The sequence below is a fragment of the Mesorhizobium sp. C268A genome, assembly GCF_040324475.1.
GTDB lineage: Bacteria > Pseudomonadota > Alphaproteobacteria > Rhizobiales > Rhizobiaceae > Mesorhizobium.
In genome coordinates this window covers 3,513,218-3,570,888 of sequence record NZ_JAMYVX010000001.1, presented here as the reverse complement: position 1 = coordinate 3,570,888, position 57,671 = coordinate 3,513,218, and the positions used below count along the sequence as shown (strand labels likewise).

General features: G+C 63.1%; 47 protein-coding genes, 1 tRNA gene and 3 pseudogenes (2 of these 51 running past the window's edge). 16 read left to right on the top strand and 35 right to left on the bottom strand.

Annotation, left to right across the window (positions count from 1 at the left end):
* From NKL06_RS17330 to leuD, 3 genes are all read right to left on the bottom strand, one after another.
* Positions 1–332, bottom strand: the 5' portion of a protein-coding gene (locus NKL06_RS17330; protein ID WP_023683820.1) for a RidA family protein. It extends 52 nt beyond the left edge of the window; only the first 332 of its 384 coding nucleotides appear in the window; its start codon is at positions 330–332; its stop codon lies beyond the left edge, outside the window.
* 306 nt (positions 333–638) lie between these two features.
* Positions 639–1,562 carry an Ivy family c-type lysozyme inhibitor gene (locus NKL06_RS17325; RefSeq protein WP_023694555.1) on the bottom strand — a complete coding sequence of 308 codons (924 nt, stop codon included), beginning with the start codon at positions 1,560–1,562 and terminating at the stop codon, positions 639–641.
* A gap of 64 nt (positions 1,563–1,626) precedes the next feature.
* Entirely contained in the window at positions 1,627–2,232 is a 606-nt protein-coding gene (gene leuD, locus NKL06_RS17320) for a 3-isopropylmalate dehydratase small subunit (protein WP_023694556.1), read from the bottom strand.
* 162 nt (positions 2,233–2,394) lie between these two features.
* Between leuD and NKL06_RS17315 the strand changes: the two genes are divergently transcribed.
* Both NKL06_RS17315 and NKL06_RS17310 read left to right on the top strand, forming a co-directional pair.
* A complete protein-coding gene (locus tag NKL06_RS17315; RefSeq protein ID WP_023694557.1) occupies positions 2,395–2,820 on the top strand; it encodes a GNAT family N-acetyltransferase in 426 nt (141 codons plus the stop codon).
* Positions 2,821–2,965: 145 nt separating this feature from the next.
* Positions 2,966–3,697: a DUF72 domain-containing protein gene (locus NKL06_RS17310; RefSeq protein ID WP_023694558.1), complete on the top strand. Its 732-nt coding sequence runs from the start codon at positions 2,966–2,968 to the stop codon at positions 3,695–3,697.
* Between the two features lie 200 nt (positions 3,698–3,897).
* Here the strand turns inward: NKL06_RS17310 and NKL06_RS17305 are convergent, their stop codons facing one another.
* The 4 genes from NKL06_RS17305 to NKL06_RS17290 are packed head-to-tail and all read right to left on the bottom strand — an operon-like array spanning position 3,898 to position 8,915.
* Entirely contained in the window at positions 3,898–5,064 is a 1,167-nt protein-coding gene (locus tag NKL06_RS17305; protein WP_023736743.1) for an NAD(P)/FAD-dependent oxidoreductase, read from the bottom strand.
* Positions 5,065–5,093: 29 nt separating this feature from the next.
* Complete coding sequence (locus NKL06_RS17300) at positions 5,094–6,689, bottom strand: sensor histidine kinase (protein ID WP_023694560.1); 1,596 nt, start codon at positions 6,687–6,689, stop codon at positions 5,094–5,096.
* Positions 6,677–7,372 (bottom strand): response regulator transcription factor, encoded by a 696-nt coding sequence (locus NKL06_RS17295; protein ID WP_023694561.1) that lies wholly within the window; start codon positions 7,370–7,372, stop codon positions 6,677–6,679. Before NKL06_RS17295 ends, NKL06_RS17300 begins: the two co-directional genes overlap by 13 nt.
* A 4-nt stretch (positions 7,373–7,376) precedes the next feature.
* The gene (locus NKL06_RS17290) at positions 7,377–8,915 is read right to left on the bottom strand and encodes a DUF4153 domain-containing protein (protein WP_023694562.1); all 1,539 of its coding nucleotides are present in this window, start codon (positions 8,913–8,915) and stop codon (positions 7,377–7,379) included.
* A 651-nt stretch (positions 8,916–9,566) separates the two neighbouring features.
* Here NKL06_RS17290 and NKL06_RS17285 point away from each other — a divergent pair.
* Both NKL06_RS17285 and NKL06_RS17280 read left to right on the top strand, forming a co-directional pair.
* Positions 9,567–10,448: an HpcH/HpaI aldolase/citrate lyase family protein gene (locus NKL06_RS17285; protein WP_023694563.1), complete on the top strand. Its 882-nt coding sequence runs from the start codon at positions 9,567–9,569 to the stop codon at positions 10,446–10,448.
* 39 nt (positions 10,449–10,487) lie between these two features.
* Entirely contained in the window at positions 10,488–10,694 is a 207-nt protein-coding gene (locus tag NKL06_RS17280) for a DUF1737 domain-containing protein (RefSeq protein ID WP_023673921.1), read from the top strand.
* A 33-nt stretch (positions 10,695–10,727) separates the two neighbouring features.
* Here the strand turns inward: NKL06_RS17280 and NKL06_RS17275 are convergent, their stop codons facing one another.
* The 3 genes from NKL06_RS17275 to NKL06_RS17265 all read right to left on the bottom strand — a co-directional run bounded on the left by NKL06_RS17275 (position 10,728) and on the right by NKL06_RS17265 (position 11,827).
* Positions 10,728–11,009 carry a helix-turn-helix domain-containing protein gene (locus tag NKL06_RS17275; RefSeq protein ID WP_023673920.1) on the bottom strand — a complete coding sequence of 94 codons (282 nt, stop codon included), beginning with the start codon at positions 11,007–11,009 and terminating at the stop codon, positions 10,728–10,730.
* A 9-nt stretch (positions 11,010–11,018) separates the two neighbouring features.
* Positions 11,019–11,339, bottom strand: coding sequence for a type II toxin-antitoxin system RelE/ParE family toxin (locus NKL06_RS17270; RefSeq protein ID WP_023673919.1), 321 nt, complete (start codon positions 11,337–11,339; stop codon positions 11,019–11,021).
* A 65-nt stretch (positions 11,340–11,404) separates the two neighbouring features.
* Positions 11,405–11,827, bottom strand: coding sequence for a metallopeptidase family protein (locus NKL06_RS17265; RefSeq protein WP_023673918.1), 423 nt, complete (start codon positions 11,825–11,827; stop codon positions 11,405–11,407).
* Between the two features lie 221 nt (positions 11,828–12,048).
* Here NKL06_RS17265 and NKL06_RS17260 point away from each other — a divergent pair, with 221 nt between their 5' ends.
* From NKL06_RS17260 to NKL06_RS17250, 3 genes and pseudogenes are all read left to right on the top strand, one after another.
* Complete coding sequence (locus NKL06_RS17260; protein WP_023694564.1) at positions 12,049–13,101, top strand: ImuA family protein; 1,053 nt, start codon at positions 12,049–12,051, stop codon at positions 13,099–13,101.
* A pseudogene (locus NKL06_RS17255) lies at positions 13,043–14,520 on the top strand (DUF6504 family protein). Before NKL06_RS17260 ends, NKL06_RS17255 begins: the two are co-directional and overlap by 59 nt.
* Positions 14,517–17,789, top strand: a complete 3,273-nt coding sequence (locus NKL06_RS17250) for an error-prone DNA polymerase (RefSeq protein ID WP_023692886.1) — start codon at positions 14,517–14,519, stop codon at positions 17,787–17,789. The pseudogene NKL06_RS17255 and the gene NKL06_RS17250 overlap by 4 nt, the downstream one beginning before the upstream one ends.
* Positions 17,790–17,909: 120 nt before the next feature.
* Here the strand turns inward: NKL06_RS17250 and NKL06_RS17245 are convergent, their stop codons facing one another.
* The 4 genes from NKL06_RS17245 to NKL06_RS17230 form a co-directional block, all read right to left on the bottom strand.
* Positions 17,910–18,152, bottom strand: a complete 243-nt coding sequence (locus tag NKL06_RS17245) for a Trm112 family protein (RefSeq protein ID WP_023672122.1) — start codon at positions 18,150–18,152, stop codon at positions 17,910–17,912.
* A gap of 30 nt (positions 18,153–18,182) precedes the next feature.
* Positions 18,183–18,854, bottom strand: a complete 672-nt coding sequence (locus tag NKL06_RS17240; RefSeq protein ID WP_023672123.1) for an LON peptidase substrate-binding domain-containing protein — start codon at positions 18,852–18,854, stop codon at positions 18,183–18,185.
* Between the two features lie 111 nt (positions 18,855–18,965).
* The gene (gene trxA, locus NKL06_RS17235) at positions 18,966–19,973 is read right to left on the bottom strand and encodes a thioredoxin (RefSeq protein WP_023672124.1); all 1,008 of its coding nucleotides are present in this window, start codon (positions 19,971–19,973) and stop codon (positions 18,966–18,968) included.
* 80 nt (positions 19,974–20,053) lie between these two features.
* The gene (locus NKL06_RS17230) at positions 20,054–20,551 is read right to left on the bottom strand and encodes a prolyl-tRNA synthetase associated domain-containing protein (protein WP_023672125.1); all 498 of its coding nucleotides are present in this window, start codon (positions 20,549–20,551) and stop codon (positions 20,054–20,056) included.
* A gap of 216 nt (positions 20,552–20,767) precedes the next feature.
* Between NKL06_RS17230 and NKL06_RS17225 the strand changes: the two genes are divergently transcribed.
* A tRNA-Gly gene (locus NKL06_RS17225) sits at positions 20,768–20,842 on the top strand.
* 322 nt (positions 20,843–21,164) lie between these two features.
* On the top strand, positions 21,165–23,192 hold the full coding sequence (locus NKL06_RS17220) for an SAM-dependent methyltransferase (protein WP_352580645.1): 2,028 nt from the start codon (positions 21,165–21,167) through the stop codon (positions 23,190–23,192).
* Positions 23,193–23,212: 20 nt separating this feature from the next.
* Here the strand turns inward: NKL06_RS17220 and NKL06_RS17215 are convergent, their stop codons facing one another.
* Entirely contained in the window at positions 23,213–23,893 is a 681-nt protein-coding gene (locus NKL06_RS17215) for a redoxin domain-containing protein (RefSeq protein ID WP_023672127.1), read from the bottom strand.
* Positions 23,894–23,912: 19 nt separating this feature from the next.
* Entirely contained in the window at positions 23,913–27,197 is a 3,285-nt protein-coding gene (locus NKL06_RS17210) for an adenylate/guanylate cyclase domain-containing protein (RefSeq protein ID WP_023672128.1), read from the bottom strand.
* A gap of 290 nt (positions 27,198–27,487) precedes the next feature.
* On the opposite strand from NKL06_RS17210, the gene NKL06_RS17205 reads away from it, so the two are divergent.
* Complete coding sequence (locus NKL06_RS17205; RefSeq protein ID WP_023692887.1) at positions 27,488–29,251, top strand: adenylate/guanylate cyclase domain-containing protein; 1,764 nt, start codon at positions 27,488–27,490, stop codon at positions 29,249–29,251.
* 20 nt (positions 29,252–29,271) lie between these two features.
* Here NKL06_RS17205 and NKL06_RS17200 read toward each other — a convergent pair whose 3' ends face one another.
* Genes NKL06_RS17200 through NKL06_RS17185 form a run of 4 tightly spaced genes read right to left on the bottom strand, consistent with a single transcriptional unit; the run spans position 29,272 to position 32,198 of the window.
* Entirely contained in the window at positions 29,272–30,645 is a 1,374-nt protein-coding gene (locus NKL06_RS17200) for a hypothetical protein (protein ID WP_031198638.1), read from the bottom strand.
* The gene (locus NKL06_RS17195; RefSeq protein WP_023685080.1) at positions 30,645–31,166 is read right to left on the bottom strand and encodes a GNAT family N-acetyltransferase; all 522 of its coding nucleotides are present in this window, start codon (positions 31,164–31,166) and stop codon (positions 30,645–30,647) included. Before NKL06_RS17195 ends, NKL06_RS17200 begins: the two co-directional genes overlap by 1 nt.
* Positions 31,167–31,188: 22 nt before the next feature.
* A complete protein-coding gene (locus NKL06_RS17190; protein WP_352580643.1) occupies positions 31,189–31,707 on the bottom strand; it encodes a hypothetical protein in 519 nt (172 codons plus the stop codon).
* Between the two features lie 2 nt (positions 31,708–31,709).
* On the bottom strand, positions 31,710–32,198 hold the full coding sequence (locus NKL06_RS17185; RefSeq protein WP_352580642.1) for a hypothetical protein: 489 nt from the start codon (positions 32,196–32,198) through the stop codon (positions 31,710–31,712).
* A 226-nt stretch (positions 32,199–32,424) separates the two neighbouring features.
* On the opposite strand from NKL06_RS17185, the pseudogene NKL06_RS17180 reads away from it, so the two are divergent.
* Positions 32,425–33,839, top strand: a pseudogene (locus NKL06_RS17180) (adenylate/guanylate cyclase domain-containing protein).
* A gap of 15 nt (positions 33,840–33,854) precedes the next feature.
* Here the strand turns inward: NKL06_RS17180 and NKL06_RS17175 are convergent.
* The 7 genes and pseudogenes from NKL06_RS17175 to NKL06_RS17145 all read right to left on the bottom strand — a co-directional run bounded on the left by NKL06_RS17175 (position 33,855) and on the right by NKL06_RS17145 (position 43,425).
* Positions 33,855–34,334, bottom strand: a complete 480-nt coding sequence (locus NKL06_RS17175) for a class I SAM-dependent methyltransferase (RefSeq protein WP_023672134.1) — start codon at positions 34,332–34,334, stop codon at positions 33,855–33,857.
* Between the two features lie 147 nt (positions 34,335–34,481).
* Positions 34,482–35,662: pseudogene (locus NKL06_RS17170) on the bottom strand (ABC transporter permease).
* A complete protein-coding gene (locus tag NKL06_RS17165) occupies positions 35,659–36,657 on the bottom strand; it encodes an ABC transporter permease (protein WP_023672136.1) in 999 nt (332 codons plus the stop codon). Before NKL06_RS17165 ends, NKL06_RS17170 begins: the two are co-directional and overlap by 4 nt.
* A gap of 2 nt (positions 36,658–36,659) precedes the next feature.
* Positions 36,660–38,558, bottom strand: coding sequence for an ABC transporter substrate-binding protein (locus NKL06_RS17160; RefSeq protein WP_023692891.1), 1,899 nt, complete (start codon positions 38,556–38,558; stop codon positions 36,660–36,662).
* Entirely contained in the window at positions 38,555–40,450 is a 1,896-nt protein-coding gene (locus NKL06_RS17155) for an ABC transporter ATP-binding protein (RefSeq protein WP_023672138.1), read from the bottom strand. Before NKL06_RS17155 ends, NKL06_RS17160 begins: the two co-directional genes overlap by 4 nt.
* A 152-nt stretch (positions 40,451–40,602) precedes the next feature.
* Complete coding sequence (locus NKL06_RS17150) at positions 40,603–41,943, bottom strand: adenylate/guanylate cyclase domain-containing protein (protein WP_023672139.1); 1,341 nt, start codon at positions 41,941–41,943, stop codon at positions 40,603–40,605.
* A 303-nt stretch (positions 41,944–42,246) separates the two neighbouring features.
* The gene (locus tag NKL06_RS17145) at positions 42,247–43,425 is read right to left on the bottom strand and encodes a DUF3095 domain-containing protein (RefSeq protein ID WP_031208485.1); all 1,179 of its coding nucleotides are present in this window, start codon (positions 43,423–43,425) and stop codon (positions 42,247–42,249) included.
* 74 nt (positions 43,426–43,499) lie between these two features.
* Here NKL06_RS17145 and NKL06_RS17140 point away from each other — a divergent pair, with 74 nt between their 5' ends.
* Both NKL06_RS17140 and NKL06_RS17135 read left to right on the top strand, forming a co-directional pair.
* On the top strand, positions 43,500–44,588 hold the full coding sequence (locus NKL06_RS17140; RefSeq protein ID WP_023692893.1) for a glycosyltransferase family 4 protein: 1,089 nt from the start codon (positions 43,500–43,502) through the stop codon (positions 44,586–44,588).
* Complete coding sequence (locus tag NKL06_RS17135; protein WP_023692894.1) at positions 44,585–45,343, top strand: polysaccharide deacetylase family protein; 759 nt, start codon at positions 44,585–44,587, stop codon at positions 45,341–45,343. Before NKL06_RS17140 ends, NKL06_RS17135 begins: the two co-directional genes overlap by 4 nt.
* Position 45,344: 1 nt before the next feature.
* On the opposite strand, the gene NKL06_RS17130 is transcribed toward NKL06_RS17135, so the two are convergent.
* The 3 genes from NKL06_RS17130 to NKL06_RS17120 form a co-directional block, all read right to left on the bottom strand.
* Positions 45,345–46,199 carry an MBL fold metallo-hydrolase gene (locus NKL06_RS17130; RefSeq protein WP_023692895.1) on the bottom strand — a complete coding sequence of 285 codons (855 nt, stop codon included), beginning with the start codon at positions 46,197–46,199 and terminating at the stop codon, positions 45,345–45,347.
* Positions 46,200–46,310: 111 nt separating this feature from the next.
* A complete protein-coding gene (locus NKL06_RS17125; protein WP_023672144.1) occupies positions 46,311–46,778 on the bottom strand; it encodes a cyclic nucleotide-binding domain-containing protein in 468 nt (155 codons plus the stop codon).
* Positions 46,779–46,812: 34 nt separating this feature from the next.
* Complete coding sequence (locus NKL06_RS17120; RefSeq protein ID WP_023692896.1) at positions 46,813–49,527, bottom strand: ABC transporter transmembrane domain-containing protein; 2,715 nt, start codon at positions 49,525–49,527, stop codon at positions 46,813–46,815.
* Positions 49,528–49,789: 262 nt separating this feature from the next.
* On the opposite strand from NKL06_RS17120, the gene NKL06_RS17115 reads away from it, so the two are divergent.
* Positions 49,790–50,461, top strand: a complete 672-nt coding sequence (locus tag NKL06_RS17115) for a class I SAM-dependent methyltransferase (protein WP_081725482.1) — start codon at positions 49,790–49,792, stop codon at positions 50,459–50,461.
* Here the strand turns inward: NKL06_RS17115 and NKL06_RS17110 are convergent.
* From NKL06_RS17110 to NKL06_RS17095, 4 genes are all read right to left on the bottom strand, one after another.
* Positions 50,439–51,587, bottom strand: coding sequence for a glycosyltransferase family protein (locus tag NKL06_RS17110; RefSeq protein ID WP_023692898.1), 1,149 nt, complete (start codon positions 51,585–51,587; stop codon positions 50,439–50,441). The genes NKL06_RS17115 and NKL06_RS17110 overlap by 23 nt on opposite strands.
* Positions 51,584–52,828, bottom strand: a complete 1,245-nt coding sequence (locus tag NKL06_RS17105) for a glycosyltransferase (RefSeq protein WP_023692899.1) — start codon at positions 52,826–52,828, stop codon at positions 51,584–51,586. The genes NKL06_RS17110 and NKL06_RS17105 overlap by 4 nt, the downstream gene beginning before the upstream one ends.
* Before the next feature lies 1 nt (position 52,829).
* Complete coding sequence (locus NKL06_RS17100; RefSeq protein WP_023672150.1) at positions 52,830–54,044, bottom strand: glycosyltransferase family protein; 1,215 nt, start codon at positions 54,042–54,044, stop codon at positions 52,830–52,832.
* A 590-nt stretch (positions 54,045–54,634) separates the two neighbouring features.
* Positions 54,635–55,075: an Lrp/AsnC family transcriptional regulator gene (locus NKL06_RS17095; RefSeq protein WP_023685065.1), complete on the bottom strand. Its 441-nt coding sequence runs from the start codon at positions 55,073–55,075 to the stop codon at positions 54,635–54,637.
* Positions 55,076–55,221: 146 nt separating this feature from the next.
* Here NKL06_RS17095 and rocF point away from each other — a divergent pair, with 146 nt between their 5' ends.
* Positions 55,222–56,157 carry an arginase gene (gene rocF, locus NKL06_RS17090; RefSeq protein WP_023692900.1) on the top strand — a complete coding sequence of 312 codons (936 nt, stop codon included), beginning with the start codon at positions 55,222–55,224 and terminating at the stop codon, positions 56,155–56,157.
* Positions 56,154–57,215 carry an ornithine cyclodeaminase gene (gene ocd, locus NKL06_RS17085; RefSeq protein ID WP_023692901.1) on the top strand — a complete coding sequence of 354 codons (1,062 nt, stop codon included), beginning with the start codon at positions 56,154–56,156 and terminating at the stop codon, positions 57,213–57,215. The genes rocF and ocd overlap by 4 nt, the downstream gene beginning before the upstream one ends.
* 6 nt (positions 57,216–57,221) lie before the next feature.
* Here ocd and NKL06_RS17080 read toward each other — a convergent pair whose 3' ends face one another.
* Positions 57,222–57,671 carry the 3' end of a LacI family DNA-binding transcriptional regulator gene (locus tag NKL06_RS17080; protein ID WP_023692902.1) on the bottom strand. Its footprint extends 552 nt past the window's final position, so only the last 450 of its 1,002 coding nucleotides appear in the window; its start codon lies beyond the right edge, outside the window; the stop codon is at positions 57,222–57,224.

Sequence of the window (57,671 nt, the reverse complement as noted above, 5' to 3'; positions counted from 1 at the left end):
TTGTTGAGCTGGCACACGATCATCGTCGCCGCCGGCCTGATCTCGCCGAAAGCCTCGCCGAGGATGGGGAAGACGACGTCCACGATGGCCCGGTCTGTGATGTAGTAATGCGCCCGCACCACATCGGCCATGTCGAAGCCGCCATCCCTCAGCGCCTCCGCGATGGTCGCCAGGCAATTGCGCGTCTGCGCCTCCACCGTTTCCGGCATGGTCATCGTCGCATAGTCGTAGCCGGTCGTTCCCGACACGAAGCACCAGTCGCCCTGCACCACCGCGCGCGAATAGCCGGCGGTTTTTTCGAAGGGCGAACCGGTGGAGATGAGTGTGCGCATGGAGCCTCGCTGTGGTTTCGGACACTTTGCAGGAAAGGACCGGCCAGGCCATGGGCCAAGTCAGGTGCAAATCTTGGTCGTCGGCGGGACAGCACCCCCCTCTGGCCTGCCGGCCATCTCCCCCTCAAGGGGGGAGATTAGCAGTTCGGACGCCTTTCTCGCTTTCCACATTTGCGATTGGCGAAAGCCAGAGTGACGTCTGATCTCCCCCCTTGAGCGGGAGATGCCCGGCAGGGCAGAGGGGGGTGTGACGGATCGCGACGGAACAAGCATGAACACCGATTGTTCGCCGCGCTGCCGCGAACTCTAGTTCCCCGACTCCTGCGCCTTGTCCATTGCTTCCTTCACATCCGCAGGCCAGGTCTTCACGTCAGGCCACGCCTGCGGCTCGCCATTGTCGCCGCGCCGGGCGAAGTAGAGCGTGTGCTTGGCCGGGTCGACCGCCATGAAACCGTCATTGCTGCCGCATGCGTGCGGCACGCAGCCGGTGGCGTAGAAGGCGCCCGACGCCGTCTTTTCGGTGCCGCCGCCGACCAGCAGGCTGGTCGCCATGTCGGGCATGGTGTCGCCGAGTAGCGTCTGCGCCGCCTTGTAGACGGCCTCATTGTGGAAGGCGTCGATGATGTTCTGGTATTTGGCCGGATCGACGTCCTTCCAGTCCGTACCCGGCTCCGGCGCGTAGGTCAGGTCGCCCGAGATCGTCAGCCCGTCGCTGGGCGACCATTGCAGCGCTTGCTTCGTATCGCCCGGCAACAGATACGGCACGAAAAAGATGGCGTTGTCGGCCACCGCCGCCGGCGGCGCGCCGCATTCGTCCTGTTCGACCTTGAGGCTTTGTATCTCGCCGCCTTCCGGCTTCCAGACGATGACCTTGGCCGGGCCGCACTGGTTGCCGCCGTCGCCGACATCGACCAGCGCCACGTCGACGCCGCCGACCTTGACTGTTCTGTCGAAGAACACGTCGTAATTGCTGGCCAGCTGCTTGCCGTCATAGGCCAGCACCTTTTCGCCATCCTGCTCCGGCTGGGTGATGGTCAGCTGCCCGCCCTCGAACGGGACCGGCCCCTGGCTGTCATCGTCCGCCAGGGCCGCATTGCTCGACGCGCCCGGATCGGCGGCGGACGGATCTTCTGCCGGCACGAGGACCGTGTCGGTCTGTGCTTGCGCGCCGGCCACCGGCATCAGCATCCACGCCAGCGCGCAGGCGCCGGCAAGAAGAAAACGTGTCATGACTGTCCCCTCCGTTCAGCCGCCACGAACCCGGCTTTGTGGCGGCCGGGCCATCTCGTACCACTCAGGCCCAAGGACGCTCGGCAGCGTTCTTCTTCTCGAACGAGGCGATGGCGCCGGCCTTCTCCATGGTCAGGCCGATATCGTCGAGACCGTTCAGCAGGCAGTGGCGCTTGAAGTCGTCGAGGTCGAAGGTGACCACGCCGCCGTCGGGGCCGCGGATTTCCTTGGCCTCGAGGTCGACCGACACCGTCGCATTGGAGCCGCGCGAGGCGTCGTCCATCAGCTTCTCCAGGTCTTCGGGGCTGACGGTGATCGGCAGGATTCCGTTCTTGAAGCAGTTGTTGTAGAAAATGTCGGCGAACGACGTCGAGATGACGCAGCGAATGCCGAAATCGAGCAGCGCCCACGGCGCGTGTTCGCGGCTCGAACCGCAGCCGAAATTGTCGCCGGCGACCAGGATCTGCGCCTTGCGGTAGGCTGGCTTGTTGAGCACGAAGTCGGGGTTTTCCGAGCCATCGTCCTTGTAGCGCATTTCGGCGAACAGGCCGCTGCCGAGCCCGGTGCGCTTGATCGTCTTGAGATAATCCTTGGGGATGATCATGTCGGTGTCGACATTGACGATCGGCATCGGTGCGGCGACGCCGGTGAGCTTGGTGAATTTTTCCATGGCTTTTGCCCGTTCTTGATCGAATTCGTTGCGTCAGGGTTTGCTGCGCCCGGTTTACACAAAGCCGCCGGCAAATAAAAGGCAACTGTTGGTGCGCGGCCCGATCGAAAGATCGGCGGCAAACGTCTTTAAAACCGGCCGCCGCTGGTGCACCTTGCGCCCATGACCACACAATCGAATATTATCTATGCCAGTGAGCCTGAGCTCGACGTCGCTGAATTCCGCCGCGTGCTGGTCGAATCCACGCTCGGCGAAACACGCCCCGTCGATGACGACGCCCGGCTGCAAGCGATGCTTTCAGGCGCGAACCTGGTGCTCACGGCGCGGCTCGACATCGAAGGCAGGCCGCTGATCGGCGTTATCAGGGCCATCACCGATTTTTCCTGGGTGTGCTACGTCTCAGAGCTCGCCGTGTCGCAATCGGCGCAAGGCGTCGGCATCGGCAAGGGCCTGATGGACGAGGCCCGCCGGCAGCTTGGGCCTTCGGTCGCCATCAGCCTGATCTCGATGCCCGACGCCGTCGGCTTCTACGAGCGTATCGGCATGAAGCGCATGGCCGACGCGTTCTGGTTCTCCCGCGAGGGCTGACGCCGCATCGGGCGCAATTGCCGACCGGGTTGGGCAGTCAAGGCGGGCAAGGTTATCGGGCAATGCGGAACGGTGTTCAGGACCCTGCTGAGCAACGCCTCCTTGCCGCCCTTGACCCGCGCTTCATCCGGTCCACATCCCCAGCATGGGAAATCGCCGATCTCTCATAGGCACCGCCGGCTGGGGAATTCCGTCTCGATACAAGGCTGAGTTTCCGCAGTCCGGTTCGCATCTCGAACGTTACGGAAAACGCTTTCCGGTCGTCGAGATCGACACCTCGTTCTACAAGCCGCACCGCCGCGAGACCTATGAGCGCTGGGCTCACGCCGTGCCGGAGCACTTCCGCTTCGCGGTCAAGGCACCGAAGAGCATGACCCATGAGCATCGCCTCGCTGATTGCGAGGGGCTGACGGAGGACTTTCTCGGGCAGGTCGAAGGTCTCGGCGAAAAGCTGAGCGTGCTTCTGGTGCAGCTGCCGCCGAGCTTGCCCTTCGAGCCGGAGGTCGCCGGCGGTTTCTTCGACATGTTGGGCAAGCGTATCCGGGCAAGGCTGGCATGCGAGCCGCGCCATCCCACCTGGTTCAGTGCCGAGACGGACGCACTGCTGGCCGGTCACCAGGTCGCCCGGGTCGCCGCCGACCCGGCTTCGGTTCCGGAGGCAGCAGGGCCGGGTGGCTGGCCCGGCCTTGCCTATTTCCGCTGGCACGGCGCGCCGCGCATCTACTATTCGGGTTACGATACCGAAACGCTCGACCGGTTTGCGCGGCAAGTGGAAGCAACGGCCGCTTCCGGTGCCGAGGTCTGGGGGATTTTCGACAACACGGCCGCCGGGCATGCACTGGGGAACGCGATGGCTGTCAGTGCGATGGTTGCTTAGACGCTCGCGGGACAGCACCCCCTCTGGCCTGCCGGCCATCTCCCCCGCAAGGGGGGAGATCAGATGCCGCGACCGCTTCGCCAATCGCCGACGTTGCAAGAATGGCGCCTTCGCCGAAGCTGCCAATCTCCCCCCTTGCGGGGGAGATGCCCGGCAGGGCAGAGGGGTGGGCGGGAACTCGACAGTGAGCTTTTGCCGCCTCAAATCACATTCAATTCCCGGAACGCCCTTCCTTCGGCCACTCTGGCGTACCCAAACGCCGAGCAATCCACCGTCCGATACCCGCCATGCACCAACAACTCCGCCAGCGCCTTGCCGACCGCCGGCGCCTGCTGCAGGCCGTGGCCGGAAAATCCGTTGGCAAAGATGAAATTGCCGACCTCGGGATGCGGCCCGATCACCGCGTTCTGGTCGAGCGTGTTGTAGTCGTAGTGGCCGGCCCAGGCGCGTGTCGGCTTGATCGCCTCGAAGGCGGGGATGCGGGTGGCCAGCACCGGCCAGATCACCTCTTCGAACAGCGGCCAGTCGACCTCGAAATCGGCTGGATCGGCGGGACCGTCGCCCTCTTCCGGCTCGGCGCCGCCGGTGAGATAGACCGAGCCTTCCGGCCTGACATAGATGCCGGAGGGATCGACCAGCAGCGGCATGTCGGCGTATTTTTCCCGCGCCTCGAAGACGAAAACGTTGCGCTTGCGCGGCTCGACGGGCAGCACGAGTCCCGCCATGCCGGCCACCTTGCCGGCATTCGGCCCGGCGGCATTGACGACGATGCCGGCTTGCAGTCTTTCGCCATTGTCGAGGTCCATGCCGGTGACGCGGTTGCCCTGCCTTTCGATGCCGGTGACGTCGGCGGCGATGAAATCGATTTGTCTGTCGCGCAGCGCCTTGCGGAACAGCGTCAGCATCGCATGAGCGTCGAACCAGCCCTCGCCGCTGCGGCCGAAGGCGCCGGCGCTGATGCCTTCCGTCGACAGCCACGAAAAGCGCTTTGCCAGCTGGTCGGCATCCTCGAGCAGAATGTCGGCGCCCTCGGCGACCTGCGCCTCGTGGTTGGCTTTCAGGATCGGCAACCCGGCCTCGCCGGCCAGGATGAGATAGCCGCCCTCGCGAAAGCCGATATCGGCATCGGCGCCGAAGGTCTCCTTCAGCCGCCGGAACAGGTTTAGCGTGAACTGCGACAGCCGGATGTTTTCCGGGATCGAGAATTGCTGACGGATCGAGGCCATGGACAGCGTCGTTGCCGCATGGGCGAATTGCGGATCGCGTTCGATCAGCGCAATCGAGCCGGTAAAGCCTTCCTCGCGCAGATAATAGGCGACAGAGGAGCCGACGATGGCCCCGCCGATGATGACAATGTCGTAGCGCACGTTTTCTCCGATCCGGCCGCCGGTATGCTTCACGCCGCCGGCACAATGATCTCGAAGCGCGTGCCGCGTCCGGAGTCAACCAGCGCGATCGTGCCATCATGCGCTTTCAGGAGGGCCAGCACGATGCCGAGGCCCATGCCGGTGCCGCCGGACTCACGGCGCGTGGTGAAGAACGGCTCGAAAATGCGGGCCCTGTTGCTCGGCGAAATACCGGCGCCGTCATCGCTGACCGCAACGGTCGCCTTGCCGTCGGCGGTGGCCGCAGAGAGAAGAACCTGGGTGGCTCCGTGCCTGGCCGAATTGTCGATCAGATTGGCAAGCACGATCGCCGCATTCTCGGCTGATATCCGCAGGCCGATTTCGCCACCCGCCTCAATGTTGACCGCCAGCCGGCCATCGACCGGAAGCAGCGCCAGCGCTGCATCGAGCGATGTGCTTTCGCCGCTCGGCGCCAGATTTTCGGCGCGCGCCAGGTCGAGCAGGCGACGCACCAGCAGATTGAGCCGGCCGGCGTCATTGACGATGTTGCCGGAGAACCGCTTGCGCTCGGCGGCATCCATCGCCTCGCCGGAATCGCGCAGCAGCTCGGCCGCGCCCTGGATCGCCGTCAGCGGCGATTTGAGCTCGTGCGAGACATGGGTGGCAAAAGTCTGGATGCTGTCGGAGCGCGCTTGCAGCTTTTCGGCCATGTCGAGAAAGGCGGCGGACAGCTCCGCCATTTCGCGCGTGCCGTGATGGTCGAGCGGCCGGATCGCGTCGCGGTCGCCGGCGGCGATGCGCCTGGTGCGCTCCATCAGCGCGTAGATCGGCCGGCTGACGGTGCGCAGGAAGACCAGCGCGATCAGCAGCGTGCCGAACAGCATGGCAATGGCCGCCAGCGTCACCTTGCCGCGTTCGCCATAGAGATGTTTGACGATGTTGTTCGGCGTCCGGGAGAGATAGATCACGCCGGCGACGTGGCCAGCGACCGCAATCGGCATGGCGACGAAGACACGAACTTTCGTGCCGCGGCTGACCGAATAGAGCGGCGGCGGCGGCTGATCGGGGATTCGTTGCCTCAATGCGCTGGCATAGCGGCCGGCAAGGGCCTCGCGCACCTCCTCGACATTGGCCAGGGATAGTCCGACCTCGTCGCGCCCGGCAATGACGACGCCCTTGGGATCGAGCAGCCGGAAGCCGGCCAGCGTGGTTTTTTGCGTCGTGTCGAGAATGCCGGACAGTCGCGCGCCGATGGCCGTGAAGGCTGGATCGGTGGCGGCGGCAATGCCGGCGGGCCGGGTCGGCAGCAGATAGTCGGAAGCGAGATCGAGGCTCGGCTCGATCGGCTGGTAAGGCGAGTCGTCGCCGCGGCTGGCATCGCCGCTGTCAGCCTGCATCGGCACCCCTAGCTTCTCCGGGGCAATGGCGGCGTCACTGATATTCTGTGCATAGATGGCGGCGATGACGGCGCCTTGCGCGATCAACTCGCCCTCGGTCTGGCGGATCAGCTGGTTTTCATAAAGCCGGAAGAAGAACAGGCCGACCAGCGGCAGCGCCAGCACCATGATGAGGATGGCGAGAACCACCGTGGCCAGCCTTGGCCGCCATTTGGTGCCGATCCATTTGGCGTCGCTCAGGCGCCGCATCGGCCGAGCCGGAAACCAACGCCATGCACGGTTTCGATGGCGTCGAGACAGCCCGCCGCCGCCAGCTTGGCGCGGATGTTGCGGATGTGGCTATCGACGGTACGGTCGGCGACATGGATGTTGGCGGCATAGGCGCTGGCGACCACCAGGTCGCGGCCCAGCACATGCGCCGGCCGCGCCAGAAATCCTTTCAGGATCGAGAATTCGATCGCCGTCAGCGCCAGCGCCTTGCCGTCGAAACTGGCGCCGTGGCTGGCCGGCACCAGGCTGAGCTTGCCATGCGCAAAGTTCTTGTCGTCGGCGGGGTCCGGCGCCACCGGGCGGGCGCGGCGCAGGATGACGTTGACGCGCGCCACCAGCTCGCGCGGGCTGAACGGTTTCGTCACATAGTCGTCGCCGCCCATTTCGAGCCCGAGGATGCGATCGATCTCCTCGTCTCGCGCCGACAGGAACAGTATCGGCACATCGGAGCGCTGCCTCAGCCGCCGGCAGACTTCCAGCCCGTCCATCTCCGGCATGCCGATATCGAGCACGACGAGGTCGGGCTCGCGGCCTTCGATCGCCTGCAGGGCGGCTGCGCCGTCAGCGACGGCCTGCGTCTTCATCCCGGCCCTCTCCAGCGCAAAGCAGATGATCTCGCGAATGTGCGGATCGTCGTCGGCGACCAGGATCTGATGCGGCATGGATCTAACGGTCCGGCACTGAAGGTTGCGAGGGCTGGGTAGGTGGAGGAAGCACGAGCGGACCTCTCTTGTCGAGAACCTGCAGGAGCCTCCAGCCGCGAAAGCTCCAGGCGCGCCACTGCTTCTGCTCGGCGATAGTGTCGTCGATCATCATTTGGTCGGCCAGACAGGTGGTTTGGTTTCCGAATTGGTGCATGTAGAGGCGGTCCAGCGCCGGCATGGCGGCAGCGCCAAGCGAGCGCAGATATTCGGTATCGATAGGCGTGCCGTCGCCGGTCATTTCAAGGGAATGGTCGACATTGAAGTTGGCGATCGCTGCGGCGAAGTTGATGAAGCAGCAGGCATAAAGCGTCGCAGATAACGTCGCAAGATTGGCGGAGAGCAGCCATTCGTTGGATTTTCCAAGCGCGATGCGGGCAATGATCAGTACAAGCCCTGACGCCACCAACCCCATCCAGACGAAGGCGGCGATGCGCCAGTAGGTCAGTGCATAGACGCCGATATAGAGATCGAGCCTGAGAATCGACGAGATGACCAGCACGATGTTCTGTGCCACCCAGGCATAGACCAGCCGGCGGATCAGCGGATCGCCTGAGGTTTCGCTGCCCGGCCGCAGCGCCGCCAGCACGAAGCCGGCGGCCAGCAGCGCGGTGGCGATCAGCGGATACGCGCCGCGATGGGCATAGGCGGCATAGCTCAACCCGTCGGGAAGGGCGACCCCGCCCCAGAGATAGGCGGCGTCGAGCCCGGTCTGCAGCGCAAACAGGGCATTGAAGACGATCAGCGCGCGCAAGATCGCGGCCTTGCCGAAGACGACGGCCTCGATCGTTGTCGCTGGTTTAGTCGCGGCCGGTGCGGCCACAGCTGCAGGCGGCGTCAAAGGTGGAAGGCGGCGTGGAAGGCGGCGCGGGAAACGCGGCAGGCGAGGCCGCAGGAAAGCCCAGACGCCGGCGAGCACGAACAGCCAGAAGACGATCCGCGCCAGTTGGATGAGATCGAGCAGCTTCATCAGGTCGATCAGCGACAGCCAGTATTCGATGACCGGATTGGCGGCGCCGAACAAGAACAGGAACACCGCGCCCAGCGTCACCGGCATGACCCAGACGATGATGGACGCCAGGCGGATGCGGCGGCCGCCAAGCCGGCGCACCGTGCGGCGCCATTGGAAAAAGTCACGGATAAGGCGCAGCGGCGCCGCCAGCAGGAACAGCGCGACCTGGCCGGCAATGCGGGCGATGCCGTGCCGCAGCCGCCCGGACAGGGACAGCGCAAACACCACCAGCGACACGACAGCTATCGCCACCGACAGCGGGCTGACGTTCTCGGCCAGCGGCAGCAGCGCGACGAACAAAGCGGCCGGCTTGAGCCAGGGTCGGGTGGAATTCAGCGCGGCAGGATGCACAGCGACCACCGCGCCGGCGATCAGGATGGCAAACAGCAGGACAGTGATCCCGGCGGGCTGGCCATAGAAGAAAAAATCCGCCAGGGCGACGAGCAGGACGGCGATGCCGAAGCGGCTGGAAAAGCTTGCAAACGATGTCATGCGCGGATTTTCCTGATGGGCTGGGTCCGCTCGGCCGGTGGGCGGATAAAAGGGAGCAGGCTCGCTTCCAGGTAAGGGCGGGCCTCCGCCCGGGGCGGATCGACCAACCACCAGCTTTCGCTGCGCAGGCGATAGGGCAGGGACCAACGGTGAGCGTTTCGCTGTTGCATGCCGCTGTTGTCGCGGGCTCGCATGGAAACGGCGGGGCGGAGCGGAGGAGGTTTTCCGCAGGGATGTGCAGTTTTCGTGCAGGACCTGCGCTTACGGCCGGGGCGCTGCCCGCCATCTTTCCGGACGTTGGCGCTGTCCCAGCCAGGCTCCTTTCCTCTCCCTCCGGAGGGGGAGAGGTGGCTCGGCGAAGCCGAGACGGAGTGGGGGAACCACCTGGCAATCGCCGCGAACGGACACAGGAAGGGCATTCGGTGCAAACATCGCCTCGCCTTGCGCCCCAAGGGTCGACATCCACTCCGTCGATCCCCGCTCCGTCGAGCTTCGCTCGACACCTCTCCCCCGATCGACGGGGGAGAGGAAAGGCCCCCCTTCCGCAACTGCTGCGGGACGGGCGGGGCAGTGCACGCTTTCGCGGTTGGCTCGTCATCAGGTACCGGTCGGACGCTTGCCTCACCCGCCCCCACGCGGCATAGATCGGCCATGACAAGCGAACCTTACCGCCCGCGCCGCTCGGTGCTTTACGTCCCCGCCTCCAACGACAAGGCGCTGGCCAAGATCGCGACGCTGGCCTGCGATGCCGTGATCATCGACCTCGAAGACGCCGTCGCGCCCTCAGACAAGATCGCCGCGCGGGACAAACTGGCCGGCATTTTCGCCAGCCGACCGAAACGCCGCTGCGAGATGATCGTGCGCGTCAACGCGCTGTCCAGCGAATGGGGCACTGAAGACCTGCTCGCCGCGGCAAAATTCGAGCCCGACGGCATCCTGTTGTCCAAGGTCGCCACGCCGCGCGATATCCTCGAAGTCGGCGACGTGCTCGACGACAATTTTGCCCCCGACAGCGTCAAGCTCTGGGCGATGATCGAGACGCCCAAGGCCATGCTCAACATCGGCGCCATTGCCGAACTCGGCCGCGACCCGGCCTCGCGCCTAGCTTGTTTCGTTGCCGGAACGAACGATCTGGTCAAGGAAACCGGCATTCTGGCGACGCCTGATCGGCGCTACCTCGTGCCTTGGCTGATGCAGATGGTGCTGGCGGCGCGGGCCGGCGGCATCGACATGCTCGACGGCGTCTCCAACGATTTTCGCGACCTCGACGCGTTTGCGCGCGAATGCACGGAAGACGCTGCCATGGGGTTCGATGGCAAGACGCTGATCCACCCCGCCCAGATCGAAACCGCCAACCGAGCCTTTGCGCCCGCGCCCGAAGCTCTGGCCGAGGCGCGCGCGGTGAAGGATGCCTTCGCCTTGCCAGAAAATGCCGGCAAGGGCGTGATTGCTTTGAACGGCAGGATGGTCGAGCGGCTGCACTTGGCGCAGGCCGAGAAATTGCTGGCGAAGGCCGCCGCCATCGGCGCATGATCCGCCCCGAAAAGACGAACTCACGACAGGATCTGACCCATGAGACTTTACCGCTTTTTGTCCGCCCCCGACGATTCAACCTTCTGCCACAAGGTGACCGCGGCGCTGAACAAGGGCTGGCACCTGTACGGCTCGCCGACCTACGCCTACGACAAGAAGACCAAATCGATGCGCTGCGGCCAGGCGGTGGTGAAGGATATCGACGGCCAGGAATACGGGCCGGATACGAAGCTGAGTGATTGGTAGCCGAGCTTTGCCAGCCTGTTGTCTAAGACAGCGCTAGGCTGCCTCGGCAATATCAAGACGCACTGTAAGTCCGGCCTGTGTGGCCAGATTGATCAAGGTGTCCAGACTAAAATTCGCGATCCTGCCCCGCAGAAGATCGCTAAGGCGTGGCTGGGTAATCCCGAGTCGGTTGGCTGCTTCGGCTTGGGTAACGTCCCAACTCCGCACCCGCTGTTCGATCGCGATCAGCAAATTGGAGCGCATAGTCATGTTGGCGGACTGAGCCGGGGTGTCTTCCAGCGCATCCCAGACATTTTCAAAGCTTTGACGTTCCATGAGCATGTCTCACTGAATTTGCCTGAACCGCGATGCGGCAAGAGCCAGGTCTCGTTTCGCCGTCTGTTGCGTCTTCTTCTGGAAGGCGTGCAAGACAAAGACGGCGTCACCTATGCTGGCGACGTAAAGCACCCGGAACGCGCCAGCATCGTCTCGGACACGGATTTCCCGTACGCCTAGGCCTATCGTCGTCATCGGCTTCCAATCGCTTGGCTCAAATCCGAGTTGAACCTTGTGCAGTTGAACGCCCGTTTCCTTGCGCACCGCCTCTGGAAAAGCCCGGAGCTTGGCAAGAGAATCTCCAAGAAACTCCAGTCGCTTGGTGGGCATACAGGCTTTATATCAAAACTTGTATAATTTCACAAGCAGGCTCGCCACCTGAATATCGCACAGCCTTACTCCGCCGCCTCTTCAAGCTTTTCCATATCGTCGTCCGACAGGCCGAAATGGTGACCGATCTCGTGGATCAGCACATGGGTGACGATGTCGCCCAGCGTCTCTTCGTTCTCGGCCCAGTAGTCGAGGATGGCGCGGCGGTAGAGGGTGATGCGGTTCGGGCCTTCGCCGGTCTGCGGGTTCCAGCGCTCGGCGATGCCGCGGCCCTCGAACAGGCCGAGCAGGTCGAACGGCGTCTCCAGCGACAGATCGTCCATGATCTCGTCGGTCGGGAATTCGGCGATCATGATGACGATCTCGCCGGTCAGCTTGCGAAAATCGTCGGGCAGATGTGCGTACGCCTCCAGCGCCAGAAACTCGATCTCCTCGATCGAAGGCGAGAGTTCATCGTGCCAGGTGCGGGTCTTGTAGATGCGGGCCATGCTTTGTCCTTTGATCCGGCATATAGGCTTTCCCTCCGGACTCGGCAAATGGACGGGTACCTGGCCAATTCTTTGCGCCGAATGGCTGCGACCAAAGTCCAAGGTTGGCCTCGCCACCTTTGATCAAGGAATAAATTCCTTCTGACTCCGCTTGACTCTTTCGGCACCCTCTGGAATCTATAAGAACATAACAGGAACAATTATGAGAGAAATTGACCGTCATGGCGACATCAGCCGTGGCGCGGGAGACTGTTTTTGCCCTGCGCCGCCAGATCGCGAAGATCGAGGGAACGCTGCCCGAGCGCCTGGCCGCGCCGGCCGGCGAGCGACCTCGTGCGCGCGCTGACAGCGCTATCGGCGGTGCGCCCGAACCTAATGCCGATGTCACCATCATCCGGCGCGGGCTTGCCGTGGCTTCGCCGAATGCTTTCCTGGCGACCGGCGTCGAGCACCTCGATGCGGCGCTGAGCGGCGGCCTGCCGAAAGCCGCCTTGAGCGAAATCCATGGCCTTGAGACCCGCAATGCCGGGGCCGTCGCCGGCTTTGTACTGTCGCTGGTCAGCCTGATCCTCAAGGGCCAGCCCTTGCCCGTGCTGTGGATCGGCACATCGGAGATTTTTCGCGAGGCCGGCTTTCCCTATGCCAGGGGATTGCAGGGCATGTTCGGTATCGCACCGGAGCAGTTGCTGTTTTCCGAGGCGCCGAAACTCACCGATGCGCTGTGGGTAGCCGAGGAGGCCGCCAAGATGACGGCGCTCGCCGCAATCATTCTCGAGATCCGTGGCAGCCCGCAGCGGCTCGACCTCACCGCGACGCGCCGGCTGCACGCGCGCGCCCAAAACGCCGGCCGGCCGGTGTTCCTGCTGCGCCAGGCCGGCGAAGCCGAGCCGACCGCCGCCCCGGTGCGCCTCATCGTGTCGGCTGCACCAGCGAAATCGCGCCGGACGATCGCCGGGCCGCTTGCCGGCTCGATCGGCCACCCTGCCTTCACCGTCAGCATCGGCAAGAGCCGCACCGCTCTGCCTGGACAATTCACACTGGAGTGGAACCCCGATGAACACGCATTCGAAGAAAGAAAGCCCCGCGAAAAACGGGCAGAGAATTCTGTCGCTGTGGTTCCCGCATCTGGCGGCAGAACGGATCCTGCGCCAGCGCCTGGGACGGTCGTGGCGTTCCCGGCCTTCGGATCATCTGCCGCCATCTCACCCACCGCTCGTGATCAGCCATCGCGACCGCAACGCCCAGCGCATATCGGCCCTCGACGAGCGGGCTGAGGCGCTGCATCTGAAGCCTGGCATGGGCATTGCCGATGCGCGCGCCATGCATCCCTCGATCGACATCGTCGAGGCCGATCCGGACGCCGATCGCCGGCTGCTCGAAGGCCTCGCCGACTGGTGCGATCGCTATACGCCGCTGGTGGCGCTCGACGGTACTGATGGCCTTTATCTCGACGTCACCGGCTGCACGCATCTGTTCGGCGGCGAGCGCGCCATGCTGGACGACATCCTTGCGCGGTTTTTCCAGCAGGGTTTCGATGTCCGCGCCGGGTTGGCCGCGACGCCGGGTGCAGCCTGGGCGGCGGCGCGCTTCTGCGGCAACCGCATCGTTGTCTCCGGCGAGGAGGAAGCGCTGCTCGCCCCCTTGCCGCTGGCGGCACTGCGCATCGAGGCCGATATCCGCGCCAGCTTGGAAAGCGTCGGCCTGCGGACCGCCGGCGCGGTCATGGCAGCGCCGCGCGCGCCGCTCGCCCGTCGCTTCGGCGCGACCTTGCCGTTGCGGCTCGACCAGGCGCTCGGCCGCCTCGACGAGGCGGTATCGCCGCGCCTGCCCGTGGCCCCGCTTTCGGTCGAACGCCACCTGGCCGAGCCGGTCGTGCTGACCGCCGAGATCGAACGGCTGGTGCTCTTGCTGGCGGTGACGCTGAAGGCCGATCTCGAACGCCGCGGCGAAGGCGCAAGGATGCTGGCGCTGCTTTGTTTCGCGTCGACGGCGCCGTCAGCCGCATCGCTGTCGGTACCTCGCGACCGTTGCGCGAACCCAAGCTTATCCAGCGCCTGTTCCATGAGCGGCTGGCCGCGCTCGAACAGGACATCGATGCCGGCTACGGCTTCGACCTGGTGCGGCTTTCGGTGCTGGCGGCCGCCGGCTTCGACATGCAGCAGGCCGATTTGACCGGCGAGACCGAGGATTACGGCGCCGACATGGCACTCTTTGCCGACCGCATCCGCGCCAGGCTCGGCGACAGTGCGGTGCTGAAACCGGTCGCCCTCGAGAGCCATCTGCCGGAGCGCGCCATTGCCACCATCCCGTTCTCGGAAGCGCCACAACGCAAAACACCGCTCAGGAAGCCGGGCTCGAAAGACGCGCCGCGCGCAACCATCTTCCCGCCGGAACGGCCGATCCGGCTGTTCCGTTCGCCCGAGCCGATCGAGGTGCCGGCCACCGAAATGCCTGAGGGTCCGCCGATGAATTTCCGCTGGCGCCGCGCGCTCTACCGGGTCGCGCGCGCCGAGGGGCCGGAACGCATCGCGCCGGAATGGTGGCGTGAAACGTCAAGCGATCCGCTCACATCGACGCGTGACTATTTCCGGATCGAGGATGCCGACGGCCGCCGCTACTGGCTCTACCGGCAAGGCCTCTATGGCAACCCGCAGGTGCCGCCGCGCTGGTTCATGCATGGGGTCTTCGCATGAACGCGCTGACCGTCATCCCCTATGCGGAATTCGGCATCCAGTCGAACTTCTCCTTCCTGCGCGGCGCCTCCAAGCCGGAGGAGCTGGTGGTGGCGGCCAAATTCCTCGGCTTTTCCTCGATCGGACTGGCAGACCGCAACACGGTGGCCGGCGTCGTGCGCGCCTGGCAGCAGGCCAAGGTCGAGAAGCTCGCCTATCACCCCGGTTGCCGCCTGGTGTTCGGCGACGGCACGCCGGACATTCTCGCCTATCCGCAGAACCGCAAGGGCTGGGGCCATCTCTGCCGCATGCTGACGCAAGCCAATTTGCGCGATGAAAACGAGAAGGGCGCGACCCTTCTCCAGCGCAGCGACCTGCTCGAATGGGGCGACCTGCTGTCGCTGGCGGTGCTGCCGGATCTCTCGGCGAATGCCGACGATCCCCTGGCATTGGTCCGTCAACTGAAAGACCGTTTCGGCGCTAATTTGCGGCTAGGCATGGCGCCGGATTATCGCGGCAATGACCGTTTCCGCATCGAGCAGGCGGCGGGCATGGCGGACATCGCCGGCGTGCCGCTGATGGCGACCAACGACGTGCTTTATCACAGCGCCGAGCGCCGCTCGCTGCAAGATGTGCTCACCGCCATCCGCCTCAATTTGCCGGTCGCCGAGGTCGGGCTGGAGCTGACGGCCAACGCCGAGCGCCATCTGAAGCCGCCGCTGGAAATGGCCCGTCTCTTCCGCCGCCATCCACCGGCGCTGGCCGAGACGCTGCGCTTTGCCGGCGAACTGACCTTCTCGCTCAGCGACCTCCAGTACAATTATCCCGACGAGCCGACGCAATCAGGGCTTGGGCCGCAGGCCGAGCTAGAGCGTCTGGCCAGGGAGGGGGCCGCCACGCGCTATCCGGCGGGCGTCCCCGCTTCCGTCTTGCAGCGCATCAGTGAGGAGCTCGCTCTGATCGAGCGTCTGAATTATGCGCGCTATTTCCTGACCGTTTACGACATCGTCCAGTTCGCCCGCAATGAGGGCATTCTGTGCCAGGGCAGAGGCTCGGCCGCCAACTCGATCGTCTGCTACTGCATCGGCATCACCGAGGTCGGCCCCGAGCGCATCGACACGTTGTTCGAGCGCTTCATTTCCGAGGAGCGCAACGAGCCGCCCGACATCGACGTCGATTTCGAGCATGAGCGGCGTGAGGAGGTGATCCAGTACATCTACTCCAAATACAGCGCCAAGCGCACCGCGCTGGCTGCCGCCGTCATCAGCTATCGCGGCCGCTCGGCGCTGCGCGAGGTGGCCAAGGCCATGGGCCTGTCGGACGATGTCCGCATTGCGCTCTCCAGTTCGATCTGGGGCTGGTCGACCTCGGAGCTCGGCGAGAAGGAGGCGCATGCCGGCGGCCTCGACCGCAACGAGACCTCGACCCGTCACGTGATCGCCCACGCCAACGAGATCATGGGCTTTCCCCGGCATCTGTCGCAGCATGTCGGCGGCTTCGTCATTACCCGCGACCGGCTCGACGAGATCGTCCCCATCGTCAAGACGGCGATGGAGGCGCGCAAGATGGTCGAGTGGGATAAGGACGATCTCGACGCGGTGAAGATCCTGAAGGTGGATATTCTGGCGCTTGGCATGCTGACCTGCCTGAAGCGCGCCTTCACCTTGCTCACCGACCATTATCCGAAGGCCCGGGATGATTACGGCCGACCCTATGTGCTGGCCACCCTGCCGCCGGAAGAGAACGACGTGTACGACATGATCTGCCGCGCCGACACGCTCGGCGTCTTCCAGATCGAATCGCGCGCGCAGATGTCGATGCTGCCGCGTCTACGCCCGCGCGAATTCTACGACCTGGTCATCGAGGTGGCGATCGTGCGGCCCGGCCCGATCCAGGGCGACATGGTGCACCCCTATCTGCGCCGTCGGCAGGGCAAGGAAGCGGCTGAATATCAAAAGCCAGAGCTGGAGGCTATTCTCAAGAAGACACTCGGCGTGCCGCTGTTTCAGGAACAGGCGATGAATATTGCAATCGTCGCCGGTGGTTTCAAACCCGGCGAAGCCGACGAACTACGCCGCGCCATGGCCACCTTCAAGCGCACCGGCACCATCGGCAATTACCGCCAGCGCATGATCGACGGCATGGTCGGCAAGGGATACACCAAAGACTTCGCCGAGCGCTGCTTCAAGCAGATCGAAGGCTTCGGCGAATACGGCTTTCCCGAAAGCCACGCCGCCTCCTTCGCTTTGCTCGTCTATGCCTCCTGCTGGTTCAAGACCTTTTATCCCGACGTGTTCTGCGCCGCGATCCTGAATTCGCAGCCGATGGGGTTTTACCAGCCGGCCCAGCTGGTGCGCGACGCGCGCGACCATGGCGTCGATATCCGCGACGTCGACGTCAATTTTTCCGACTGGGACTGCACCCTGGAGAAAGCCCAATTCGATCCGGGCCGCATCCTGGGGCGCCATGCCGAAATGCGCGGTGTCATCAAGACCCGGTACGCCGTCCGGCTTGGCTTCCGTCAGATCAAGGGCTTGGCCGAGAAGCGTATGGAAGCTTTCACCGCGCGGCGCGGCGCCGGCTATACAAGCGTCAGGGATGTGTGGCTGCGCTCGGGCCTCGATGTCGGCGAAATCGAAAGACTGGCGCAGGCTGACGCCTTCCGCTCGCTCGGCCTCGACCGTCGTGAAGCCTTGTGGGCGGTGCGCGCGCTGGATGGCAAGAGCGCCGCCGAACGGCTGCCGCTGTTCGACCAGCCGGCGATCCGGCTGCGCGAACTCGAGCCCGAGACAAAACTGCCGACAATGCCGCTCGGCGAGCACGTCATCCACGACTACCGCGCGCTCGGCCTGTCGCTGAAGGCGCATCCGGTCGCCTTCCTGCGCGAGCGGCTCGACCGCGCCGGCGTCATTCCCAATGCCAATCTCGGCTCGGTGCGCGACGGCAGGCGGGTCTCGGTCGCCGGCCTGGTGCTGGTGCGGCAGCGGCCCGGCAAGGGCAATGCGATCTTCCTGACGCTGGAAGACGACAAGGCCGTCGCCAACGTCATTTTCTGGGAGCGGACCTTTACCCGTTTCCGGCCCATCGTCATGGGCGCGCGCTTCGTCAAGGTCACCGGCAAGATGCAGTCGGAATCCGACGTCATCCACATCGTCGCCGAGAAGATCGAGGATTTGACGCCGTGGCTGACGGTGCTGCTGGAAGAGATGACGCCGGCTGCCCGGCCCGACATTGCCACCCTCTCGGACAAAGCTGAAAGGGTCATGCCCAAGGGGCGGAATTTTCAGTAGGCAAGTGCAGGGCGGTCGGGAGCCCATGACATTAATGCCGGCAAGGGCAGAGGGGGGCGCGAAGGATCGCCAACAGAATGGCTTCTTAGGCTGAGGTCCGTTTGAACCACCCCTGGCCCTTCAGCCCGGCCCACCCAATCGCGGCGGCGACAGCACGTCTTCCGCCGAAATAGTCCGCGCCTCCGAGGGCAGCATGATCGGGATGCCGTCGCGCACGGGATAAGCGAGCTTGGCAAGCCGCGAGATCAACTCGCCGCGCACCGGGTCCCAGGCCAGCGGCCCCTTGGTCAGCGGGCAGGCCAGCAGCTCCAGCAATTTTGGATCGACATTGACCGACTTGCCGTCACGCCCATCCGCAGCCATTGGATCCCCCTTCAGCCATCGGCTCAGCCCTTATTGCAGGCTGGAGCCAAAGTCCTCATTCTCGCGCGCCAGCGCCATTTCGGTGATCGCGATCAGCGTCTCCGCGCGGGCTTTCAGGTCGGGCGCCTCCAGCAGCGCCTGTTTCTCGGCCGGTCCGTAGGGCGCCATCATCGACAGCGCATTGACCAGCATGGTGTTCTCGGCGCGGCTGACGCTTTCCCAATCGGCTTCGAGATCGTTGGCCTGCAGATAAGCGCGAAACGCTTTCAACAGCGCCGGCCGGTCGACCTCGCTTGCCGCCTGGTCTTCGGCAAGATCGGTGAGGAACGGCGCCAGCTTGCATTTCCGGAAAGGCGTCTTCACCGGCAATTCGCTGGTGATGCGGAAACGGCAGACGCCCTGCAGCGAAACCAGATAGCGGCCGTCGCCGCTCTCGGCCATCGAGATGATGCGCCCGGCGCAGCCGACATTGCACAGTTCCGGCTCCCCGTCGGCGCGCAACGCGCCATTGAGGCTGGGCTGGACGATGCCGATCAGCCGCGCGCCGGCGATCGCCTCATCCACCATCTGCAGGTAGCGCGGCTCGAAGATGTTGAGCGGCATGCGCCCGCCCGGCAGCAGCAGCGCGCCGGCAAGCGGAAACACCGGAATGGTTGCCGGCAGATCCTTGCCGACCCGGTAAAATGCGTTTCCGACCTGCACCTTCACTCCTCCGACCCGCTTCGGGCGCGATGTTATCGGCCTAATCTGGCGCGGCGGCCGCCGACCGCAAGGCCCGACAGCCACGCCCCGGCAATTTGGCCGGCAAACGGCTCAGGAAAACAGCAGCGACGACAATTTGCGCCGTGCCGCCAGCGTCGCCTCGTCGGTCATGCCCCAGGCCTCGAACAGTTTCAGCAGCTGCGCCCTGGCGCCGTCCTCGTTCCACGTCCGGTCGGCTTTTATAATCGCCAGAAGATTGTCGGCCGCCGCATGGCGCTCGCCCTTGGCGTTCTGGATCATGGCGAGGTCGAAACGCGCCTGGTGGTCGCCGGGATTGGCGGCCAGTCGCTGCTCGAATTCAGCTGGATTGCCAAGTGCTGCCGCTTCCGCAGCCAGCGTCATCTTGGCACGCAGCGCGGCAAGTGCCGGCGCATTTTTCTTGGCCTCCGGCGCCGTTGCCAGCAGCGCCTCGGCGCCGTCGCTGTCGCCGGCCTCGAACAGAAGCTCGCCCAGCCCGGCAATCGCCTCGATCGTCTCCGGCGCTTGCGCCAGGATGGCGTCGTAAATGTCGGCTGCGGTCTGCGCATCGCCCGCCGCATGCGCTTCCGCCGCCGCGGCCAGTGCTTCGGCCACCGGCGGCGCACCATTGCCCTTGCCGCCGACCTTGGTGATGAACTCGGCGATCTGGCTCTCGGGGATGGCGCCCATGAAGCCGTCGACAGGCTGGCCGTCCTTGAAGGCGATGACCGCCGGGATCGATTGGATGCCGAGCTGGCCGGCGATCGAGGGATGATCGTCAATGTTCATTTTGACCAGCTTGACCTTGCCGCCGGCGGCCTTGACCGCCTTTTCCAGAAGCGGCGTGAGCTGCTTGCAGGGCCCGCACCACGGCGCCCAGAAATCGACCAGTACCGGCTGTTTGCGCGATTCCTGGATGACGTCGGCGGCGAAAGTGGCGGTCGTGGTGTCCTTGATCAGCTCGCCAGCGGCAGGTGCTGCGCCGGGTGTCGGGCCAAGTGCCGACTTGGCCGGCTCGGCGCCGCCATATTGCACGGACGTGGTGTACTGGCCAGAATTGCCGCCGAATTGGCCGCCAAACGGATTGTTGTTGTCGCTCATGTCGTCGCCCTTCCGATCGCGCCCAGCGGAGCAGCGCGACGTCCTTAACTAGAGGTCAGTTTTCGCCATCCATGTGGCGATCAAGCCGAGACTTTCAAGATAGCAGCATCATGTCCGGTTGCCTCGACGAATCTGATGAGGTCGGCGGACGCGATCGACGTCGTCGCCTCATTGGTCAGCGGATGCGCGTTGACTGTCGCATGTGCTATCAAATCCTGGTCGAGCACCACTTTGACCCGTCTTTCGGTGTCGTTGATCAGCCCGAACACGGTGACCGCGCCCGGAATGACACCGAGCAGCTCCATCAGCATCTCCGGCTTGCCGAACGACACCCGGCCGGCGGCGCCGATCATCGTGTGGATCTGCTTCAGGTCGACGACCGCCTCCTCGCCGACGCTGACCAGGAAGAAATTGTCCTTCTTGTCCTTGAGAAACAGATTTTTCGTGTGCCCGCCCGGTATCTCGCCGCGCAGCGACTGCGAATCGGCCACCGTATAGAGCGGCGGATGGCGCACGGTCGACACTGATATGCCGAGATCGGCAAGAAAGGCGAAAAGCTCGGCTTCGGTCTTCGGCATTGGTGGTCTTCCCCTGTATCGGCGCGCGGCAAAGCCGTTTACGGCCAATGATGCCGCCGAGACAAGACCGTCATGCGGGAAGTCGATGAACCACCCGCGTGGCCGACAAGGTTCCGCCAAGCGATTTGGCGCGACCAAAAAGCCCGTCATTTCCCTGTTGCAATCGCCGCGCTCTTCAGCCATATAGGCCCGGCTTGCGGCCAAAGGGCCGTGTGAGCGGGTGTAGCTCAGGGGTAGAGCACAACCTTGCCAAGGTTGGGGTCGAGCGTTCGAATCGCTTCACCCGCTCCAGTTTCCTCTAGGGGAATCACGCGATGAAGAGGCGCCTTTCGGGGCGCCTTTTGCTTTTTCCAGACCGGCGATGTAAGCGCGTTGCGGGACACTTGTTCTCCCTCAGAACCAGGCGCGGTAGTACGGCGTGGCGCATAATCCCTTGGTTTCCAGTTCGGCGAACGGCGGCAGCGCATCCGAAGCGCTTGCTTGGCTGGCGTTGCGGAACGCCGCGTCCGAATGCGGCTCAGGCTCGCGCTTGGTCGACCCGCAGCCCCTGCGCGCACTCCCGGCGGGACGCAAGTGGGCGCATGAGATTGCCAAGGTAATCTTCGATGGCCTCATGGCAGGAAGCCTGTCGGTGCCGGCACAATTGGCTGCCGGATGGGCGAGGTTCGGCAGCGCAACCACCGCGTTGATCATCGAACTCGGCAAGATCTGGGACAATCCCGCAGCAGCTCGCCGCGTCCAGTACCAGCTTGAGCAAATGCTTCTCGAAGCCGACGATCTTGCCGCGCCGCGCAGGCTGGCGCGAACGCTCGGAGTTCGCGTCGACGCTCGCAATCCGACCGCGACCGAACTGCCGGAAGGCATCGATCAGATCTATGCCCATCTGATGCTGGATGGCCGGATCGAGGCTGTCGTGCAGTTCGGTGCACTCGGGACGGTGACGAGCGATCATTGGATTGAATTGATCCTGGATGTAGTGCCTGCTGAGCGGCTTGCGGGAGGATCGCCTGCACCGCAAAAGGGCGCCGGCGCGACCACGTCAAACACGCCTGCAGCCGAGGTATCGTTTGCCATGGCGGGAAGCGAGCCCGATCAGGACAGCCACTTCGGCAAACTCGCGCAATTGGCCGCACAGGCGCATGACCTGGTTCGGTCGAGCGCTGAACCGTCAGAGCCTGTTACGCCGCGCCGCGCACGGGTCGCGGACAAGCACGACAAGGATCGCACGGCGTTCTGGAACAGCTATTTCGCGACCGAGGATCCCTGGAACTACAGCTCGCTCTATGAGCAGGAAAAATATGAGCGGCAGATCGAGATCCTGCCTGCCGGTCCCATCGGGCGGGCGCTTGAGCTGGCCTGTGCGGAGGGCCATTTCACGCGGCAGCTGGCGCCGCGCGTGGGCCATCTGACCGCAACCGACATCTCCGCCATAGCCATCGAGCGAGCCCGCGCCCGATGCAACAATCAGGCGAATGTCGAGTTCGGCGTACTCGATTTCGCTGCCGACACGCTGCCGGGTGAGATGGATCTGATCTTCTGTTCGGAGGTGCTCTACTATCTGGACGATCTCGCCGAGTTGCGGCGCATCGCCAAGAAATTTGCCGAGGCGTTGGCGCCTGGCGGTAGTTTCATCAGCGCACACGCATTCGTGCTGCGTGACAATGTCGAAAAGACGGGCTTCGACTGGAACACATTCGGTGCCCAGGCGATCTCCGAGACGCTGGCAGCGACCGAAGGCCTGGTGCTCGAGCAATCGATCCAGACCGAGCTCTACCGCATAGACCGCTTCCGCCGCCTATCGCCGGGCGATGTGGCGACGGACCCGGTGATCGATCATGTGCCGATCCGCGCGCCCATCGAAATCGGCGTCGCGCGAAATATCGTCTGGGGTGGGGCGCGAGCCTTGCGCCGCGACGTCGCACGTAACGAGCAGCGCCGGCATATCCCTGTCCTCATGTATCACGGCGTTGCCGATGAAGGTCCGGCCGCGCTCGCTCGCTTTCGGCTCACGCCCGCCGCATTCGCCAGCCAGATGGGATGGCTGCGCGCCAATGGCTTTCACGCCATTGGCTCCGAGCAGCTGGAAGCATCCATCGCCAACCGTCAGCCTTTCGTCGGCCGCCCGGTGCTCATCACTTTCGATGACGGCTTCCACAACTTCGCCGACCATGCCTGGCCGATCTTGCGCGCCAACGACCTGAACGCGGAAGTGTTCCTGGTGACGGACCTGGTGGGCGAAAGTGCAAAGTGGGACACCGACATCGGTCCGCCGACGCCGCTTATGGGCGCCGGGACGGTGCGACGCCTCGCTGCCGAAGGCGCCTTCTTCGGCAGCCACATGGCGACGCATCGCGCCATAGATGGTCTGTCGAGCGCTGACCTGGCCGCCGAGCTCCTGCGCTCTCGTCTGTTCATCGAACGCTGGACCGGCCGGCCAACCAGGGCGTTCGCGGCCCCCTTCTCCGTCACCGACCGACGGCTTGGCCGGCTGGCTAGGGAGTGCGGCTATCGAGTAGGCTTCGGCCGCAGGCACGGGCCGGCGGACCTCCATAGCGATCTCATCGACCTTCCGCGCATCGAGATTCGCGGCGACCGCTCGCTCGATGACTTTGTCGCCACTGTCGAGGCCGTGCTCGGATAAACGGTGAACTTGTCAGTTCATTATTGGGCGACTTGCGACACGGCTGACATCAGCTCCTTCGGGTTTGGGGCGCCAAACATGTATCGCCCACCCTCCGGGACCTCCGTGAAGCTCCAGCGGACGATCCCCTGCCGGTCCAGCAGGAACTGACCAACCAGTTGTCCGTGTCCCGTGGCCATCATCTGCTCGTCGGCTTCGGTCAGTTCGTAGTGGTCCTTCTTGTCGAGGATTGCGGCGGCTGTCATCGGATCCATGGGACCGGGCAATTCGCCAGGTATGTCGACCCGCATGTCCTGTGCCGCTGCCATCGCGACCTTGTACGGCCAGTTCGTCTCGTTCTCGGTGAATTCGAGATTGGGCAGTCCAAAAGCACGATGTGAAGCGCGTTCCGGGTCCGACGCCGCAAGCAGGTTCGGCATTGGATGGTAGCGGAAATAGAGCCGCGCCCGTTCGATCGGCGTGTTGACCACCGTCAGGCTCTCCACGCCCTTTTCGCGCAGCTCCGGATCGAGACGCGCCTGAGCGGCGATGTGGCGCCGGCAAAACGCACAATGCAGACCTCGAAACAGGCCGACCAGCACCGGTTTTTGCCCGCGAAAGTCGTCAAGCGCAATCTTGCCTTCCTGGGTAATGGCGTCGAGTATCAGGTTCGGCGCCCGGTCGCCCGGTTGAAGCGGTATCAATCCACTAGGCGCGGACATGTCCAACCCCCTATCCCGGCTAGTCGAGAAAAGGCAGCACCACAAGCGCTTCCGGGTCGAGCCCGTGCTGGGCGCATATACCCTGCGCCAGGGAAAAGTAGCGTTCGGCCTCGGCCAGATTGTCGAGGTCGAGATTAAGCGTTGCGAGTCCATCATAGCACGGAAACAGCAGTTGGGGCTCGCCCGTTTCGCGGGCTACCTCCAGTGCTTCGTGGAACAAGCCGATCGCCAGTTCCGGATGGCCGTTGCACTGGTGGATCTGCCCAAGCACGATCAACGGCACTGGCAGGTGCTCGCGCTGGTCGAGCGCCCGGTCAATCTCGATGGCCTTCTCGGCAGCAGGCACGCCCTCCGTTGGACAGCGATCCGTGAAAGTACAACAAGCTACCGCCAGATTGGCGAGGAGGCGCGCCTGGAAACCCAAATCGCCAATACGGCGCGCCACTTCAAGACCGCGCCGACAGACCTCCATCGCCTTCGCCGGATCGATGGTCGTGTAGAGCACCCCGAGATTGGTGTAGCCGCGGCAGGCCGCGCCCAGCAGACCGGCGGCTTCGGCCAATTCAATGCTGCGCTCAACCTCACGCACGGCTTCATGGTTTCGCCCAAGGCGAGCCAGCGCAACAGCCTTGGTATTAAGTGCCTCGGCGGTCACGAGGGTGGCATCATCGGAGACATGTTCCGTTGTCAGAGAGCGTACGCAATCCAGCGCCGCGTCTGCCCATTTTGCCGCGAGAGTGTGATCTCCGCTGCGGAACGCCTGTCGGCCACGTTCTTGCCAGAGATGCGCCTGCTCGATCGGGGCATCCGCTCCATCGAGGAGCGCTGCCGCTTCAGCGTAGCGCGATTCCGCGTCGTCCCGCTTGCCCACGTCCCAAAACAGCCGACCGATCTTGCGCAAAACGCGCGCCGCCGCGACACGATCGGCTGACTCGCGATAGGCCTGCAGCACCGCCTCGTAGTGGCGGTGTGCAATCTCGCGGCGGCCTGCCGGGCCGCTCAAATCGGCAATGCGCTCTGCAATTGCCAGTTTGAGCGGTGTTTGCCCGATCGCGCCCAACGCAGTCAGTGCTCGCTCGTAGAAACGAAGGGCGTCGTCATTGGCGTATATCATGCGAGCGCGATCTCCCGCCGCCTGCAGGTAATGCGCGCCCCTCTCCCGCTCGGCGCTCTGAGCGAAATGATGACCGAGCACGGCCAGATCCTCGAACCGTTCCGGCTTGTCGCCGCACAGTTGCTCCAGGGCGGCACCTACCCGGCGGTGGATGTCGGTCCGGCGTTGCAGGAGCAGATTCTGGTAGATCACGTCCTGCAGCAATGTTTGCGTAAAGCGGTAGCTTTGCGACGAGACCGAGCCTGATCCGGCAACTTCCTCGATGATTTCCGCATCGCAAAGCAGTTCGCAGCCCGCTTCCAGTCGGCCGGGGTCGGCTGCCACGGCTTTCAGAAGCGTGGCATCGAAGCGCGGGCCGATTACCGCGGCTTCCTGGGCCAACCGGCGCACCTCTTGCGGCAGCCGGTCGACGCGAGCAAGCAACATTGCCTGGATCGTGGCGGGGATGCCGGTTGCGACTTCGCCTGCCACGGTCCGCCATTGCTGGCCCTCGCGCACCAATACACCGCGATCGATAAGGCCGCGAACGATCTCCTCCAAGAAAAGCGGGTTGCCGCCCGCGCGCTCGAGGATCTGGTCGAGAAGCCCTCCTGCGGCGTTTACCCAGCTCTCGCCGAAAAGCGCCGCCACCAGGCGGCGTCCGTCATCGCTGTCGAGCGGCGAAAGCCTGAGCGCTGTGTGGCTGACCCGACTTGAGTCGAGTTGGTCGTTGTCCGACGCCGGACGATGCGTGACCAGCAACATCAGCCGCGTGCGTTCCAGTCTGTCCATCACGAAACGCAGTGCCTCGAGCGAGACGGAGTCGGCCCAGTGCAGGTCTTCGACGACAATCAACAGCGGCGACAACGCAAGCCGCCGTTCCATGATTGTGCGGACCGCGTAGAGAATTTGCCGCCGCAGCTGCTCGGGCTCGACATGCTGCAAGGTGGCATCGGGGTCGCCGAGGCCAAGCACATGGTAGAGCAAAGGCATCAGCCGCTTCGCCTCCTCGCCCTGCAGGCCGAGATCGGCAAGCAAGGCTGCGAGCTTGCCCCGCATTTCGTCCCCATTGTCGTTTTGCATCATCCCGGCAGCGCTGCGCACCACTGCACCCAGGGCGCCAAATGATTGTTCACCCAGCGGTGAGCACGTGGCCTGCCGCACGGCGACGTTGCGAAAACGATCCTCGTCGCCGACGCGGGCGACGAACTCCTTCACCAACCGCGACTTCCCGATACCGGCTTCGCCGACGAGGCGGACAAGCTGGGCCGAGCCGCCGCACGCCAAGTCAAGGCTCGCCAGCATTCTGTTGAGCTCCGCATCACGACCTATTATGGGCGCACTGAGGCCGAGCGCCTCGAGCCCGCGCGCTGCACGCGGCGCCGCAAGCGGTGCATCCAGTCGGTGGACGAGCACACTGCCAGCCTTGCCGCGAAAGACGACATCGCCCAGCGACTCGTACGAGAAGGCATGCCGGGTCAGCCTGTGCGTGAGTTCGCCCACCAGCACCTCACCCGGTGCAGCCAGCGATTGCAGGCGTTGCGCCGTATTCACCGTGTCGCCGGTCACCGAATAGGATTTGGCGGTGCCGATGCCCAATCCGCCAGTAACGACCGGACCCGTGTTTATGCCTATGTGGAGCAGCAGCGGCGAGCCGGAGTGGCGGGTGCTTTCACCGAGCCGCGCCGTCCGGGCGATCATGTCGAGAGCGGCTCGAAGCGCACGTTCCGGATCGTCCTCATGCGCGACCGGCGCACCGAATAAGGCGAGCAGAGCGTCGCCGATGAATTTGTCGACGAAACCACCAAAGCCTTGCACGGCCGCCGTCAATTCCTTGAACAGTTCGTTCTGCAGCGCCTGCATGACCTCGGGGTCGAGCTGCTCGCTGAGTGTCGTGAAGCCGCAGAGATCGGCGAACAGCACCGTTACCGTTCGTCGATCGGCGTCGGAGACGGAATGCGGCCCCTCTTCGCTTTCGATGTTCGGCGATGGAGCTCGAGAGGGCTGCGCAATGGTGCGGCTTGGTGTCGGAGCAGGCCGTTCGGCAGCTTTTGCGGACGCACCGACGCTTGCCCCACATTTAGGACAGAACTCGAAATCAGGTGCGCAGGCGTAGCCGCAACTGGCGCATGGCACGGGCTGGCGGCGGCCACACTTCGGACAGAAGGCGTAACCGCCCTCGATCTCGAAACCGCAGCCCGAGCAGTTCATGGACACCTCACCAGAGCATGATGCCGAAGAGTGTGAAGCGGTTTTCGGACGACATCATGCTCTATCTCTTTGACCTTGGGCCATGACGCGTGATCTCGCCACGCTCGTCACGGCCGGGGTATTCACAAGGATGAACCGATAGTCGTCAACCGGCAAGCGGCAGCGCAAATGGGCATCGGTCTGGGTTCGGCGGTGGAGCACTGCCGATACGGGCGGCCGCGTGGCCGTGATTTGCGAAAATTCCCTCGTCCCGCCGTCTTCCTGCTATGATGGAGACGAGGAGGCGACCCATGAGCGAGAACCGTAAGCTGGCCGCAATCCTGGCTGCAGATGTGGTCGGATACAGCCGGCTCGCGAGCGCGGACGAAGATCGTACCTTGGCGCGGTTGCGGGCACTGCGCAGCGACCTGATCGATCCGATCATTGCAGTGCACCACGGGCGGGTTATCAAGCGTACCGGAGATGGGGCACTGGTTGAGTTTCGCAGTGTGGTCGATGCCGTGCGCTGCGCCGTTGAGATTCAAAACGGTATGGTTGAGCGCAATGCCGGCGTACCGCAGGAGCGCCGCATCGAGTTCAGGATAGGCATCCATCTGGGCGACGTGGTCGAAGAGAGCGATGGCGACCTGATGGGTGACGGCGTCAACATCGCCTCGCGTCTGGAGGGCGTTGCGGCGCCCGGCGCCATCTGCCTGTCCGAGGATGCCTATCGCCAGGTCAAGGCCAGGCTTGACCTCTCGGTCAGCGATCTCGGCAGCACACAGCTCAAGAACATCGCCGAGCCGATCCGAGTGTATTCGCTGCAAGTCGGCGCCGGGGCCAAGGTGGCCGCGACCTCGCAAACCCCGACGAGCCCTCCGGCTGCGGCAGCGCCGCCGAAACTGTCGATCGCCGTGCTGCCGTTCGCCAATATGAGCGGTGATGCCGAACAGGACTACTTCGCCGACGGCATCTCCGAAGACATCATCACGGCGCTGTCCAAACTGTCACAGCTCTTCGTCATCGCTCGCAATTCGTCGTTCATCTTCAAGGGCCAGAACGTCCATGTGCAGGATGTCGGCACGAAGCTCGGCGTGCGCTATGTCCTTGAAGGAAGCGTACGCAAGTCGGGGAACAAGGTACGCATCACCGCGCAGCTCATCGATGCAATCTCAGACGGCCATCTTTGGGCGGAGCGGTTCGATCGCGATCTGACCGACATATTCGCCGTGCAGGATGACGTGACGCAGCACATCGTCGGTGCGCTGGCGCTCAATCTGACCGAGGATGACCGTCTGCGGCTGGCGCCCGAACACCAGCGCAACCCGGAGGCGTATGACTGTTTCCTGCGGGGCCGAGAGCTGTGGCACCGGCTGACGAAGGACACGAACGTCGCGGCCCGCGAGCTCTTGCAGCGGGCCATCGAACTGGACCCGAAATTTGCCTCTGCCCACGCTTTCCTAGCCCTCACGTACGGGCTCGACTACCTCAACAGGTGGGGTGCGTCGGACTCGATGGCGCAAGCGGAAGAGGCAGCAACGCGAGCGGTAACGCTGGATGACAGCGATCCCTGGGCGCACTGGGCGCTGGCATCGGCCAAGCTTTACACACGACGGCACGATGAGGCCATCGGCGAGGTCGAGCGCGCGATAGCCCTCAATCCGAACTTCGCCGAAGCGCACGTCGCCCGCGGCGAGGCGCTGTATTATTCGGGTAGACCCGCGGAGGCGCTAGAGAGTTTCGCCCGGGGAAAGACCTTGAATCCATACTTCCCGGATGTGCTTCTGCACTTCCAGGCTTTGGCATCGTTTCAACTGGGAAGGTACGAAGAGGCGGTCGACCTCTTGCTGCAACGGCTGGCTCGCAACGCTGTCACCGACCTCTCGCGCGCGCTTCTGGCCGCCACCTACGGCCATCTGGGCCGTCTGGAGGAGGCCCATACGGCATGGCAGGACCTGCTTCGCGTCAATCCCGCCTATTCGCTGGAACACCGTCGCAAGGTCTTGCCTTACAAGAACCCTGCCGATTTCGAACTGATGGTAGAGGGGCTCCGCAAGGCCGGTGTGGTGCAATGACGGGCTAAAGCCCGGCCGGGTCAGAGGCCTGAGGCCCGGCCGATCTTGCGCCATCGGGCGTTTTCGCGGACCGGTTTCAGGTCATCGGTCGTCTCGGCAAATGTCCGCAACCGGTATTGCCGCAGCAGGTCCGGGAAGAGCGCTCCTTCCGGCAGGCCGGCAAGCTGCTCGCGGACCGAGATCTTTTCATCGATGACCCGCATGCCCCAGGCATTTTCCCGAACCTGCAGCTCGGCGGCCAGATCGCGCTCTTCTGGCGCGTTTTCATCAAGCGCAGCCAGCAGGATCGAGTGGAAAAGCGCGACATAGCCAATCTGTCTCAGGCCGCCCACAACCCGCACGCGCGGCAATATGGCAAGGGCGAGGAACATCAGGAACAAGTCCGGCAAAAGCATGCCGTCGAGCAGTGCCTGCTGGAGATGCGGCCGCTCGAACGGGATGGAAAGACCATGCGGCCTGTCAGGCTCGATCAGCCGCCCGTTCTCGAGGACGAGCTTGCGCACGCGCTGCTCGCGGATGCCCCAGAAATAGGCCGTGGCATTGGGCAGGAACCTGCCAAATGGGCCCGATGCGGCTTCTTGCAAGGCATGGTCGAGACGCCGGCGCCTTGGGGGCTCGAGGAGCAGCCTGGAAAGAAGACTGCCTTCATCTTCCAGATGCCGCGCCACGACAGTCGCGGCCAGCCTATCATCGACGAAAACCGGCCGGGCCATGCCGGAACGATCCCAATCGGCGACCAGATCCTCGTTGAGTTCTGTCAGCGCATCGGCGGCTGTTGCAAATACCTTGCCCTGGCTGGCAAGCAGCGTGCCCAGCCAGCTTCTGGCATCCGTCTCATTGCCCACCGTTTCGAGCGCGCGCCCGTTGAGGGTAACGGGACCGGCCGCGCAGGCGCTTTTGCGGCACAGTTTGTGGCGCCCCATGCCAAACAAATTGACCTTGTCGTCGCCGACATCGAGCCATCCCGGCCCCTCCCGGCCGGTTGTCTCCATGGTCATCGTCGTTCCCATGAAGCCGAAAAAAGCCGACAGCCCGTTTTCGACCGCGCCGAGCCAGGCAAGCAGCAGGGCATCGAAGGTGATGCGATCCATCAGAAGCAGGCAGTGCAGGCCGGACTGGATAACCGGTCTGTGGTCGAATTCGTCGAGGGCCTTGTCGATCGCTTCGGGCTGCATGATCGCACCGAGGCGCTGCTGCAGGACGTCGCGCAGGATCGAGCGGGCAGCGATCGACGGGGCCGATCCAGGCCTTGCCACCGGCCGCCACAGATGGCGGGCATAATCGGAAACCGGTGCATTCCAGTTCTGCTCGATGTCACGCACGACCTCCGGGCAGAGCAGCGACAGCACGGCCAAAATGTCCACCGGAGGGGCAAGGGCAGGGACGGTGGTCATCAGAACCGCAGCCGGGCCATGCTCAGGAGGTCGTGGTACTGCCCGTCGGTAAAACCGGCCTTCACATGCCGTCCCTCGACCTCGAAGCCGTGGCTTGTGTAGAGACGGATGGCCGGTTCGTTGTCGGCATAGACAGTCAACTCGACCCGCTTCAGGGCGCGCCAGTTGTCGGCCACGTCAAGCAGCGCGCCAAGGATGGCAGAGCCGATGCCTCTGCCGACAAAGCCATCGTCAAGGCCGATATTGATCTCGCCTATATGCGAGCGGCGCGGCGAACCCTGCGCGACCAGGCTGCCATGGCCGACAACCTTGCCGTCCAGCTCCGCAACGATCCAGGTGGTTTCCGGGCCGGACTTGGCGATGCGCCGCTCCACCTGCTCCACCATCTCGAACGGCATCCTGAGCGTGCCCCAGCGGAACCCCGGCATATTGAAGATAGCGCACAGCGCCTCGGCATCGCTTGGCCGGACGGCCCGGAGCTGCGGCTGGATTTTCTCGGATAAGGAGGTCGTGCTGGTCATGGCTTTTCCGCCTAACGCAATTTCAGGAAAAGTGTGAGCGGTTTTCCGTCCGGAATTGCGTCAGAACAAAGCGACAGAGGCAATATGCCCGGCACGATGCACCGGACGTCACCTGAAAATCCAGCCGTCTCTGCGACCTATGCCGATTGCGCGGCAAAATGCCGGGGGCGGCGCAGAGTTTGAGGATACCGCTGATGCCGATCCAGCCGAAAAGGGCGAGCCAGCACAATGTCCCGGCCGCCGTCCAGTCGATCCGGTGCACGGCAGCGTCGGTGATGAAGAGGCCAAGAACAGCAAGCAGGCCAACCAGAAACTGCGCCAGGCCGAGCACCAGCAATTCCTCACGCGGTGCACTTCTCCAGACGAGATAGGTGCCGCCGGCGCCGGCGAGGAAGATGGCGCTGTAGACCTGGGCGTGGAAGGCATCGATCGGCCATGGCCAGAAACCACCGAATGTCAGGGGAAACAGCAACAGGCCGACGCCGTAGGCCCCGAGGATCGTCATTTCCACCGGTAGGTAGGCGCGCCATGCGGGGTTCAAGATCACGCCTTTTGCAGAAGGGCGGGCCCTTGCCCGCCACAGGAACAGCCCGGATACCGCGGCTGACGCAAGATAGACCAGAAACCAGAGCCAGGGGCTTTGCGCTCGAAGTTGAAATAGCCAAGGTTGATGAACGAAGCCGCCGACACGATGACGGTGAAGATGAAGGCCATGACCAGCACAAGCCTGCCGGGCGACCAGCGATTCCAGACCAGCAGCGCCGCCATCACTGCCATTTCGGCGGTGTAGAAGCCGCCGAGGAAGCGGGCATTGAACGGCGTGACGGCCCAGGGCCAGCGCGGCTTGACCAGCGCGGGCGCGAAAAACAGGCCGGCCCCGACGATCAGGACGATGATGACCCCCGCCGAGAAAAGGCGCAGGGCCGCCGGAAATGGCGGGTTGTCGCGTGTCGGCATGGAGAAAACCCCAGAGATGAATGCCCCATGGGCTATCATAGTTTGGAATTCAACAAATGGAAATTGACCTGTCACCAGGCTTGTCCATTCGAATGGCCGTACGGTCCGTTTCGCAGTATGATGGAGCGTTCGGGTCGAAGATCGGTTCGGCCAACACGCCTAGAGCCGGATGATTTCAGGTCTGTCCGACCTGAAATCTGAATCCGCCTCTAAATCAGGAAATAGAGCATGATGTCGTCCGAAAACCGCTTCGCACTTTTCGGCATCATGCTCTAGCGGCGCAATTTCCGGAGCCTGCACGATGACCGAAGCTCAGGATCTGTTCTCGCTTCTGCGGCAATCGACCGATGTCGATCCGCAGGCAATCGACGCAATCCGGCAAACCATCGCCGAGGGCAAGGACCGCGAACTTTGCCGCATCAATGCGCTGGCCTTCGCCAGCAAGCGTGGCCTCGACGAGGAACGCACCATAAGCGCCTTTCTCCATGCGGCGCGGGTGGGCATCTTCGACATTTCCTGGAATGTTCTGTGCCCGGCTGTGGCGGCGTGCTCGACACCAACGCCACGCTGAAAACCATGCAGAAGGACGAATACACCTGCGCGCTGTGCTCCCAGGGCTATTCGCCGACCCTCGACGAGATGGTCGAGGTGACATTCACCGTCAGTCCCCGCGTGCGCAGGATTGCCGCCCACAATCCACACGAACTGCCGTTGGTGGAATATTACCGCCAGATCTACTGGGCGTCCGGGGCCGATCTGCCGGACGAGGATCTGGCGGAAAAGATGGAAGCGTTCTCGCTGGAAGATATCGAGCTTGCGCCCGGTGAAAAGGCGGTTCTGCACATCCAGCTTCCGCCTCAATTCATCATCATCTTCGAGCCGGTCACGCATTCGGCCCAGTTCATCGACGCGAAGGGCGAACCGGCAAAAGAGCGGCGAAACCTCTCTCTGGCCTTCGACCGCGACCATGTCCAGAGCCAGACGCTGGAGATGCAACCCGGCCCATTGCGCATTTCGCTGGAAAACAGGACCGACACGCGCGTGCTGCCGACGGTCTTCATCGCCTGCCCGGTATTGCATGATTTCCTGGGCAAGCGCCGGCCCTTCGTGACCGCCAAGCGCCTGCTCACCAACCAGACGTTCCGGGATCTCTATCGCACGGATACGCTCGATATCAACCAGCGCCTGAAGATCACCAGCCTGACCTTCCTGTTCACCGATCTGCGCGGATCGACCGAGCTTTACGAGCGGGTGGGCGATCTTTCAGCCTTCGATCTCGTGCGCGAGCATTTCCAGGTTCTGCACGAGATCGTCGCGGCGGAGGCAGGCGCGGTTGTGAAGACGATCGGCGATGCGGTGATGGCGACCTTCGCGACGCCTGACCGTGCGATTGCCGCGGCGCTGCGGATGCGCGACGCCATGCGGGCGCTCAATGACAAAAGCGGGCGCGAGGACCTTCTGCTCAAGATCGGTGTTCATGCCGGCCCGTGCATAGCCGTGTCCATGAACGAGCGGCAGGATTATTTCGGCCAGACGGTCAACATTGCTTCGCGGGTCCAAAACCTTGCCAACGCACAGGCGATCTTCGCCACGCGTGCGGTGGTTGACGACAATCTCACCGCCGATCTGTTGCACAGGAACGCGCTGACGCCCGTGCCGCACGAGGTCTCGCTGCGCGGCATCGAGCGGGAGATAGCGGTCTATACGATCCCCTGAAGAGTTCTCTACCGCTCACACGCGCTTGCAGAGGAAATAACGGTCGGCGGGCTCCGAAGTGGGCGCCGGGAGGTGTTGCAGCAGCGGGTGATCGAGCGGCGTGCCACTGACCGCGAAGCCGCCGACGCGAAGCAGGCTCGCAATCAGATCGGGAAGCCAGGTAGCGGTCACCGCATCGCGATCGTCATAGCCGGTGCCAATGTCGGCATGAACAAGGGCGGCTTCGATGCCAATGAACTTGCGGCCCGTCTCGCGTATTTCGCCGAGCACGAGGTTTTCAGCTTCGGGAATTGAGCTAGTGTGCGCGCCAACTTCGCGGTCGAACACCACGATCCGGCGCCCGGGCAGAAGCTCGCGCAGATGGTGGAATGTCCGGCCATTGCCGAGGCCGAGCTCAAGCACAAGCCCCTCCATCTTCGCCACCTCGGGGCAGATTCGATTGAGAATGTCGCGCTGCGCGGTCATCCTGCTGATGAAATTATCGAGGCGACTCATATGCGATTGTGTGTCCTGAACCAGCAGCCCCGATCGAGGCTTGCTGCATATAAAGGCGAACGACGAACCCTGCAATAACGCAACCGGCCGCCGACAAGCGTCATACCGGGTGGAGTGTTCGGCAGGCCGCGCGGTGGAACAGCGATATCACTTGTAGGGGTCTGCGGCGTCCCGCAAGCCGTCGCCGAGGAAGTTGAACGCCATGATAACGAGGATGACCGGCAGCATCGGCAAAAGCAGCCATGGATAGAACGCGATCACGCTGACGCTGCGCGCCTCGGTGAGCAGGATGCCCCAGCTGGTGATCGGCGCCCTCAGGCCGAGCCCGAGGAAGCTCAGCGCCGTTTCGCCCAGGATCATGCCAGGGATGGAGAGCGTCGCCGTCGCGATCAGATGCGACATGAAGCCGGGAATGAGATGCCGCCTGATGATGCGGCTGCTTCCGGCGCCCATCAACTGCGCCGCCAGAACGTAATCCTCCTCGCGCAAGGCCAGAAGCTTTGAACGCACGGCCCGCGCCAGTCCGGTCCAGTCGAGCAGCCCGAGGATGACGGTGATGCCGAAATAGATCAGGATCGGACTCCACGTTATCGGCATGATCGCCGCCAGGGCCAGCCATAGCGGAATGCTGGGAATCGATTGCAGGACTTCGATTATCCGTTGGACGATCAGGTCGAAGATACCGCCGTGATAGCCGGCCAGCCCGCCGATGACGATGCCGAGCAGGAAGCTGAAACTGATGCCGACGAGGCCGATAGTCAGTGAAATGCGTGCGCCATAGATCATGCGTGAGAGCACGTCGCGCCCCAGCCTGTCGGTGCCGGCCAGAAACAGCTGCCCGTTTTCGGCAGGACAGACAAAATGCCTGTCACCTTCGATCAGGCCCAGAACCGATAAGTGTCGCCCTTGCAGAAGAAACGGAGCCGCTGAACATCGTCGTGCTTTTCGATGTAGTTCCGCTTGAGCGTGTCCATATCCAGCGTCATCTGGCGGCCATAGACGAACGGCCCGACGAACTCGCCATTGTGGAACAGGTGCACGTGCTGCGGCGGCGCATAGATGTAGTCCATGTTGCGCGAGTGCAGATTGTAGGGCGCCAGGAACTCGCAGATCAGTATCCCTAAATACAGCACTGCCAGGAATATGCCGGATATAAGCGCAAGCCGGTGTTTGCGGAATTTCCACCACATCAGCCGCAACTGCGATGCCTGAAAGACCTTCGATTGCTCCGGCGTCATCGCCTCGACCGACTGCAGGTCGAAGGGCGCGCCGGAAATGTAGTGTTGCAGTGGAGCACCCGGAGCGGGCAGCGGCGAGTCCTGCTTCATTTGGTGCTGCCACCCTGCAAACGAATTCGTGGATCAAGCAGCGCCAGCGCCAGGTCGGAAATCAGCACGCCGATAACCGTCAGGAAGGCAAGGAACATCAGGAATGACCCTGCCAGATACATATCCTGGCTTTGCAGCGCCTTGATCAGCATCGGCCCGGTCGTTTCCAAAGACAAAACGATAGCCGTGATCTCAGCGCCGGAGATGATGGCCGGCAGGATCGAGCCGATGTCGGAAATGAAGAAATTGAGTGCCATGCGCAGCGGATATTTGACCAGCGCCTTGAACGGATGAAGGCCTTTGGCGCGCGCCGTCACGACATATTGCTTGTGCAGTTCGTCGAGCAGATTGGCGCGCAGCCGCCGGATCATGCTCGCCGTGCCGCCGGTGCCGATGATCAGGACCGGGATCCAGAGATGGGCGAGGATCGACTTCGCCTTGGCCCAGCTCATCGGCTCGCCGAGATATTGCTGGTCCATGAGATGGCCGATGGAGGTGCCGAACCAGATGTTGGCGAAATACATCAGGATCAGCGCCAGCATGAAATTCGGAATGGCAAGGCCGAGAAGGCCGAAGAAAGTCAGGCCGTAGTCGCCCCAACTGTATTGATGCGTGGCGGAGTACATGCCGATCGGAAAGGCGATGAGCCAGGTGAAGATGATCGTGACGAAGGAAACCAGCACGGTCAGCCACATTCGGTCGCCGACGACGTCGCGAACCGGCAGCTCATATTCGAAGGAATAGCCGAAATCGCCGTGCAGCATCCCGCCCACCCAGTAGAAGTAGCGAATGACCGGCGGCTGGTCGAAACCATATTCCTTGCGCATCATCTGGATGCGGTCGGAATCCACCGCTTCGCCCTGGGCCCGAAGCTCGGCGACATAGCTGTCGAAATAGTCGCCCGGTGGAAGTTCGATGATGGTGAACACCAGCGCCGATATGACCAGCAGCGTTGGAACCATCACAGCGATGCGCCAGACAAGATATCGAAGCACGCTCAGGAGCCTCCAAGCCAGAATGTGTCCGGCATGTAGACACCGAAATAGGAGGTCGGGTCGTAGCCGTAGAGTGCTTTGTCAGGCAGGTTGCGCAGCCGCGAGGATACCAGAATCGGCTGAAGTGTTTCGTTCACCGTACCGATAGAGAACACCTGATCGGTGTAGATCGACAGCATCGAGTTCCAGATTTCGGCGCGCTCGCTGGATTGGGTCGATCCGTTCCAGCGCTTGAGCAAAGCCATCAACTCGACCACTTCAGGAACATCGGGCGCCTCACCCATCTTGCCATGCGACAGATAGTAAGCGCCCCAGAGCGGCCATTGCAGCTGGTCGTCGATGGTGGGGGCCAACTGGTATGGATTCATGTCGGCGGTCGGCACGCCATTGTCGATGCCCGACGACATCGACATCAGGATCTGGCCGCCCAGCGCGCGGCTGCGGAAGATGTCGCGCTGCGAAGTCCGGATGAACAAAGCGATGCCGATCTTGCGCCAGTGATCAGTGATGAGTTCGAGCGCATCAGTTTCCAGCGTGCTTTCGCCGGCCGTTTCCACGATGATCTGCGCCGGGCGTCCATCGGGAAGTAGCCGCAGGCCGTCATCGTCACGGGCCTGAAGGCCGACCTCGTCAAGCAGGGCATTGGCCTGGTCGGGATCGTGGGCGACCCAGGCTTTCGCGAATTCCGGCCGGTAGAGCGGGCTCTCCGGCAAGACCGTGTCGGCGCTTTCCTGCGCCAATCCGTAGAACACGGCCATGTTGATCTCGCGCCGGTCCACAGCGAGCGAAAGGGCGCGGCGCACGCGCACGTCACGCAAAAGGCCACGCCACACCGGGTCGGCACAATTCAGATTGGGCATCAGCGCCAGGCGCGAACCCTGTGTGCGTTTCCACAGATGCATCTTCACCGGGTAGCGCTTCTCCGCGTCCTTCAGGAAGGAGTAATCGCTGAAGTCGATTCCCATGCATTGCAGGTCGCTCTCGCCCGCACCGGTCTTGGCGGAGATGATCGCCGACGAGCTGACATTCATGATGATCCGGTCGACATAGGGCAGTTGCCGGCCGTTCTCGTCTGTTCGATGAAAGAACGGGTTGCGCTCGAAGATGAACTGCTCGGCCGGCGGCTTGGTCCGGTTCTGCCAGGGGTCGAGTGTCGGCAGATCCGGGTTCTCCGGGCGATACTGCCGCGACATGCGGATGTGCAGGAGCGTCCATTTTGCGGTCCGGTTCTCCTTCATCAGGCCGGCGAGCCGGAATGGATCCTGATATTTCTTGTGGAACTGCTTGAGATAGGCGGCCGGCAAAACAAGCGGTGTCGGCGAAGCAGCGGCAAGCTTGGGCAGGAAGTCGGGATTGGGCGCATCCCAACTGTAGCGCACCGTCAACGGATCGACGATCTCGAAACGTGGCGGCTTGCCGTCCGCCAGCAGGGCAGGGGCGAGCCCGCCCTGCGAAAGCTCATCGTTCAGCCACACATCTTCCCAGCAATAACGAAAATCCTCCGGCGTCAGCAGGCTGCCGTCTGACCATTTATGGCCTTCCCGAATCTTGAACGTGAAGACGCGATCATCCTTTACGTCGAAGCTTTCGAGAATGTCGGCTTGAAAGTTAAGCTTTTCGTCATAGCCGACCAGCCGGGAATACCCGTAGATCGTCATCATCCGGATATCTTTCTGGCTGCCGATGATCGTACGCAGCGTGCCGCCATACTGGCCGGGCTGCCGGCCCATCGCGGCGAGGTTCAACGCGCGCGGGCTTTTGGGCAGGCGCTCCGCGAGTGGCGGCAGAGCCCTGGCTTTCAGCTGCGGCTGAAGAAAATCCGGCTCCAGATCGCCGGCGCGCGCCGTGCCCGGCAGAAATGCCGAAGCCATGAGACCAAGGACAGTGCGGCGGCTGATCAATGGCGTAACTCGCTGACATCGGCCGAACGTCGGGCCAGCACGAGATGGCCGCCGCCGAGATCGAGCGGCGACAGCATATCCTCTTCGCCCTCGTCGCGGAATTGCGGGCCCCATGCGCTGGTGTCGGAAGCGCCGCCGAGCTTCAGCGTCTTGAAATCCATCGGCCGGTCGAGATCGGGGAAGGGGACTGCGGCGAGCAGTGAGCGCGTGTAGGGGTGGATCGGTTTCCTGAGCAGAATTTCGCGCGGTGCAAGCTCGACGATACGCCCGCCGCACATCACCGCGATGCGGTCCGCCATGTAGTCCACCACCGCCAGATTGTGGGATATGAACAGGTAGGTCAGGCCCAGTTCCTTCTGCAGGTCCTTCAGAAGGTTCAGGATCTGCGCCTGCACGGAGACATCGAGCGCCGAAACCGGCTCGTCGCAGATCAGCAGTTCAGGCCCCAGCGCCAACGCGCGCGCGATGCCGATACGCTGACGCTGCCCGCCGGAGAAGCTGTGGGGATAACGCTGGATGAAGCGCGGATCGAGCCCGATTGCCTGCATCAGGCTCTTGACCGTGGCTAGCCGGGACGCGGCATTGCCACGTTGATGGATTTCCAGCGGCTCGCTCAAGATGTTTTCCACGGTCATGCGAGGCGAAAGCGACGAGACCGGATCCTGGAAAACCATCTGGAGTTTCGCCCGCAGCAAGCGCAGGGCGTCTCCCTCGGCTTCCAGGACGTCGATCGGTCCGTCGCGGCCGTTGAAGATCACGGAGCCGCCGGTAGGGGTGACGGCCCGCATCAGGATCTTGCTGACGGTGGTTTTGCCGCAGCCGCTTTCGCCAACCAGGCCCAGGCACTCACCTCGCCTGATGTCGAAGCTGACGCCGTCCACGGCGCGAACAGAGGTCTGATGGCTCCCGCTGAACCATCCGGAGTTGCGGATGGTGTAGACCTTTTTCAGATCCCTGACCGACAGCAGAATGTCGTCCGGCCCCTTCGCTTCCGGCGCCGTCTGCTTGCCCAGCAGGGTCCCGACATTCACCGGCACCTCGCGGAGCGCCTTCAGCCTTTCGCCAGGCTTCAGGTCGAAATGCGGGACGGCTGCCATGAGGCCCTTCAGGTAAGGGTGGCCTGGCCGGCGGAATATTGCCTCCACAGGGCCCGCTTCCATGATCTCGCCATGGTACATGACCACCACCTCGTCGGCGACATTGGCAACCACCCCGAGGTCGTGCGTGATCAGCAGCATTGCCATGTTGAGCTTGGTCTGAAGCCCGCGCAGCAATTGCAGGATTTGCGCCTGGATGGTGACGTCCAACGCCGTCGTCGGCTCATCGGCGATCAACAGAGCGGGCCGGCAGATAAGCGCCATGGCGATCATGGCGCGTTGCCGCAATCCTCCCGAAAGTTCGAACGGATACATGTCGTAGGCGCGCTTGGGATTGGGGAACCCGACGAGGCCGAGCATTTCCTCGGTCCGTGCCTTGCGCTCCGTCCGATCCATGTGCGTATGAATCTGCAGGGATTCGCTGACCTGGTTGCCGATCGTGTGCAGCGGCGACAGCGATGTCATCGGCTCCTGAAAGATCTTGCCGATGCGGCTGCCTCTCAACGCCCGGATTTCGGGTCCGTCGCGCGGCATCTGCAGGATATCCTGCGTCGTGCCGGGCTTTTTGGGATCGGAAAACAGGATACGGCCGCGAACATGGGCCGTGTTCGGCAAGATGCCCATCACGGCCTGGCTGAGAACCGATTTTCCGGAACCGGACTCACCGACAAGTGCGGTGACCTTGCCGGGCAGGACGCGAAGATTTGCCCGCCTGACGGCATGCAACGGTCCCCCGACAATGGCAAAAGAGATGCCAACATCCTCGATCCGCAGCAGATCAACGCCTGCATCCATTCCCACACCAGCCCCAATCTGGCGCCTCCCGACCGGCCCCAAAAAAGCAAGACTAGCGCATTGTCAGCGCAGAGCAACTTGGATTCGAAACGAATTCCCCGGCGACCGGCGGCCGGACAGCATACCAGGGCGTCCAGATCGGATGGTGGTGACTACTGGAGCTTCCTCCGGTCGCCCGCCGACAGCCGCGCGGCATCGCGATGAAGCAGCATGACCTGCTCGGCGTCCGATATCCGATCGTGAAACGGCTGCAGCGCAGCGTCTTCATCGAGTGCGAGAGCACCCGACAGATCGGGTGAAAGCACCGTCAGCTTCTGCTTGCTGCCCGCCAGTTCCTCCTCGCCGAGCGTCAGCCAACTGTTGGCCCCGCAATAGCCGGCGAAGTCCTTGCTGGCGAGAACGCTGTGCGGATATTTCTTGGTCAGGGTCTGGAGACGCTGGACCTCGTTTACAGCCGAGCCGAAGACCGAGAATGTGAGTCGGTCGGTAAGCCCGACATTGCCGAACATCACATTGCCGACATGCAGGCCGATACCAAATTTTATGTCGCCCAGTCCTTGCTCTTTTCTGCGCAGATTGAGCTCCATCATGCGCATGCTGGCCTTGTGCGCAGCCGCAAGAGCAGCCTGGCAGGCGATCTCTGACTGCGCCCGGTGCCTTTCGCAGGGGTAGACGGCAATGAATCCATCCCCCAGGAAACTCATGATCTGCCCGCCTTTGCGATTGAATGGTGCTGCGATGGCATCGAAAAACTGGTTCAGCGTATCGATATAGACTTCGCGGCCGGAGGTTTCGGCGAGCCTTGTCGACCCGCGCATATCGCCCATCACCAGCGCGGCCCGGATTGTGTCGCCCTCGCCGCGCTTGATCTGGCCGTCCAGCACGCGCCTGCCGGCGTCACCGCCGAGATACGTGGTCATCATGTTGTCGGCGAGCTTGGTGAGCACCGCCATCTTGCTTGCTATGGCGAGATGGTTCTGGATCCGCAGCAGCGCCGAAATCATGCTGTCGCTGAAGCCTGAAGCACTGTCGGTGGACCAGGACCCCAACATGCCCTGACTTGTATCGCCGTTGAAGGGATGGACGAAAGCCATGTAATCGGTGACGCCCATAAGCCTGAGCTCATCGAAAACAGGAAACTCCGACCGCACCGACGGGTCGAGCCGGCGCCGCAGATGGTCGAGCTTGTTGCTGAGCAGATGGTAGTATGGGCTGGTCAGGAATCTGTCGGAATGGACGCCGTTCTCACTCCGGAAGCCTTCCACTTCCAGGCCTTGGCCGCGAATCCAGGTGAAACCGAGCGCGTCATAAAGCGGATGCAGCATCGAAAAGCTCAAATGCACCCGCTTCAGCGGCAGGCCGGCAGCAGCCAGCCGTTCACAAAAACCCTTGACCAATGTTTCCAGGTCGTCGCCCGCCAGCGCCGACTGGGTCAGCCAATCGGCAACCTTATCCATGAGAATGTTGGAAATTTCTGCTTGCGCTGTGCTCATGCTATCTCGAAACCCGTCGAAGACGAGCCATCTCCTTTGATCCGCAAATTCTCGAAGTCAATGAAGCCGGCTTCGGGGGCAGAAGCCGGCGAAGAATATCCCAAATGACTGTCCTTGCAGGAAGCAAGCAGACGTCGACCGCACAGATCACCTGCGACACTATGTGGCGAGGCTGCCGGCGAAGTGCAATCCCGATCCTGACATCGCGCAAAAAATTGGTCGGCTCAGGCACCGTCGGGCTCGCCGGGTCTCAAGAACCATGGCCGAGGCGCATTGCGGAAAATCGATTTCCCCAAGCCGTCGTCAGACCGGCGCCTTCGCCTTCAGGCTTGCGGCAGCCATTGCATAGCCGCCGGCGGCGCCATCGATGAAGTGAACATGATCGCGCTGCAGCGGCGAGATGACGAGGCATGTCATCAAGGCCGACTTCTGGCGGTGCAGGCCATAGTTGCAGATGCCGGCCTCTTCCGCCTGTTTCAGCCGGTTCTCGATCCGCTGCAACACATCCGCGTCGACGTCGATGGTCATCTTCAAGCCGTCGTCGAACTTGCGGAAATCCGAATTGCTGGCCACCTCGCGTTTGTAGACCTTCGGGTCGAAACCGCCGATCGTCCAGCCCAATTTGTCGGTGACGGCCGTAAGCGTCATCAGGAAGATCACCCACAGCTTGGCCAGCCACCGCCGCCCCGGCGGCGCCGTGGCCCGTGCCTCGACATCGAGACCGGCGGGCAAGAGACTATAGGCCGGACCGTCCACCGGCACCGGGTGGCCATCGCGCTCCTGCCTGCCGGCAAGGGCGATGATGTCGGAAGCCAGAAACTGGAAACCACGCAAGTCGCGCGATGCCCCCGGCACGGCTATGATCGAGACAATTTCGCCATGCCGGGCTTCGATCGGGTTCCAGCGGCAGGAGAGGCCGGTCAGATCCGGCCGCGCGCCGGCCGGCGCGGGGTCGATGCGGTAGCGCCCGGCTTTCATTTCGGCTTCCGCCCAACTGCCGCCGCCGCCGGCGAACATGGCATAGAAGGCTGCTTCAGAGGCCTGGAACCTCGCCACGCGAACGTCGAGGCCTTGCGCTCTTATGTCCTTTATCGGCACGATTGCGGCACGCAAGGTCAGGTCCAGTTCGTCCGCCACCCATCTCTGGACAGAAGCCAGCGCGTTACGGGCGATCTCCAGCGCCGAGCCGGGAAACGCCACGAGCGCGCCGTCGCCGCCGAAGACGAAGGGAAGATCTTGCCGGCCCAGTGCATTGAGCAGCGCCGAAATGACGCTGGCGCCGGCCATATTGACGGTTTTGTAGCGCCCGGCTTCGATCGCCTTGGTCGAGCCGACGATGTCGGCGGTGGCCAGCGCCCAGCCATCGGGGAGAGGCCGATAGTTGTCGATATCGGCAACGCTTTCGAACTTTGCGAAGACCGGCAAAGAAGCGACGAACGGGTCGGACGCGACAGCTGTTTCCATAAGCATCAGATAGCACATTCCAACGCTTGAAGGTGAAGTCGATCATGCCTCGAAATTGACTTGGGCAGGCTTTGCGATGATAGGATCGCGCGATGCGAATTGCCTTCTACGCCCCGCTGAAGTCGCCCAATCATCCCGTTGTCTCCGGCGACCGCCAGATGGCACGGATGCTGGTCCAGGCGCTGCAGCATGGCGGGCATAGCGTCGAACTGGCATCGGAGTTGCGCTTCTATCTACGCCAGCCGGAACCGAAAAGTTTCGATGCGCTCATGATCGAGGCCCGGGACGAAGCCGCGCGACTGACAAGGCTTTGGGACCGCGACGGCAAGCCCGATCTCTGGTTCTCCTATCATCCCTACTACAAGGCGCCCGACCTGATCGGGCCCGAGCTGGCGTTGGCCTTTGCCGTCCCCTATGTGACGGCCGAAGCCTCCTATTCCGAACGGCGCAACGCCGGTTCGTGGGCCGATAGCCAGGCATTGGTGGCGCGAGCCATCGAGCAGGCGGCGCTGAACATCTGCTTCACGCAAAGGGATCGCCAGGGGCTGGCGGATGCTGTTCCCCACGCCGCTCTCGGTATGCTTTCACCCTTCATCGACACATCGGCATTCCACGAAATGCCGGTACTGGATTATCCGACGCGCCTCGTGACCGTCGCCATGATGCGCCCGGGCGACAAGGTCTTGAGCTATCGCATGCTGGCGCAGGCGCTCGGGTTGATCGGCCACCTCCCCTGGACGCTGTCGGTCGTCGGGGACGGACCTGCCCGTGACGAGGTAAAGGCGCAATTCGCCGGCTTGCCCGCCGACCGTATCGAATGGCTTGGCGCGATTGAGCCGGTCGCCGTGCCGGATGTCCTCTATCGCGGGGGAATCTACGTCTGGCCGGGTTACGGCGAGGCCTATGGCATTGCCTATCTTGAAGCACAGGCCGCCGGCCTTCCGGTGGTGGCTCAGGACATTGCCGGCGTGCCGGAGGTCGTGCGGCATGGCCAGACCGGGTTTCTCACCCCGCCAGCCGATGTGGCGGCGTTCGCTTCCGCAATTGCAAGGCTTCTGGCCAATAATGATGAAAGAACCATCATGGCTGCAGAGGCCAGACGTTTCGTTCTCGAAGAACGCTCTCTCGGTGCTGCAAAGGCCCGCCTGGCCGAACTTCTCAAGATGATCCCGTTGTCATGACATCCGACCCGACTTGGCAGCCCCTGGTGGACGAGCTGGCGCACCGGCAACGGGCGGGCCGCAAGGCAGAGTTCTGGCTGCGCGACGATGACGCCGTGGATCCGACGCCGGCGCTCGATCGGTTGCTCGACCTCACCGGTGACTTCGCGGTGCCGGTCACTCTGGCCGTCATTCCGGCCCAGACCGACGGGAAGCTTGTCGTCCGGCTTGACGCCGCGCCGCATGCCACGGTCGCCATTCATGGCTGGGCGCACCGAAATCATGCGCCCGAGGGTCAAAAAAAGCAGGAGCTCGGCGCGCATCGGCCACGCGAGGTGGTGCTGGATGAGCTGACCGGCGGGCTGTCGCGTGTAACCGGCCTGCACGGCGCACGTGCGGTTCCGATGCTGGTGCCGCCCTGGAACCGGATCGACGCCGGCCTGGTACCCGACCTCGGATCGATAGGATTTGCGGCATTGTCGGTGTTCGGGCCGCCAAGGCCGGCTTCCTTGGCGGTCATCAACAGCAATGTCGACATCATGGATTGGCATGGCACGCGCGGCTGCCGCGATCATGGTCTGTTGGTTCAGGCCATCGTCGCGCAATTGCAGCGTGCATTCGACGGCGGCGAACCGGTCGGCCTGCTCACCCACCATCTCGTCCATGATGAATCGGCATGGCTTTTCCTCGAACGGCTGTTCACGATCACCGCGCGGACCGAAGCCTGCGCATGGCTTCCGATCAGCACATTGACCGAACGCAGCGCCGGAAAATAGCTCAGCGCTTTTTGTTCACTGAAGTTGGGAATGTGAGCGTCTGGCCATCCCGCGCCGCAAAAGCGCCGGCAAACCTGTCCTTGGCCAGTTTCTCCATCTCGTCCAGCTCATCGTCGGTGCGTGCCGGATCGTGGTGAAACAGCGCAAGCCCGCGCGCGCCGGCCGCCTCGCAGAGCTTGACGCCCTGTTGCCATGTCGAGTGCCCGTTGCCGCGGTAGCGCTCCATTTCCTCCTCGGTGTAGGTGCAGTCGTAAATGACGAGGTCGGCATCTCTGATCAGGCCGAGCACCGCCTGGTCGAGTTTGCCCGGCTCGTGCTCGGTGTCTGTGATGACCGCCACGACGCGGCCCCCCCATTCGACCCGGTAGCCGATGCAGCCGCCCGGATGGGTAAGACTACCGGTTCGTACAACAACTCCTTCGCGTGGCCGAAGCAGGTCTCCGGATGCGAAATCGCGGCAGTCGAGGCTCGCCTTGCAGACACCGAGTGTCACCGGAAACCATGGCGGCCGAATGAATTCATCGACCATCTGCCGCGTCGTCATGCGTCCAGCGAGATGCCCGGACCAAAGCGTAACTTTGATGCCTCGTTCATAAATAGGCTTGAAAGCCGGCAGCCCGATGATGTGATCGTAATGGCAATGGGTGAAAAACAGGTCGAAATCGGTGACGCCCGCCGCCCGAAGCGTCCTGCCGGCAGGCCGCAAGCCGGAGCCCGCGTCGAACAGAAGCGTATGCTTGCCGCATTGCATCTCGATGCAGATCGTGTTGCCGCCATAGCGAGCAAATTCTGGCCCCGACACCGCAATGCTGCCGCGCACGCCCCAAAACCTGACAAGGAAGAAATCGTCGTCCATGCACCCTTTCGCCCATCGTAGCCAACCAACTGCTGCCAGAGTCGTTCCAGGAAAGGTGTGACACGGTTCCGGAAACTGCATCAAAACAAAGAAACAGAGCGGCTCGCCGCTTCAGTGCAACTGTGAATCGCTCTCGGCCGTTCGTGCGTCGATCAGGTCCGCGGTCGTACTGCTTAGCCTATCGGCAAGAACCCGCAATATCTCGATGGTCATTTCGGGAAACTCCTTCATAAGCCTCAGGAAATGGTCCTTGCGGATTCTCAAGGCCTCCAGCTCACTTGCCGCTTTGACGGTGGCAGTACGGGAGCTGTTGCACAATATGGCAATCTCGCCAACGATCGAATTTGGCAGCAATTCAGCAACTTTGATCGGCCCATTGTCGGAATCGACCAGAATATCCGCGCTGCCCGAAAGGATGACATAGGCGGCGTCTGCCTCGTCGCCCTGCCGGAAAAGAATCTGGCCGGCACTGTAGTTCACGCGATCGGACGTGAACGCGAGCAGCTTGAGCTTTGTCGGCTCGATGCCAGAGAACAAGGGAACGCGTTGCAGCATTCCAACTTCATCCTTGAGCAGCATTGTCGCAAACCTTCCTGAATTCGCGTTTGCCAGACTATGACACAAGTTCCTTGAAGATACCGTTTCCCGCCAAGAGTGTCTCGTGTGTTCCGTCTTCCACCAATTGGCCTGAGTCAAAGACCACAACCCGATCGAACATCGCCGCCATTGCCGGATTCGTCACCACCCACACAATTGCCGGCGAATGGCCGTCGCGTCTGGCTTCGTCGAGCACATTCCGCAACACCTTGTCCTGCACGCGCTGGTCGAGCGCCGACAGCGGCCGATTGAGAATGAGGAAATCGGGACGCTTGAGCAAGGCGCGGGCAACATCGAGCTTCTGTCGCTGTCCGCCGGTCAGCCGCCTGCCGGCGGCGCCGACGTTGAAGTCCAGGCCGACATCCAGAAGCTCGGCATAAAGCCCCAGTTCGTCAAGAATATCATAGACGATGGAGCGAATGCGGTCCGGCGCGTCGGGATGGTTGTTGCCGACACGCCCGAACAGGACGTTGTCCATGACGGTGGCCGCGGCGATGTATTTGTCAGGGTCAAACCGTTCGACAGCTTTCTCCAGCTCGGCCGGCAGGTTTCCATAGAACTGGTTGCGTGCAGCGATGATCTTGCTCATCAGCTCGTCGGTCAAGAGGCCGAAGCGATGCCGGGGCTCGATATAGGCAAAGCTCAACGTGACCATCATGGCGCGGTCGTTCTCCGAAACCGCATCGTAGGGGCGATTCTTGAGCCGTTGCAGCAAGGTTTCGTAGGCGGGTATCTCCTCGGCGCTCATGAAGGCGAGCTGCTGGAAGAACTGGTGTTCGGGCGGCAGGTCGGCAAACAGCTCGATCGCCTGTTCGGCGATCTCCATGCCCATTTCGTAGAGCGTGCGGTCGAGGCCGGCTTGCTTCAGCACGGAAGCAAAATAGGGATTGGACGCCAGTGCCTTGTGAGCCAGTTCGGGGCCGGCCGCAGCGCCGAAGAGCAGGTTCTGGCCGATCGTCGCTTCCTTGTTGTAGGCGCCCGGTTCAAAAGGAACCACCAGCGCGCTCAGGCCTTCTTCCTCCAACCGGGTTCGCAGCGCCGCACGCAATTCGACGATCCGCCCGGCAAGCTTCGTGTGGCGCTTGAGGTCGGCCGAAGAGCGCAAGCCTAGATCCAGAATGTCGCGCGACAGAAGAACCGCGTCGAGCACCCGGCGCACGGCTTCAAAGAGGTCGTGCGGGCCGGTGGCGCCGGCGGAGGCATAGTTGATCCAGTCGCTGCGGATATCGAGATCCGGATTGCCCGACCGGCGCGCCTCGTCGATATTCCAACGGTGCTGGTCCGCCGCGGCGCCGTCATATGTCACCGATGTCAGCGGCGCATGCTTCAACCCGTAGAGCAAATTGTCGCGCAGGCTTGCCTGGAACAGGAAAACATCCGACGAAGCGTAGGACATGCGCCGGCCGGTCACGGCTTCGGGGAGATCGAGCAAGTCATCGGAGCCCGAAACGATCCTTCCGCTGTCCGGCCAGGTCAGCCGCGCAAAGGCTTCCGCAAGCGCCTCCGCTCCCCCTGTTGCGGTGCTGACCAGCGCCACCGTCTCACCCGGCTTGACCTCGAGCGAGATGCGATTGAGGAGCATTGCGCCGCCATCGTCTGCTATCGACAGGCTGACCGCCGACAGCGGCTTGGTCATCGGATCGGGATCGTCGACCGTCAGTGCTCCGATTTCCGGCGCGATGATATTCTCGACGGTGAACTGTTCGACGACCTGCTGATATTTGACCTGGACATCCTGCCGGTCCTGATCCCAGTCGATCAGTTCCTTCATCGGTCCGGGCAAGTCCTTGTAAGCGCCGATCACGGCCACGAGCTGGCCGACATCCAACCGCCCCTGGATGACCAGATAGCCACCGATCATGTAAAACAGAAAGGGCGTGAGCTGCGCGAGAAAATTGTTGAGGAACTTTACCATGAATTTCCATTGGTAAAGATCGAAGCGGATTTTGAAGATGAGCCCGAGCCGGGCTGCTATGTCGGCGCGCTCGTAGTTCGACGTATCGTGGACGTGAACCGCGCCGATGCCGTCGACGATTTCGCCAACCCGGCCTGAAAGCGCGCGCGCCGTCAACTGCCGCTGGCGCCCGAGCACGAGCAGCCGCCGCCGCATTCGCGGGATAAGCACGATCTGGATCGCCACGATCACGACCGCTATCATTCCGAGCCAGACGTTCTGGACCATGATGAACAGCATGGCCGTCAGCGCCTGGCCGCCGAGCAGCACCGGCTGCAGGAAGGCATCGCCAATGAAGCCGCCCAGCGGCTCCACCTCGTCCTTCACCATGGTCGCCACTTCGGCGGATTTCACCCGCTTGAAGTAAACCGGCGGAAACCGCAGCACACGATCGACCAGATCGAAACGAATACGCCGCAGCATGCGTTCGCCGAGCCGGCCCTTGTAAGTGTTGATGTAGAGCTTGAACAAGCCGTTGATGACGACCAGCAAGAGGAACACAAGGCTGAGCGCAAGCAGGGTCGAGGTGCGGTCCAGTTGAAAACCGGAGAAGAACTGGACCTCGCCGATGAACGGCAGGTTATAGTGCAACCGCATGAATGGCAGGGTCGCGCCCGGTTGCTCGAACCCCTTGCCCTGGATCGGGCCGTTGACGATCAGCTTCGGCAGGTCGAACGACATGAAATACGGGACCATCGAAAGCACGACGATCATCAATATCCAGAGCTGCTGCTTCCTGGTGTGCGTCCAGATATAGCGGGCTAGGCTGGTTTCCATATGCGATTGTCAGTTTGAAGGATGCGGAATGTAAAGGCACCTGCTGGCAAATGGTGTATCGGCCATGTCTTCGCCGCCAACGACGAGCTCAAAGCGGCAGCTGCGCGCCAGGCGGATGGGCGCCGATGGTCCGGACAAATTCAATCGGCCTCCTCCGGGCAATGGCGAAACGGCTTGCGGCACAGTCGCGTCCGCAAGTCGAACAGGCAAGAGGCAAGATTGCGTTGTGTCGCCGGAAATCCCAACATAGAAGACGAATATGATGGATGTCACGCAACCACGCAATGCCGGCATGGGTGGGCATGAGCAAGCCCTGGACCTCACGCGGGGAATTGCCGCCTACGTCGACCACCCTCTCGTGGCCGGGCTGGCGCGCGTCATCGCCAAGCATCCGCAGGCCGATATCGCTAATGCCTTCAACCACAAGCAGGTCGCCTGCAAGATGTGGGCGCTCGACAGGCTGTTCGAAAGCGACGGCGGCCGGTTCGAACGCATATGGGTTCTGGGTGGATGGTACGGCGTATTGCCGGCGATGCTTTTCAACGACGCCCGCTTCGACATCGGGGCGATCGACAGCATCGACATCGATCCCGAAGTCGGCGCGGTCGCCCGGACACTCAACCGGCAAGCCGGCGAGCGGTTTCAAGCACTGACGGCAGATATGTACGCACTCGACTATGGCGCCGGCCGACCCGACCTGGTGGTCAATACGAGCTGCGAACACATAGCCGATCTCAGCGCCTGGCTTGCCCTGCTTCCGCGGGGTACGAACGTGCTGCTGCAGTCGAACGACTATTTCAGCGAGCCGACGCACATCAACTGCGTGGCGTCACTTGCAGCCTTCGAAGCAATGGCGGCGCTGCGGCAGATCAGGTTCTCCGGCGAATTGCCGACAAAAAATTATACACGCTTCATGCTGATTGGAACTGTTTGAAGCGCTCGCGCAGGATTTGCGCCGAGCGCCGCGCCCCTTCCAGATCGAGACGATGCGAGGCTGGCGGCGGTCCCGCAAGCGCCTGCTCGATCGCATGCGCCAGACCTTCAGGCGTCAGGTCCTGTTCCGTCAGCACCGTTGCAAGACCGAGCTCTTCGAGCATCAGAGCGCGACGCGTCTGCTCGGTTTCCCCGCCGGCTGCAAATGGAACGAGCAGCGAGCGACACCCCGCGCGCATGACATCGCAGACCGTGTTGTAACCCGCCTGCGAGACCGACAGGCGGGCGCCGGTCAGCAGGCTGGCGAAATCCTCGCGGAACCGGAAGATGGACAGGCGTGGGGAGGCATCGCGTGCGATCGCGTCAAACTCGTCCTTCGGCAGGTTTGGGCCGGTGATCAAACACCATGTCCAGGCGTTGTCGGCATTTCGCGCCGCCGCGACGGTGAATCTGACAAGGCTCTTTCCGGCCGCCCCGCCGCCAACCGACACCAGAACGTCGAAGCGCTCTGAGGCCGCTTGCGCCGGCGGCGCGGCAACGAGCCCGGTGTAGGCGACCTCGGCCCTGATCGCCCCAGCCAGCGGAAATGTCTTGTCGATGGTTGCGAAAGCCGGATCGCCATGGACCATGACAAGATCGAAATGCCTGTTAACGAGATCGACCGTTTCTTCGTTTCGGCTCGGCTTCACGCGCTCCTGAAGGATGTCGCGGACGGACGCCGCCAGCAGCGGTCTGGGCGATGTCGCTTCGATGGCCTCGATCAGTGGCAAGAGTTCGAAACGCATCTGCCGGCGTCCAAAGGGAAACGCCTCGATAATGACGATGTCGGGCCTGTAATCCCGGAAAGCCTGCAGCAGCATCTCTGAGCGCCGCCTCTTGAAATCATCGTCGATGGCTTTGCCCTGCAGGTCGACAAGTCCGGAAAATCCTTCGTCACCGGAGGTGACAGGCGGCAGGGTCACGGATTTTACACCCGATCCCGGAAATCCCGCGATCGGCGCTCCGCCGGTCACGACGATGACGTCGAACCCGTCATCGACCAGAGCCGCCGCAATGCGGCTGGCGCGCGCGAGATGGCCGATGCCGAGCAGGTGCTGAACATAGAAGAAAGCGCGCAGCCGCTTCATTCGGCGGCCCGCCACTCCCGCTCGAACAGTTCCTTGAGCTGTCCAATGCCTGCCACATGATCGAAATTGCTTCGCACGCGCCGCTCCGCGGCGTCGCCGAGGCGGACGCGCAGGACGGGATCGCGGATCAGGCGCTCCAGCGCCTGTGCCAGGGCAGTCGGGTTTTCCGAGGGAATCAGCAGCCCGGTTTCATCCGACGATAAAAGCTCCGGCACGCCGGAAATATCGGTCGACACGCAGGCAAGCCGCTGGCTGGCCGCCTCCACCAGAACATTCGGCAGGCCGTCCCGGTCGCCATCCGCGGTGATCCTGCAGGCCAAAGCGAAGATGTCGGCGCTGCGGTAGTGCTCAAGCACCTCCTCCTGCGCCAGCGCGCCTTTCCAGGAGACGCGCCCCTCCAGTCCGAGCCTTTGCGCCAGCGCCTTCAGCCGTTTCAGTTCCTCGCCGCCACCGATATGCTCGAAACACCACGCCAGATCGCCAGGCAAGAGGGCAAGAGCCTCCAGCAACGTATCATAGCCCTTCTTTTCAACGGCGCGTCCGACACTCAAGATCATGACCGGTTCGGCCGGCGCCGAGCCGTCACGCTGTTTTCGCGCCTCGCCGAAACTGCCGAAGCGGTCAAGGTCGAGCCCATGATAGCTCAGATGCACGGACGAACTGCCGTTGGCGAGTTTTTTCAGATGGTCGAAGCCGGTTTTCGTGCACGTGACCGTCCAGCGCGCCGAGGAAAGCTTGCCGGCCAGATCCCAGTCCGCCGACGTCCAGATGTCCTTGGCATGGGCTGAGCAGCTCCAGGGCAAGCCACGAAGCTGGCTGGCATAGCGCGTCACCGATGCCGGCGTGTGCGCGAAATGGGCATGCAGCCATCCGGCATCTTGCGGCCATTCGGCCGCCAGCACCAGCGCTTGCCCGAAGCGCCGCGCGCGATTGCGGGTAAAGTCGCGGCGGATATCGGCAGCGAGCGATCTGAGCGCGCGCCAGAAGCCAGGCCGCGGCAGACAGGCAAACAGCGATCGAACCACGCGCAGCGGCTCTCTGTGCAGATATTCCGGCAGATAATGGACGGGGGCCTTGATCTCGTCATGCACGGGATGACGTTTTGCGTCGGTCGGCCGCCTGAGCGCGAAAAGTATCAGGTCGAACCCCGCACGCTCCAGACCGAGCAGCTCCTGCGCGATGAAGGTTTCCGACAGCCGCGGGTAGCCCTTCAGAACCACGACGATCTTGCGGTGTTGCAACTCAGTTCATGCCTTCAATGACCGAAAGGTGATGGCCGGCCCGCCGGTCGAGCAGTTCCGCGACGATTTCGGAAATATGAGGCAGCCCTTCCAGCGTCAGATGCGCATTGCTCTGCGATGGGCGCGGCCGGCCCGGCAAAACCTGCAGCGCATCGGCAAACCGCTGGGCATCCTCGGCCTCCTCGGGCAAAAGCATCTCGATGAGGCCGAGTTCGGCTGCGCGCCGTGCCCGGATCAGCTGTTCCTCGCGCGGCGTGACGCGCGGCACGATCAGCGCCGGCTTGTCGAAAGACAGTATCTCGCAATAGGTGTTGTAACCGCCCATCGCCACCACCGCCTTGGCGCCGGCAATCAGCTCTTCCATCCGGTTGTCGAATTCGATGATCTTGACATAGGGGATCTTGGCCCCCTTCCGGACCAGCTTGTTGCGCTTGCGCGCCGGCATGTAGGGCCCAAGCACGATCAGCGCCCGGTGCTGCAATCGCGGATCCTGCTGATAGGCCTCGATGACGTTGTGGATCAGGTCGGCGCCGTCACCGCCGCCACCGGTGGTAACCAGGATATAGTCGCCCTCGGGCCGGTGGCCGGGCAACTGGTTCTGCTGCAGGCTCCGTTGCAGGAAACCGACGAACTTCATCTTTGCCCTGACCGCCGGCGGCACCTCCAGGCCGGTCAGCGGATCGTAGAAATCCGGCGGGCCATAGACCCAGACCTTGTCGTAAAACAGGCCGATCTTGCGCATCACATCCCTGCGTGCCCACTCCGCTTCGAGCAAATGCGGCGCGTCCATCACCTCGCGCAGGCCAAGCACGAGCGTGGTGCCCCGCGTCTTGAGGTAGGACAGCGTATCCTCAATCTCTCCGCGCAGCCCCAGCGGTTCCTTGTCGACGATGAAGATATCCGGCCGGAAGCTCTCGGCCGTGTGGCGGATAATCGACTGCCGCATCCTTAGCGTCTCGTGCAGATCGATGTCCTTTTCCAGCGAGGTGTATTCGCCGTTTCGCAGCTTGATGACGCTGGGGATCTTCACGAAGTCGACGCGGGCGCGGTAGTCGAAGGCGCCGGCGATGGTGGCGCCCGAAATGATTAGCACCTGAAGTCCGCGGAAATCCCCGACCAGCGAATGCGCGATCGTTCGGCAACGCTGCAAATGGCCGAGCCCGAACGTGTCGTGGCTGTACATGAGAATTCGTGCGTCTTTTGCGTGCTGTGTCATTGTGAACGTCTTTTAGAATTCTCGCCGGACCGTGGGCAACCCCGCAGGCTTCGAAACCATTCTCGCGGGTCTATCGACCTGTTTTGAAACATGGGGGCGAGAGGTACGCAACGGCATTCTTCACCAGGTCACGAATGCCAGGGGCGCTGATTGTGGCGCCATGCCTTGTCTTCGCCGACGATAGACGGCCCGAGCACAAATCTCTGTCATGAGGCTTGACCCCGTGGAATTAAATGCCCTGCGGCCTGAGGCAGGCAAAGCGCACATTGCGAAAAATCAAGGGCGACCAAGGCGAAACGAGGCTGCCGCACATTGTGAGGAGAACCCGCACCTTGGGAAAATGCTTCATAATCCATCGAAACACAACGGCCGCCAGAGGCCGCACGTTGCGGCCTTTTATCCTGCCATCAGCCTTGGCCTGTGGCAAGCGTCCGGTCCTTGCACCGTTGAAGCTGGTGCAATCTCGCGTCATGCCGGCTTCCTCCGTCATGTGGAGGATAGCTGCGGCCCCAATGAGATTCGTCAGCCAGGCGACCCATTCGCCAGATCCGTCACAAAGCTTTGCGTGAACACGCCGGCCGGAAGGACGGCTACGCCAACCTTGCCCTTGTCGTCCTCGGCGTTGCCAGCAGCAGACTTGTCTCGCTGCCGGTTATCCCCGGGATGAGCCGTATCCGCCTAAGCACCGCGTCGAAATCGGTGAGCGACGCCGTTCCGAGTTCGACCACCAGGTCCCAGCGGCCATTGGTGGTGTGAATGGTCGAAACCTCGGCGAGGCCGCCGAGCGCCCGGACCACGCGGTCGGCGGCATGGCCCTCGATCTCGATCATCATCACGCCGCGTATCCGCTGGTCGACCGCGTCGGCGCGCAGCACCACCGTGTAGCCGATGATCTCGCCCGTTTTTTCCAGCCGCTCCATGCGCGCCCTGACCGTGGCGCGCGACACCCCGAGATCGACCGCGAGATCGGAGATGCTGCGCCGGGCATCATGCCTGAGCAGCGTGACCAGCCTTTCGTCGAGCAAGTCCATGATTCTATCCACTTTGACCAAACTGACTTATCGAATTGATAAATCATTCTTCTCGAAATGCCAATTTCGCCTGTTCAAACTGCCGGTCCAGGATGGTTCATTCCACGCATCAATTGCCCAATCAATTTGCAAGGACACCAAAAACCATGCGCTGCAGGATCGTTGGCGCGCCGGTGCAGGACGGCGCCGGCAGGATGGGATGCGAGATGGGGCCGAGCGCGCTGCGCACGGCCGGGCTTGTCTCGGTGCTGTCGGAACTCGGCCACGAGGTCGAGGACTGGGGCGCGGTGCAACCGGCCGCCGTGCGCGCAATCGTCCACGGCAATCTCGCGCTGAAGGCCCTGCCGGAGATTTCCGCCTGGACGGCGGCAATTGCCGAGACCGCCTATGCGGCTTCGCGAGACGCCATGCCGATCTTCCTTGGCGGCGACCACGCGATATCGGCCGGCACGGTGTCGGGCATAGCCCGCCGCGCCGCCGAACGCGGCCGGCCGCTCTTCGTGCTTTGGCTCGACGCACATCCCGATTTCCACACGCTCGATACCACCGTCAGCGGCAATCTGCACGGCGTGCCGCTCGCCTATGCCAGCGGCCGGCCGGGCTTCAACGGTTATTTCCCGGACCTGCCTGTCGCCGTCGACCCTGCCCACATCTGCGTCATGGGCCTGCGCAGCGTCGATCCGGCGGAGCGCCGGGCGCTGAGCGAAGCGGGGGTTACCGTGCACGACATGCGCACCATTGACGAGCACGGCGTTGCACCTTTGCTGCGCGCCTTCCTGGCCATCGTCGAAAAGGAAAACGGCCTGCTGCATGTCAGCCTCGACGTCGACTTCCTCGACCCCTCCATCGCGCCGGCCGTCGGCACCACCGTGCCCGGCGGCGCCACCTTCCGCGAGGCGCATCTGGTGATGGAGATGCTGTCCGACAGCGGCCTGGTCTCCAGCCTCGATCTGGTCGAGCTCAACCCGTTCCTCGACGAGCGCGGCCGCACCGCCACGCTGATGGTCGACCTCGCCGCCAGCCTGATGGGCCGCCGGATCATGGACCGCCCGACCCGCAGCCATTCCGGAAGCATTGCATGACCCAGCCTTCCCGCCTTGCCATCGTCCCCTTCGTCAGCGTCGACCGCATGATGAAGCTGGTGCTGACCATCGGCGTCGAGCGGTTCCTCACCGAACTCGCCGCCTATATCGAGGAGGATTTTCGCCGCTGGGAGCTGTTCGACAAGACGCCGCGCATCGCCTCGCACAGCCATGACGGCGTCATCGAACTGATGCCGACCAGCGACGGCCGGCTATACGGCTTCAAATATGTCAACGGCCATCCCAAGAACATGCGCGAGGGGCGCCAGACCGTCACCGCCTTCGGCGTGCTCGCCGATGTCGGCTCCGGCTATCCGATGCTGCTCACCGAAATGACGATCCTGACGGCGCTGCGCACCGCGGCGACCTCCGCTGTCGCGGCCAAATATCTGGCGCCGAAAGGCGCGCGCTCGATGGCCATCATCGGCAATGGCGCCCAGTCCGAATTCCAGGCTGTCGCCTTCAAAGCGCTGCTCGGCATCGACCGGCTGCGGCTCTACGACATCGACCGCTCGGCTTCGGAAAAATGCGCCCGCAACCTCGCCGGCAAAGGCTTTGACATCACCATCTGCGCCACCGGCCAGGATGCTGTGGAAGGAGTCGACATCATCACCACGGTGACCGCCGACAAGCTGTCCGCCACCATTCTGACCGACAACATGGTCGGTTCCGGCGTGCACATCAACGCGGTCGGCGGCGACTGCCCCGGCAAGACGGAACTGCACCGCGACATCCTTTTGCGCTCCGACATCTTCGTCGAGTTCTCGCCGCAGACGCGCATCGAGGGCGAAATCCAGCAGCTCCACGCCGACCATCCGGTGACCGAGTTGTGGCAGGTGATGACCGGCAAGGCGGAAGGCCGCAAGACGGCGGAACAGATCACCTTGTTCGATTCCGTCGGCTTCGCCACCGAGGATTTTTCCGCACTGCGCTATATCAGAGACCAGCTTCAGGCCACCGGCCTCTACGAGGAGCTCGACCTGCTCGCCGATCCCGACGAGCCGCGCGACCTCTTCGGCATGCTGCTCAGGGCAGCGCTGCAGCCGGCAGCCGCCTGAGGGGCTTCAGCCGCGCAACGGCGCGCAGCTCTCCCGTTCGACGAGCACCGGGGTGAGCACTTCGCGGCGCGAATGCGCCGCCGGCTCGGCAACCCGCTCGAGCAGCAGGCTGACCGCCCGCGTGCCGATCTTCTCGACCGGCTGTGCGATCGTCGTCAGTGGCGGCCAGGTGGTGACGGCATAGGGTATGTCGTCGAAGCCGATCATCGACATGTCGCCGGGGACCCGCAATCCGCGCCCGCGCAGCACTGTCAGCGCGCCCATGGCCATCAGATCGTTACAGGCAAACAGCGCCGTGATCCCCGGCGCCTGCGCCATCAGCCGCTCCATCGCCATGCGGCCGCCGGCGAAGTGGTAGTCGGAATCCACCACCGAGGCCGGCGGCAGGTCGAGGCCGGCTTCCTGCAGCGCCCTGGCGAAGCCGCGCAGGCGGGCGGGGCTGGAGCTGGAATCGCG

Bases quoted from the DNA above. Each gene is read 5' to 3' on its own strand.
- NKL06_RS17325 (WP_023694555.1), bottom strand. From the start codon at position 1,562: ATGACACGTTTTCTTCTTGCCGGCGCCTGCGCGCTGGCGTGGATGCTG.
- leuD (WP_023694556.1), bottom strand. From the start codon at position 2,232: ATGGAAAAATTCACCAAGCTCACCGGCGTCGCCGCACCGATGCCGATC.
- NKL06_RS17315 (WP_023694557.1), top strand. From the start codon at position 2,395: ATGACCACACAATCGAATATTATCTATGCCAGTGAGCCTGAGCTCGAC.
- NKL06_RS17310 (WP_023694558.1), top strand. From the start codon at position 2,966: ATGGGAAATCGCCGATCTCTCATAGGCACCGCCGGCTGGGGAATTCCG.
- NKL06_RS17300 (WP_023694560.1), bottom strand. From the start codon at position 6,689: ATGCGGCGCCTGAGCGACGCCAAATGGATCGGCACCAAATGGCGGCCA.
- NKL06_RS17295 (WP_023694561.1), bottom strand. From the start codon at position 7,372: ATGCCGCATCAGATCCTGGTCGCCGACGACGATCCGCACATTCGCGAG.
- NKL06_RS17290 (WP_023694562.1), bottom strand. From the start codon at position 8,915: ATGACATCGTTTGCAAGCTTTTCCAGCCGCTTCGGCATCGCCGTCCTG.
- NKL06_RS17285 (WP_023694563.1), top strand. From the start codon at position 9,567: ATGACAAGCGAACCTTACCGCCCGCGCCGCTCGGTGCTTTACGTCCCC.
- NKL06_RS17280 (WP_023673921.1), top strand. From the start codon at position 10,488: ATGAGACTTTACCGCTTTTTGTCCGCCCCCGACGATTCAACCTTCTGC.
- NKL06_RS17275 (WP_023673920.1), bottom strand. From the start codon at position 11,009: ATGGAACGTCAAAGCTTTGAAAATGTCTGGGATGCGCTGGAAGACACC.
- NKL06_RS17270 (WP_023673919.1), bottom strand. From the start codon at position 11,339: ATGCCCACCAAGCGACTGGAGTTTCTTGGAGATTCTCTTGCCAAGCTC.
- NKL06_RS17265 (WP_023673918.1), bottom strand. From the start codon at position 11,827: ATGGCCCGCATCTACAAGACCCGCACCTGGCACGATGAACTCTCGCCT.
- NKL06_RS17260 (WP_023694564.1), top strand. From the start codon at position 12,049: ATGGCGACATCAGCCGTGGCGCGGGAGACTGTTTTTGCCCTGCGCCGC.
- NKL06_RS17250 (WP_023692886.1), top strand. From the start codon at position 14,517: ATGAACGCGCTGACCGTCATCCCCTATGCGGAATTCGGCATCCAGTCG.
- NKL06_RS17245 (WP_023672122.1), bottom strand. From the start codon at position 18,152: ATGGCTGCGGATGGGCGTGACGGCAAGTCGGTCAATGTCGATCCAAAA.
- trxA (WP_023672124.1), bottom strand. From the start codon at position 19,973: ATGAGCGACAACAACAATCCGTTTGGCGGCCAATTCGGCGGCAATTCT.
- NKL06_RS17230 (WP_023672125.1), bottom strand. From the start codon at position 20,551: ATGCCGAAGACCGAAGCCGAGCTTTTCGCCTTTCTTGCCGATCTCGGC.
- NKL06_RS17220 (WP_352580645.1), top strand. From the start codon at position 21,165: ATGGCAGGAAGCCTGTCGGTGCCGGCACAATTGGCTGCCGGATGGGCG.
- NKL06_RS17215 (WP_023672127.1), bottom strand. From the start codon at position 23,893: ATGTCCGCGCCTAGTGGATTGATACCGCTTCAACCGGGCGACCGGGCG.
- NKL06_RS17210 (WP_023672128.1), bottom strand. From the start codon at position 27,197: ATGAACTGCTCGGGCTGCGGTTTCGAGATCGAGGGCGGTTACGCCTTC.
- NKL06_RS17205 (WP_023692887.1), top strand. From the start codon at position 27,488: ATGAGCGAGAACCGTAAGCTGGCCGCAATCCTGGCTGCAGATGTGGTC.
- NKL06_RS17200 (WP_031198638.1), bottom strand. From the start codon at position 30,645: ATGACCACCGTCCCTGCCCTTGCCCCTCCGGTGGACATTTTGGCCGTG.
- NKL06_RS17195 (WP_023685080.1), bottom strand. From the start codon at position 31,166: ATGACCAGCACGACCTCCTTATCCGAGAAAATCCAGCCGCAGCTCCGG.
- NKL06_RS17175 (WP_023672134.1), bottom strand. From the start codon at position 34,334: ATGAGTCGCCTCGATAATTTCATCAGCAGGATGACCGCGCAGCGCGAC.
- NKL06_RS17155 (WP_023672138.1), bottom strand. From the start codon at position 40,450: ATGGATGCAGGCGTTGATCTGCTGCGGATCGAGGATGTTGGCATCTCT.
- NKL06_RS17150 (WP_023672139.1), bottom strand. From the start codon at position 41,943: ATGAGCACAGCGCAAGCAGAAATTTCCAACATTCTCATGGATAAGGTT.
- NKL06_RS17145 (WP_031208485.1), bottom strand. From the start codon at position 43,425: ATGTGCTATCTGATGCTTATGGAAACAGCTGTCGCGTCCGACCCGTTC.
- NKL06_RS17140 (WP_023692893.1), top strand. From the start codon at position 43,500: ATGCGAATTGCCTTCTACGCCCCGCTGAAGTCGCCCAATCATCCCGTT.
- NKL06_RS17135 (WP_023692894.1), top strand. From the start codon at position 44,585: ATGACATCCGACCCGACTTGGCAGCCCCTGGTGGACGAGCTGGCGCAC.
- NKL06_RS17130 (WP_023692895.1), bottom strand. From the start codon at position 46,199: ATGGACGACGATTTCTTCCTTGTCAGGTTTTGGGGCGTGCGCGGCAGC.
- NKL06_RS17125 (WP_023672144.1), bottom strand. From the start codon at position 46,778: ATGCTGCTCAAGGATGAAGTTGGAATGCTGCAACGCGTTCCCTTGTTC.
- NKL06_RS17120 (WP_023692896.1), bottom strand. From the start codon at position 49,527: ATGGAAACCAGCCTAGCCCGCTATATCTGGACGCACACCAGGAAGCAG.
- NKL06_RS17115 (WP_081725482.1), top strand. From the start codon at position 49,790: ATGGATGTCACGCAACCACGCAATGCCGGCATGGGTGGGCATGAGCAA.
- NKL06_RS17110 (WP_023692898.1), bottom strand. From the start codon at position 51,587: ATGAAGCGGCTGCGCGCTTTCTTCTATGTTCAGCACCTGCTCGGCATC.
- NKL06_RS17100 (WP_023672150.1), bottom strand. From the start codon at position 54,044: ATGACACAGCACGCAAAAGACGCACGAATTCTCATGTACAGCCACGAC.
- NKL06_RS17095 (WP_023685065.1), bottom strand. From the start codon at position 55,075: ATGGACTTGCTCGACGAAAGGCTGGTCACGCTGCTCAGGCATGATGCC.
- rocF (WP_023692900.1), top strand. From the start codon at position 55,222: ATGCGCTGCAGGATCGTTGGCGCGCCGGTGCAGGACGGCGCCGGCAGG.
- ocd (WP_023692901.1), top strand. From the start codon at position 56,154: ATGACCCAGCCTTCCCGCCTTGCCATCGTCCCCTTCGTCAGCGTCGAC.